Annotated in this window: 50 protein-coding genes, 1 tRNA gene and 1 pseudogene (2 of these 52 running past the window's edge); 31 read left to right on the forward strand and 21 right to left on the reverse strand. The window is 64.6% G+C overall.

The window, feature by feature from the left end:
* The 6 genes from ACFQU1_RS22915 to ACFQU1_RS22940 all read right to left on the reverse strand — a co-directional run.
* On the reverse strand, positions 1–250 hold the beginning of the coding sequence (locus tag ACFQU1_RS22915; RefSeq protein ID WP_378137120.1) for an ATP-binding cassette domain-containing protein. 527 nt of this gene lie to the left of the window's left edge; the window shows 250 of its 777 coding nt (coding positions 1–250); its start codon is at positions 248–250; its stop codon lies beyond the left edge, outside the window.
* Positions 247–2,523, reverse strand: a complete 2,277-nt coding sequence (locus ACFQU1_RS22920) for an ABC transporter permease (protein WP_378137122.1) — start codon at positions 2,521–2,523, stop codon at positions 247–249. The genes ACFQU1_RS22915 and ACFQU1_RS22920 overlap by 4 nt, the downstream gene beginning before the upstream one ends.
* A gap of 211 nt (positions 2,524–2,734) precedes the next feature.
* Entirely contained in the window at positions 2,735–3,817 is a 1,083-nt protein-coding gene (locus tag ACFQU1_RS22925; RefSeq protein WP_378137124.1) for a substrate-binding domain-containing protein, read from the reverse strand.
* Between the two features lie 146 nt (positions 3,818–3,963).
* Positions 3,964–4,896 carry a sugar-binding protein gene (locus ACFQU1_RS22930; protein ID WP_378137126.1) on the reverse strand — a complete coding sequence of 311 codons (933 nt, stop codon included), beginning with the start codon at positions 4,894–4,896 and terminating at the stop codon, positions 3,964–3,966.
* 94 nt (positions 4,897–4,990) lie between these two features.
* On the reverse strand, positions 4,991–6,034 hold the full coding sequence (locus ACFQU1_RS22935; RefSeq protein WP_378137128.1) for an ABC transporter permease: 1,044 nt from the start codon (positions 6,032–6,034) through the stop codon (positions 4,991–4,993).
* Entirely contained in the window at positions 6,034–6,774 is a 741-nt protein-coding gene (locus tag ACFQU1_RS22940; protein ID WP_378137130.1) for an ATP-binding cassette domain-containing protein, read from the reverse strand. The genes ACFQU1_RS22935 and ACFQU1_RS22940 overlap by 1 nt, the downstream gene beginning before the upstream one ends.
* A gap of 321 nt (positions 6,775–7,095) precedes the next feature.
* Between ACFQU1_RS22940 and ACFQU1_RS22945 the strand changes: the two genes are divergently transcribed.
* From ACFQU1_RS22945 to ACFQU1_RS22955, 3 genes are all read left to right on the forward strand, one after another.
* Positions 7,096–7,854: an SDR family NAD(P)-dependent oxidoreductase gene (locus tag ACFQU1_RS22945; protein WP_378137133.1), complete on the forward strand. Its 759-nt coding sequence runs from the start codon at positions 7,096–7,098 to the stop codon at positions 7,852–7,854.
* A 680-nt stretch (positions 7,855–8,534) separates the two neighbouring features.
* Entirely contained in the window at positions 8,535–9,809 is a 1,275-nt protein-coding gene (locus tag ACFQU1_RS22950; RefSeq protein ID WP_378137134.1) for a porin, read from the forward strand.
* A gap of 676 nt (positions 9,810–10,485) precedes the next feature.
* Positions 10,486–11,766 carry a porin gene (locus ACFQU1_RS22955; RefSeq protein WP_378137135.1) on the forward strand — a complete coding sequence of 427 codons (1,281 nt, stop codon included), beginning with the start codon at positions 10,486–10,488 and terminating at the stop codon, positions 11,764–11,766.
* A 135-nt stretch (positions 11,767–11,901) separates the two neighbouring features.
* Here the strand turns inward: ACFQU1_RS22955 and ACFQU1_RS22960 are convergent, their stop codons facing one another.
* The 4 genes from ACFQU1_RS22960 to ACFQU1_RS22975 form a co-directional block, all read right to left on the reverse strand.
* Positions 11,902–13,221: an O-antigen ligase family protein gene (locus tag ACFQU1_RS22960; RefSeq protein ID WP_378137136.1), complete on the reverse strand. Its 1,320-nt coding sequence runs from the start codon at positions 13,219–13,221 to the stop codon at positions 11,902–11,904.
* A 79-nt stretch (positions 13,222–13,300) separates the two neighbouring features.
* Positions 13,301–14,815, reverse strand: a complete 1,515-nt coding sequence (locus ACFQU1_RS22965) for an undecaprenyl-phosphate glucose phosphotransferase (RefSeq protein ID WP_378137137.1) — start codon at positions 14,813–14,815, stop codon at positions 13,301–13,303.
* Positions 14,816–14,922: 107 nt separating this feature from the next.
* A complete protein-coding gene (locus ACFQU1_RS22970; protein ID WP_378137139.1) occupies positions 14,923–16,059 on the reverse strand; it encodes a glycosyltransferase family 4 protein in 1,137 nt (378 codons plus the stop codon).
* Positions 16,060–16,068: 9 nt separating this feature from the next.
* Entirely contained in the window at positions 16,069–16,632 is a 564-nt protein-coding gene (locus ACFQU1_RS22975) for a polysaccharide biosynthesis/export family protein (protein ID WP_378137141.1), read from the reverse strand.
* Positions 16,633–16,810: 178 nt separating this feature from the next.
* On the opposite strand from ACFQU1_RS22975, the gene ACFQU1_RS22980 reads away from it, so the two are divergent.
* Positions 16,811–18,961, forward strand: coding sequence for a GumC family protein (locus ACFQU1_RS22980; protein WP_378137143.1), 2,151 nt, complete (start codon positions 16,811–16,813; stop codon positions 18,959–18,961).
* A gap of 52 nt (positions 18,962–19,013) precedes the next feature.
* Positions 19,014–19,247 (forward strand): annotated as a pseudogene (locus ACFQU1_RS22985) (cupin domain-containing protein); the annotation flags it as partial.
* Positions 19,248–19,265: 18 nt separating this feature from the next.
* Here the strand turns inward: ACFQU1_RS22985 and ACFQU1_RS22990 are convergent.
* Positions 19,266–20,462, reverse strand: a complete 1,197-nt coding sequence (locus tag ACFQU1_RS22990) for a GNAT family N-acetyltransferase (protein ID WP_378137145.1) — start codon at positions 20,460–20,462, stop codon at positions 19,266–19,268.
* A gap of 192 nt (positions 20,463–20,654) precedes the next feature.
* Between ACFQU1_RS22990 and ACFQU1_RS22995 the strand changes: the two genes are divergently transcribed.
* The gene (locus tag ACFQU1_RS22995; RefSeq protein WP_378137147.1) at positions 20,655–21,701 is read left to right on the forward strand and encodes a polysaccharide deacetylase family protein; all 1,047 of its coding nucleotides are present in this window, start codon (positions 20,655–20,657) and stop codon (positions 21,699–21,701) included.
* Between the two features lies 1 nt (position 21,702).
* On the opposite strand, the gene ACFQU1_RS23000 is transcribed toward ACFQU1_RS22995, so the two are convergent.
* Complete coding sequence (locus tag ACFQU1_RS23000; protein WP_378137149.1) at positions 21,703–21,918, reverse strand: DUF2842 domain-containing protein; 216 nt, start codon at positions 21,916–21,918, stop codon at positions 21,703–21,705.
* 133 nt (positions 21,919–22,051) lie between these two features.
* Between ACFQU1_RS23000 and ACFQU1_RS23005 the strand changes: the two genes are divergently transcribed.
* Positions 22,052–23,161 carry a COX15/CtaA family protein gene (locus tag ACFQU1_RS23005; protein WP_378137151.1) on the forward strand — a complete coding sequence of 370 codons (1,110 nt, stop codon included), beginning with the start codon at positions 22,052–22,054 and terminating at the stop codon, positions 23,159–23,161.
* Positions 23,162–23,200: 39 nt separating this feature from the next.
* Here ACFQU1_RS23005 and ACFQU1_RS23010 read toward each other — a convergent pair whose 3' ends face one another.
* The 4 genes from ACFQU1_RS23010 to ACFQU1_RS23025 all read right to left on the reverse strand — a co-directional run bounded on the left by ACFQU1_RS23010 (position 23,201) and on the right by ACFQU1_RS23025 (position 27,056).
* Positions 23,201–24,493 (reverse strand): O-acetylhomoserine aminocarboxypropyltransferase/cysteine synthase family protein, encoded by a 1,293-nt coding sequence (locus ACFQU1_RS23010; RefSeq protein WP_378137153.1) that lies wholly within the window; start codon positions 24,491–24,493, stop codon positions 23,201–23,203.
* 10 nt (positions 24,494–24,503) lie between these two features.
* On the reverse strand, positions 24,504–25,790 hold the full coding sequence (locus ACFQU1_RS23015; RefSeq protein ID WP_378137155.1) for an O-acetylhomoserine aminocarboxypropyltransferase: 1,287 nt from the start codon (positions 25,788–25,790) through the stop codon (positions 24,504–24,506).
* 133 nt (positions 25,791–25,923) lie between these two features.
* Positions 25,924–26,349, reverse strand: a complete 426-nt coding sequence (locus tag ACFQU1_RS23020; RefSeq protein ID WP_378137157.1) for a CoA-binding protein — start codon at positions 26,347–26,349, stop codon at positions 25,924–25,926.
* Positions 26,350–26,426: 77 nt separating this feature from the next.
* A complete protein-coding gene (locus ACFQU1_RS23025; protein WP_378137159.1) occupies positions 26,427–27,056 on the reverse strand; it encodes a hypothetical protein in 630 nt (209 codons plus the stop codon).
* Between the two features lie 298 nt (positions 27,057–27,354).
* Between ACFQU1_RS23025 and rplM the strand changes: the two genes are divergently transcribed.
* The 4 genes from rplM (at position 27,355) to argC (ending at position 30,404) form a co-directional block, all read left to right on the forward strand.
* Complete coding sequence (gene rplM, locus ACFQU1_RS23030) at positions 27,355–27,819, forward strand: 50S ribosomal protein L13 (RefSeq protein ID WP_378137161.1); 465 nt, start codon at positions 27,355–27,357, stop codon at positions 27,817–27,819.
* A gap of 1 nt (position 27,820) precedes the next feature.
* Positions 27,821–28,300, forward strand: a complete 480-nt coding sequence (gene rpsI / locus ACFQU1_RS23035) for a 30S ribosomal protein S9 (protein ID WP_378137163.1) — start codon at positions 27,821–27,823, stop codon at positions 28,298–28,300.
* 118 nt (positions 28,301–28,418) lie between these two features.
* Positions 28,419–29,375: an agmatinase gene (gene speB, locus ACFQU1_RS23040; protein WP_378137165.1), complete on the forward strand. Its 957-nt coding sequence runs from the start codon at positions 28,419–28,421 to the stop codon at positions 29,373–29,375.
* A gap of 96 nt (positions 29,376–29,471) precedes the next feature.
* Positions 29,472–30,404 carry an N-acetyl-gamma-glutamyl-phosphate reductase gene (gene argC / locus ACFQU1_RS23045; protein WP_378137167.1) on the forward strand — a complete coding sequence of 311 codons (933 nt, stop codon included), beginning with the start codon at positions 29,472–29,474 and terminating at the stop codon, positions 30,402–30,404.
* Positions 30,405–30,457: 53 nt separating this feature from the next.
* Here the strand turns inward: argC and ACFQU1_RS23050 are convergent, their stop codons facing one another.
* On the reverse strand, positions 30,458–31,309 hold the full coding sequence (locus ACFQU1_RS23050; protein ID WP_378137169.1) for a fumarylacetoacetate hydrolase family protein: 852 nt from the start codon (positions 31,307–31,309) through the stop codon (positions 30,458–30,460).
* Positions 31,310–31,574: 265 nt separating this feature from the next.
* Here ACFQU1_RS23050 and ACFQU1_RS23055 point away from each other — a divergent pair, with 265 nt between their 5' ends.
* Positions 31,575–32,900, forward strand: a complete 1,326-nt coding sequence (locus ACFQU1_RS23055; RefSeq protein WP_378137171.1) for an OmpP1/FadL family transporter — start codon at positions 31,575–31,577, stop codon at positions 32,898–32,900.
* A 43-nt stretch (positions 32,901–32,943) separates the two neighbouring features.
* Here ACFQU1_RS23055 and phaC read toward each other — a convergent pair whose 3' ends face one another.
* Positions 32,944–34,752 carry a class I poly(R)-hydroxyalkanoic acid synthase gene (phaC, locus tag ACFQU1_RS23060; protein WP_378137173.1) on the reverse strand — a complete coding sequence of 603 codons (1,809 nt, stop codon included), beginning with the start codon at positions 34,750–34,752 and terminating at the stop codon, positions 32,944–32,946.
* Between the two features lie 125 nt (positions 34,753–34,877).
* On the opposite strand from phaC, the gene ACFQU1_RS23065 reads away from it, so the two are divergent.
* The 18 genes from ACFQU1_RS23065 (at position 34,878) to ACFQU1_RS23150 (ending at position 54,426) form a co-directional block, all read left to right on the forward strand.
* Complete coding sequence (locus tag ACFQU1_RS23065) at positions 34,878–35,276, forward strand: hypothetical protein (protein WP_378137175.1); 399 nt, start codon at positions 34,878–34,880, stop codon at positions 35,274–35,276.
* A 265-nt stretch (positions 35,277–35,541) separates the two neighbouring features.
* Positions 35,542–36,759 (forward strand): LL-diaminopimelate aminotransferase, encoded by a 1,218-nt coding sequence (locus ACFQU1_RS23070; RefSeq protein WP_378137177.1) that lies wholly within the window; start codon positions 35,542–35,544, stop codon positions 36,757–36,759.
* Between the two features lie 102 nt (positions 36,760–36,861).
* The gene (locus ACFQU1_RS23075; RefSeq protein WP_378137179.1) at positions 36,862–38,184 is read left to right on the forward strand and encodes a homoserine dehydrogenase; all 1,323 of its coding nucleotides are present in this window, start codon (positions 36,862–36,864) and stop codon (positions 38,182–38,184) included.
* A 48-nt stretch (positions 38,185–38,232) separates the two neighbouring features.
* Positions 38,233–39,231, forward strand: a complete 999-nt coding sequence (gene glpX, locus ACFQU1_RS23080; protein ID WP_378137181.1) for a class II fructose-bisphosphatase — start codon at positions 38,233–38,235, stop codon at positions 39,229–39,231.
* 183 nt (positions 39,232–39,414) lie between these two features.
* Positions 39,415–39,906: a GFA family protein gene (locus ACFQU1_RS23085; RefSeq protein ID WP_378137183.1), complete on the forward strand. Its 492-nt coding sequence runs from the start codon at positions 39,415–39,417 to the stop codon at positions 39,904–39,906.
* A gap of 501 nt (positions 39,907–40,407) precedes the next feature.
* Complete coding sequence (recJ, locus tag ACFQU1_RS23090; protein WP_378137185.1) at positions 40,408–42,156, forward strand: single-stranded-DNA-specific exonuclease RecJ; 1,749 nt, start codon at positions 40,408–40,410, stop codon at positions 42,154–42,156.
* A 124-nt stretch (positions 42,157–42,280) separates the two neighbouring features.
* Positions 42,281–42,355, forward strand: a tRNA-Glu gene (locus ACFQU1_RS23095).
* A gap of 226 nt (positions 42,356–42,581) precedes the next feature.
* Positions 42,582–43,400, forward strand: a complete 819-nt coding sequence (locus tag ACFQU1_RS23100) for a chromate resistance protein ChrB domain-containing protein (protein ID WP_378137187.1) — start codon at positions 42,582–42,584, stop codon at positions 43,398–43,400.
* An 11-nt stretch (positions 43,401–43,411) separates the two neighbouring features.
* On the forward strand, positions 43,412–44,815 hold the full coding sequence (gene chrA / locus ACFQU1_RS23105) for a chromate efflux transporter (RefSeq protein WP_378137189.1): 1,404 nt from the start codon (positions 43,412–43,414) through the stop codon (positions 44,813–44,815).
* A gap of 240 nt (positions 44,816–45,055) precedes the next feature.
* Positions 45,056–46,213: a transporter substrate-binding domain-containing protein gene (locus tag ACFQU1_RS23110; RefSeq protein WP_378137191.1), complete on the forward strand. Its 1,158-nt coding sequence runs from the start codon at positions 45,056–45,058 to the stop codon at positions 46,211–46,213.
* Positions 46,210–46,869: an ANTAR domain-containing response regulator gene (locus ACFQU1_RS23115; protein WP_378137193.1), complete on the forward strand. Its 660-nt coding sequence runs from the start codon at positions 46,210–46,212 to the stop codon at positions 46,867–46,869. The genes ACFQU1_RS23110 and ACFQU1_RS23115 overlap by 4 nt, the downstream gene beginning before the upstream one ends.
* A gap of 16 nt (positions 46,870–46,885) precedes the next feature.
* The gene (locus tag ACFQU1_RS23120; RefSeq protein WP_378137195.1) at positions 46,886–48,139 is read left to right on the forward strand and encodes an urea ABC transporter substrate-binding protein; all 1,254 of its coding nucleotides are present in this window, start codon (positions 46,886–46,888) and stop codon (positions 48,137–48,139) included.
* Positions 48,140–48,241: 102 nt separating this feature from the next.
* Positions 48,242–49,114, forward strand: coding sequence for a branched-chain amino acid ABC transporter permease (locus tag ACFQU1_RS23125; protein WP_378138329.1), 873 nt, complete (start codon positions 48,242–48,244; stop codon positions 49,112–49,114).
* Positions 49,115–49,122: 8 nt separating this feature from the next.
* On the forward strand, positions 49,123–50,190 hold the full coding sequence (locus tag ACFQU1_RS23130) for a branched-chain amino acid ABC transporter permease (protein ID WP_378137197.1): 1,068 nt from the start codon (positions 49,123–49,125) through the stop codon (positions 50,188–50,190).
* A complete protein-coding gene (locus ACFQU1_RS23135) occupies positions 50,190–50,906 on the forward strand; it encodes an ABC transporter ATP-binding protein (protein WP_378137199.1) in 717 nt (238 codons plus the stop codon). Before ACFQU1_RS23130 ends, ACFQU1_RS23135 begins: the two co-directional genes overlap by 1 nt.
* Entirely contained in the window at positions 50,899–51,624 is a 726-nt protein-coding gene (locus ACFQU1_RS23140) for an ABC transporter ATP-binding protein (RefSeq protein WP_378137201.1), read from the forward strand. The genes ACFQU1_RS23135 and ACFQU1_RS23140 overlap by 8 nt, the downstream gene beginning before the upstream one ends.
* Before the next feature lie 28 nt (positions 51,625–51,652).
* Positions 51,653–52,687, forward strand: a complete 1,035-nt coding sequence (locus tag ACFQU1_RS23145; protein WP_378137203.1) for an acetamidase/formamidase family protein — start codon at positions 51,653–51,655, stop codon at positions 52,685–52,687.
* An 8-nt stretch (positions 52,688–52,695) separates the two neighbouring features.
* Complete coding sequence (locus ACFQU1_RS23150; protein ID WP_378137205.1) at positions 52,696–54,426, forward strand: nitrilase-related carbon-nitrogen hydrolase; 1,731 nt, start codon at positions 52,696–52,698, stop codon at positions 54,424–54,426.
* Between the two features lie 2 nt (positions 54,427–54,428).
* Here the strand turns inward: ACFQU1_RS23150 and ACFQU1_RS23155 are convergent, their stop codons facing one another.
* Together ACFQU1_RS23155 and ACFQU1_RS23160 are read right to left on the reverse strand one after the other, a co-directional pair.
* Positions 54,429–54,863: a DoxX family protein gene (locus ACFQU1_RS23155; RefSeq protein ID WP_378137207.1), complete on the reverse strand. Its 435-nt coding sequence runs from the start codon at positions 54,861–54,863 to the stop codon at positions 54,429–54,431.
* Between the two features lie 199 nt (positions 54,864–55,062).
* Positions 55,063–56,037 carry a LysR family transcriptional regulator gene (locus ACFQU1_RS23160; protein ID WP_378137209.1) on the reverse strand — a complete coding sequence of 325 codons (975 nt, stop codon included), beginning with the start codon at positions 56,035–56,037 and terminating at the stop codon, positions 55,063–55,065.
* Positions 56,038–56,162: 125 nt separating this feature from the next.
* On the opposite strand from ACFQU1_RS23160, the gene ACFQU1_RS23165 reads away from it, so the two are divergent.
* Entirely contained in the window at positions 56,163–56,777 is a 615-nt protein-coding gene (locus ACFQU1_RS23165) for an FMN-dependent NADH-azoreductase (RefSeq protein WP_378137211.1), read from the forward strand.
* Between the two features lie 11 nt (positions 56,778–56,788).
* Here the strand turns inward: ACFQU1_RS23165 and ACFQU1_RS23170 are convergent, their stop codons facing one another.
* On the reverse strand, positions 56,789–56,817 hold the end of the coding sequence (locus ACFQU1_RS23170; RefSeq protein ID WP_378137213.1) for an SDR family NAD(P)-dependent oxidoreductase. The gene runs 730 nt beyond the window's last position; 29 of the gene's 759 nt are visible here — the last part of the coding sequence; its start codon lies off the right edge, out of view; it ends in the stop codon at positions 56,789–56,791.

The raw sequence follows: 56,817 nt of genomic DNA on the forward strand, positions 1-56,817 counted from the left end.
TTTCGATCCCCCGGTCGCGGCTTTCGTGCGGGCTCTTGAAATGGGTCGGTTCGCCGTTGACGAGCACCTCGCCGGCGTCCCGGACGTAAGCGCCGGTCATCACCTTCATCAAGGTCGACTTGCCTGCGGAATTGTCGCCGACGAGGCCGAGGATCTCGCCCGGCATCAGGTGAAGGTCGACATTGCGCAGTGCCTGCACGGCGCCGAAGGTCTTGACGATGCCGCGCATCGAGATGATCGGACGAGTCATTGTGTCACTCCTGCCAAACGGGCATGGCGGCGGCGTCGCCACTCGCCGAGAACATTGTTCTGCCTGAACCATATATCGCCGATTACGGCGGCTAAAAGGATCAAGCCTATGAATACGTTCATCCAATGCTGCGGCATCACGAAGGACGACCCGTCGGCGAGAAAGATCTGCAGCGACAGGAGCGCGCGGATCAGGGTGATCACCGCCGCGCCGGCAAGCGACCCGATGATCGTGCCGTAACCGCCGAAGATGGATCCGCCGCCAATGATGACGGAGGCAATGGCATCGAGCTCACGCAGTTGGCCCGCTGCCGGATTGTAGCTCCGGTAATAGGCGACATAGATCACGCCTGCCGCAGCGGCGCAGAGCGAGGAAAAGACGAGCGAGAGCCAACGCACGCGCTTCGTATTGATGCCCGCATAGCTCGCCGCGCGCTCGTTGCCGCCCGTGGCATAGACTTTTTGGCCGAAGGACGTCGCGCCGAGTACGATGGCGGCGAAGATAGCAACGAGACCGAGAAACAGCGTCTGCACGCTCACGGCACGCGCCAGCGGTTCGAAGGGTCCGCCATCCGGCGATAATCCGATCGCGTTGAGCACCGACGCCAAACTGCGGCCGAGGAGATTATAGGTCTCGGGGAAACCGGAGAGCTGTCGGCCCGATACCAGCCAGGCGGCCAAGCCGCGGGCGATATAGAACATGCCGAGCGTGGCGACGAAGGCCGGCATGCCGAGCCTGGCGGTAAGCCAACCGTTGAAGACGCCGCAGGCGACCCCGGCGAGGAGCGCGAGGAGGACCGCCGTTGCCGGGTCGCCCCCCAGCTCTTTCATGGTGAAGGCCGCGACCGCCCCCGACAGGGCCAGCACCGAGCCGACCGACAGGTCGATGTCGCCATTGGCGATCACATAGGTGAGGCCGATGGACAGCAAGCCGATCTCGGTGAAGGCGAGCAGGAGGTTGAAGGAATTGTCGAGGGAGCCCCAGAAATCGGGCCTGAGCCAGAAGCCGGCAATCCAGAGCACGATCATGAGGATGACGGCCGCGGCGTCGCGGCGGTGCAGCAGCCCCCTGAGGCCGCGCGCGCCGACGCCGCGCGCTTCGCTCGCTCCGCCCATGGTCTTCACGCCGACGATGGCGATGCCGCCCGTGTCCAGCGCGTGCGGCCGCGGCTGTCGGAAGAGCCAAGCCTTTAGTCGACCGAGCGCATTGCCGCGCACCACCAGCGGTTCGAGCAGCACGGCGCCCAGAAGCAGGAGGCCCAGGAAAGCCGGCACGGCCCCCGGGGGCAGTTGCGCGAGCGCCGCCACCTCCATCTTGATGCCGCCCACATCCACGATGCGGGTCGTCGGCAGGCCCTCGCGCAGCACCTTGTCGATGAGCACGACGAGGGCAGCCCCGAGGCACGCGCCGAGCACCCGCCCGCGGCCGCCGGCGATCGAGGCGCCGCCAACGATCACCGCGGCGATGACGATGAGCTCGGCGCCCTGGCCGTATTGCGAGGTCACGCCCTTGTCCTGGGCGACATTCATCAGCCCTGCCACGGCGGCGCAGACCGAAGACAGGACGAAGGCGCGGATGCGGACCCAGCGGGTGTCGATGCCGGCATATTGCGCCGCCTGGTCGTTGCCGCCGGTGGCATAGGTCTCGTAGCCGATGCGCGTCTTGGCGAGCAGGATGGCGCCGACGAGCGCAAAGGCAAGGAAGATCAGGATCTGATTGTTGAAGCCGAGGGTATTGGTTTCGCCGATGGAGAAGAAGCCGAAATCGCGCGCCTTGATGTCGTAGCCGATGGTCTTGCCGCCGGTGAGCCCCAGCACCACACCGCGGCCGATGAAAAGCATCGTCAGGGTCGCGATGAAGGGCGGCACGCGCAGGACTGCCACAAGCACGCCGTTGAGCAGCCCCACCACGACCCCGAGCGCGATACAGATGACAGCCGCGGTTCCCGCCCCGAGGTCGAAATGCGTCGGCGCGAAGAGAATGGAGAAGACGACCGCCACGAATCCCAAGGTGGAGCCGACCGAAAGGTCGAGATCGCGATTGACGATGACAAATGTCATGCCGACAGCCATCACCCCAAAGCGGGCCGTATCGCGCAAAACGGCGGAGATCGCATCGGTTGTGCCGAAGAAGGCCGGGTTGATCACCGCTCCGACGATGTAGAGAAGCACCATGAAGACCAGGAGCCCGGCCTCCCAGCTTCCGAGGAGCTGGTTGGGGAGGTGGGACCCATGGGAGGGGGGCTGCCGTCCGGCCGTCATTTCAAGAGGCATGCATTATCCACTGTCTCGCGACGCCGAGGGCGTCCAACCGATCGCAATTCCGCCGACACGGCTCGTGTCGAAACCTTCGCCCGGCAGGATGGCGATCGCCACCTGTCGGGCAAGGGACGAAGAGGGCGGCGAGAGCCGCCGCCGATGTCCGCGCGCCCCACCTTATGGGGGCAGCGCGATGCGCAGCGCCAAGCTGGCGCTGCTCCGGGCCTCAGTTCTCGTAGCGCTTGCCGATCTTCTCGACGTTGTCCTTTGTCACGAGCTGGGCGCGCGTATCGAGATTGGCGGCCGAGATGCCGCGGTCGATCTGCAGATAGAGCTGCGCCACCGGCCAGAAGCCTTGGAGGAAGGGCTGCTGGCCGAGGGAGCCGGTGAGGGCGCCCGTGCGGATCTGCTCCTGCTGCTTGGGACCGAGATCGAAGCCGAAAGCGCAGATCTTGCCGTTGAGCTTCAACTGGCCGATCGCATCGCCCAGGGCGGGCGTGACGAAGCCGTTGGCGGCGAAGGCGCCGACCACGTCCTTGCGGCTTTCGATGAGCGTGACGATCGAGCCGACGATATTGTCCTTGTCGACGTCGATACCGATGTTCTGCGGGCCGGCGTCGACCTTGAAGTCCTTCAGCTTGCCGGCGGTGTTGAGCGCTTTCACCGTTGCCTGGAACGCCGCCGTGATGCGGTTGTTGACCTCGACATTGCCGAGCGTCGTCGTCGAGGGGAAGATGATCGAGCCGCCCTTGACGTCGTTCTTGATGAGGCATTGGGCGAGCGCTTCGCCACCGATCGCTGCCGCCGAAGCGTCCTGGCCGGTATGCGAGATATGCGAGCGGCCGTAGAGATTGGGATCGAAGGAATTGGTGGTCGCGACCGGAATGCCCTTGGCTTCGAGCTTCCGGACGATGTCGTCGTAAGCGCCGGACTGCGGGGTGGTCATGATGACGCCGTCGATCGTCGGATCGTTGATCACCTGATTGATGATCTCGATCTCGCGCGGAATGTCATCGACCGGCGCTTCCGAGCCGAGCGTGATGAGATTGATCCCGAAGGCGTCGGCGGCGGCCTTGGCGCCCACATAGGTGGGGTCGAAGAAACCGTTGCCAGCCGTATGCGTGATGATCGCAAAGGTCAGCTTGCCGTCCTTGGAATGGAAATCCTTGGTCGTCGGCGCTTCCTTGGCAGCTTCGTCGAAGGAATAGCCGCCGACGGCCTTCGATAGCGCGCCGGACTGGGCGTGAGCCGCAATGCTGCCGAGCGATACGCCGGCGATAAGGGCAGCAATGAGCGTCAAGGTTTTCACTGGGAGATCTCCTCGGGCAGTCCCGGATGGTGAGCTGTCGCAGAGCGTCATCGCTCTACAGGTTTGTTCCAGTCTTCGCTTTTGCACATCCTGCCATTGCAGTCGCATGGGGCGCCGGAACCCGGCGCCGGCAGGATTTGCAGTCATTATTTCAGGAATTCGGCGACGTTGTCCTTGGTCACGACGTCGAGCCCGACATAGGTGATATCTTGAACCTTCTCCCCCTTCTTGAGCGCCATGAGAATATCCATGGCCTTCTCGCCCATCTCGAAGGGGCGCTGGCCGACGAGCACATTGGCATAGCCGTCGCGTAGCAGCTCGAGCTCGACCTTCAGCGTGTCGGGCATGACGAGCGCGAGCTTGCCGCTCTCGTAGTTCTTCTTGTTGGCATCGACGAAGCTCTTATAAGCCTCGGGCGCAAACAGCGCCCACCCGCCCACCGGCACAACGGCATCGACGTTGGGATTGGCCGTAACGAGGTCCGAAAGCTGCTGGTTGGCGAGCGCCGAGTCGTCGTTGCAATAGGCAGGTGAGCCGCTGACCTCTTTCCATCCCGCCCCCTTCAGAACCTCGTAGAGCCCGGCGAGGCGCTCGTTCAGGTTCTCGGCCGCGGGCCCGCCCGACTGGGTGATGAAGGTGCCCGGCTGCGGCTTGCGCTTGATGAGCTCGCGGCCGAGTTGGCGGCCCATCTCCTTGTTGTCGGTGCCGACATAGGCTTGGCGGGCGGATTTCGGCGAGTCGGCATCGAAGGTGATGACATTGATGCCGGCATCGCGCGCCTGTTTGATCACATGGATCGCAGCTTCCGCGTCCGACACGGAAATCGCCATGCCGTCGACGCGCTGCGTGATGAGATCCTGGATGATCTGCACCTGGCCCGCTGGCTCGTGTTCGATCGGCCCCTTGTAGATGCACTCGATCCCGAGTTCCTTGGCGCGCTTCATGCAGCCGTCGCGCGACAGGTCGAAATAGGGATTGTTCATCGCCTTGGGTACGATGGCGAAACGCAGCTTCTGCTGCGCCGCCGCCGGTGCCGCCATGGCGAGTGCGGCGAGCGCCGCGAGAATGATGCGTTTCATCAAGCTTCCTCCTTTGCCGGATGGGCCTTGCTGCCCCTCCAAGGCTCTTCTTCTCTCCGCCGGGCGTGCCGGCACGCTCGCGTCCGGCCGCCGTTCATGTGGCGCGCAGGCTGCGCAGCCTGTCGACGATTGCCGCGAAGATGATGATCATGCCGATGATGGCCGTCTGCCAGTAGCTGTCGGCCCCCGCCAGGACGAGGCCGTTGCGGATCACCTCGATCAAGGCCGCGCCGACGATCGCGCCGATCGGCCCACCGGTGCCGCCGGCGAGATTGGCGCCGCCGATGACGGCCGCCGCGATGATCGTGAGCTCGTAGCCCTGGGCGAGATTGGCCTGGGCCGCGCCGAGCCAGCCGGACATCAGGATGCCGGCAAGCCCCGCCGTGATGCTGCAGACGATATAGACCGTGATCTTCCGGCGCTCGACCGGCACGCCCGTAAGCGCCGCCGCCCGCTCGTTGCCGCCGATCGCGAAGATGTGGCGGCCGACCGCGGTGTGATGCAGGACAAAGCCCATGAGGGCGGCCCCGAGGAGGAGATAGACAAGCGGCACCGGCAGACCGAAGAGCTTGCCGTTGGTCAGCGCGTAGAAGCTGTCGACCCCCGGCCCGCCAGGCGCCTGGCTGCGTCCCTTTGTGATGACATAGGTGAGCCCCCGGCAGACCGAGAGCATGCCCAGCGTCACCACGAAGGGCGACAGCTTGAGGCGGGCGATCAGGACGCCGTTGATGAGCCCGATGAGGCCGGCGAAGACGAGCCCGATGAGGAGCGCGAGCGGCATCGACACGAAGGCGAGCGCCGTCTCGGCGAACCACTTCATGAGGATCATGGTGACGACGGCCGTGAGCGCCATCACCGAGCCGACCGACAGATCGATGCCGCCGGTGATGATGACGAGCGTGGCCCCCAGGGCGACGATGCCGACATAGGAGAAATTCTGCGAGGTGCGCAGCAGGTTCTCCGCCGAGAGAAAATTGTCCGCGACCAGCGAGATCCCCATCGTAATGATGAGGAAGGCCAGCACCACATAGGCGGTTTGCGAGGCGAAGAAGCCGCGCTGCCACCAGCGGATGCGGCCGACATTGGCAAAGCCGGCCGTCTCGCCCGTAGGCCGCGCCGCGGTCGACACGTCGTCCATCAGGCAGCCTCCTTGGCCCCGGTGATGAGGGCGGTGATCTCCTCGGGGCTCGTGCGGTCGATCGGCTTGTCGGCCACCTTCGTGCCACGCCGCAGGACTGCCACCCGCTCGCAAACCGAGAAGACGTCGGGCATGCGGTGGGAGATGAGGATCACGGCGATGCCGGCATCCTTGAGGCGGCGGATCAGATCGAGCACCTCCGCCACCTGACGCACCGAGATCGCCGCCGTCGGCTCGTCCATGATGACGAGCTTGGCATCGCTGAGGCGCGTGCGGGCGATGGCGACAGCCTGGCGCTGCCCGCCCGACATCTGGCGGACGAGATCGTCTGCGCGTGTTTCGGACTTGAGCTCCCGGAACAGCTCCGCCGCTCGCCGGTTCATCGCCGCGTGGTCGAGGATCGAGAGTGGGCCGAAGCGCCGTCGCTTCTCACGGCCGAGAAAGACATTCGCCGCCGCGGTGAGGTTATCGGACAAGGCGAGGTCCTGGTAGACGACCTCGATGCCGACGGCCCTGGCGTCGATCGGCTTTGTGAAGCGCACCGGCCGTCCGTCAAACATCATCGTGCCGTGGCTCGGTGGGAAGTTGCCGGCGATGATCTTGACCAGCGTCGATTTGCCGGCGCCGTTGTCTCCCATCAGCCCCAAAACCTCGCCTGCGGCGACGGTCAGATCGATGTCCGACAGGGCCCTGATGGCTCCGAATTCCTTGCCCACTCCACCCAAGACCAGGAGCGTCAATGGTTATCCTCCCCTTGCCGTTTGACACGGCCGGCTGGCCCCATCGAGGAGCTCTTTGCCCGGACCTTGGCGAAAGGCCTCACATTTCGCAAGCCATCCCTTCGTTCAATAACACGATTGATGAGAGGCGCACATCAGGCAGCGAAATTCCACCAGTAGAAACCGCAGCTAAGGCCCAGCCTCTTGCTGAGCCTCGATAGGCGCCTTGCTCAGAGCCGTTGCGCGTCGGCTTACGCTTGACGAGCCGGTTGCCTTTCCCGCCAAGATGAGTGGCGACCATCATAACGCCGCCTGCGCGTCGCGGCACCAAGGAGCCTGTCCATGCCTGCCATCTATTCCGACCTCGCCGACAAGACCGTTCTCGTGACCGGGGGGGGCTCCGGCATCGGCGAAGCGATCGTCCGGCGCTTCGCCGAACAGAAGTGCAAAGTCGGATTCATCGACATCAAAGGGACGGAGTCGGCCGCCTTGGTGCGGGAGCTGACGGCGGGCGGGGCGCGCGTTCACTTCGAGCAGGCCGACCTGACCGACATTGATGCCTTGGTCGCCGCTGTCGACCGCATCCGCACGGCTTTCGGTCCGATCGAGGTTCTCGTGAACAACGCCGCGCACGACGAGAGGCATGCGACCGAGAACGTGACGCCCGCCTACTGGGACGATCGAATTGCCGTCAATCTCAAGCATCAGTTCTTCGCGGCACAGGCTGTGCTGCCGGACATGAAGAGCAACGGCGGCGGCGTCATCCTCAATTTCGGGTCGACATCGTGGATGGTCGGGCTGGGCGGTATGGCCGTCTATACAGCCGCCAAATCGGCCGTTCTCGGTCTGACGCGTTCGCTCGCCCGTGATTTCGGGCCCGACAATATCCGCGTCAATGCGATTGCCCCCGGCTGGATCATGACGCAGCGGCAGCTCGACAATTGGCTCACGCCGGAAGGGGAGGAGGAGCTGATGCGCCGCCAATGCCTGAAGCGCAAGCTCGTACCGGACGAGTTGGCCCGTTTCACGGTGTTCCTCGCATCGGAGGAGGCTTCAGCGTGCACCAACCAACACTATGTCGTTGACGGCGGCTGGGTGTGAGCGAGGGAGCGCCGCGTAACGCGCGGCGCTCAACCACGGCGGTGGGAGGGGAGCCCCGTTCCGCCAGTCGATTGCACGCAGAATGCAACGCCTTCCTTGCGCGACGGACGCTACCAAGGAACGAAAGGCCACTCTGCGCCGAGTCGCACCAGATGCTGGGTCGTGGCGAGGCGCCGGATTCCAACGGGGCTCGTTTCCTATGCTCTCGTTCGGTGGATCCTTGTTCCGCGCTTTGCGTCAGGTTGGGCTTGCGCCGGCGTTGCTGTTTCGCGATTCGGTAGAGCCGCGTCCCCGCCATGTGCGGGAGAGCGGCAGGTCGAGCTTATTGCGCCGCAACAGAGCTGCCCGGATCGCCGGAAGCGACGCCTTGTTTTCGTTGGTGAAATTGATCTGCTTCCCGGAAAGTTGCAGTGTCGTTTATGCAACATGGGGGGCAAAAACACCCCCAGGACGGCCCGGACGGGTTAGAACCGATTGAACCTGATCAAGGTGTCCCGCATGGTAGCGAAGCGTCGGGGGCACCCGTCACGCATCGCTGGGTCGATTACTTCAAAGGGCCAGGTCAGCTCCAAGAAGGATCGCCTCAAAAAGAACGGGGAAGAGGGACTCTGAGGTTCGGTCGTAAGACTGCGCCCACGAAGTAGAACCTGCTCCCAAGGGTCTCGATTTTGGAGGTCAGAATGAAGCTCGTTAAGAGCCTTCTCCTCGGCAGTGCTGCCAGCTTGGCCGCGGTCGCCGGGGCTCAAGCCGCAGATCTTCCTATGACGAAGGCTGCGCCAGTTGACTATGTTCGCGTCTGCTCGGTCCATGGCGCGGGCTTCTTCTATATCCCGGGTAGCGATACCTGCATCTACATCGGCGGCCGTGTGCGCGCCGAGTATATGTATCTCGAGCCCAAGTGGGACAGGGCCGGCAACGGTCGTTACCGCGACGCCACGGGCTTCCGGGCTCGCGGCCGTCTGAACGTCGATACGCGTACCTCGACGGAATTCGGCACCGTCCGTGCCTTCTTCCGGTTTGACATCACCCGCGACACCGGCGCCTACAACAACGGCTTCGCCTCGGGTAGTGTCGTCAAGACGAACCTCGACAAGGCCTTCATCCAGTTCGCGGGCATCACGGCCGGTGTGGCGCAGTCGATGTTCGACTTCTGGGCAGAGGCGTGGAACTACGGCGCGGCTCCGGGCGTTCTCCCCGGTTCCGACGCCGGCCAGACCCAGATGCTCGCCTATTCGGCGACCTTCGGGAACGGCTTCTCGGCAACGATCTCGCTCGAAGATCGCAATCAGCGCAACGTCAACGCCGACTTCTATGACGTCGCTGGCGAGCGCATGCCCGACGTGGTCGCCAATGTCCGCGTCGATCAGGATTGGGGTTCGGCTCAGTTGTCCGGTGCGGTGCACCAGCTCAACAGCGGCGCACTCGATCCGTTCGGCGGCCGTGTCGACAACGAATACGGCTGGGCCATCCAGGGCGGCGTAAAGGTCAACCTTCCGATGCTCGCCGCTGGCGATCAGCTGTGGTTGGAAGCCGCCTATGCTGACGGCGCTCTGAACTACCTCGGTGTGACGGGTGACGTTGAAGTCGGGCCGGTCGCCTTGATCTCGGCTGATGCCGTTCTCCTGAACAACGGCAGCATCAAGAAGACCAAGGGCTGGAACGTCCTCGGTGCCTTCCAGCACTACTGGACCCCGAGCCTGCGCTCGGTCCTGTGGGGCAGCTACACCAGCGTCGACTACTCCGGTTCGGCGATCTCGCAGTACACCCTGCTGCGTGACTTCGACGTCCTGCAGGTGGCCGGTCAGCTCGTCTGGTCGCCGACGAAGGCCTTCGACATCGGTGTGGAAGTTCTCTATTCCAACATCGACGCGAAGCATAACTACGCGGCTCCGGTCGTGCTCAAGGGCTCGGAAGATCAGTGGCAGACCCGTCTGCGCTTCCAGCGCGACTTCTGATCTGAACGAAGGATCGATCGGCGAAGCCCCGGCCTTGTGCCGGGGCTTTTTTGTTGCGCCTAGGTATCCGGGCGATGGGCTAAAGCTGGCTCCGTTTCGAACGACGTGGATGCCGGTGCGTGTCAGAACAACGCGATAAGCTACGACGCTAACATCCCTTTCGCCGTTTTAGAGAAAGCGATTCTGGTTTTGCGGCATGATTGCGCCTGGCCACGCGATGCTTTTCGCTTGCCTGCTCCGTTGCGCTTGGAGCGACCTCTCTCGATCTTTCGCATCGTTCAACCGGCGGGGCGAATAGCACAGACAAGAAATATCGCCGTTGTATTTCTCTTATGATATCAGCCTGCGCGTTGAACGAGCGAATACCATCATCTTGTAAGTGTATTATCAGGTGAATATGTATTCATATTACATATAACACGATGGATAAACCAAAGTTCGAGCAAAATATAAGCAGTTTATGCACTTACAGGAATTTTTATTTAAATAATTCTACTTCTTGTGATTAACAGTTTAACGTTATTAGTCTCATTTGCCTAAATTTTGATCATTTTATATGTGTTTATTATGACACATTCAGATGAAACCAACAGTTTCGATCCCTTTCCATGTTGCCGGCAAAGGAACTCTGAGCAAATCTCCCCAGGGCCGCCGTTAGCGGCTTGGAGGAACTGGAATGCGTTTGGCTTCCCTTGCTCTCATGAGTTCAGTTGCCGCGCTCGCATCGGGGGGCGCGAGCTTCGCCGCCGACCTTCCCATGACGAAAGCCGCGCCAGTCGATTACGTGCGCGTGTGTTCCGTGCATGGTGACGGATTTTTCTACATTCCGGGCAGCGACACCTGCATCAAGCTCGGCGGCTATTTGCGAACGGAATATCTTTACGCCCAACCCAAATGGTCGACGCCGGGCGATGGTCGCTACAAGGACGCCACCGGCTTCTTCGCCCGCGGACGCCTTGAGGTCGATGCGCGTACCGCGACGGAATACGGCATCGTGCGCGCCTTCTTCCGCTTCGAGCTCACGCGCACCACCGGCGCCTATAACGGGTTGCCCGGACCGAGCGGCAGCATCACGTCGACCAGCCTCGACAAGGGTTTCATCCAGTTCGCTGGTATCACCGCGGGTGTGGCACAGTCGTTCTTCGACTTCTTCGCCGAGGACTGGAACTACGGTTCGGCGCCGAATGTCTATCCCGGCTCGGATGCCGGCACCACCCAGTTGCTCGCCTATACCGCCACCTTCGGCAATGGCTTCTCGGCCACGCTGTCGCTCGAAGATCGCAACCAGCGGAACATCGGCGGCGTCTATTACGACGTTGCGGGTGAGCGCATGCCGGACGTCGTCGCCAATTTGCGTGCTGACCAGGACTGGGGCTCTGCCCAGCTGTCGGGAGCCGTCCATCAGCTCAATTCGGGGGCCCTCGATCCGTTTGGCGGGCGCATCGACAACGAATACGGCTATGCCATCCAGGGCGGCGTGAAAATCAACCTGCCGATGCTGGCGGCCGGGGACAATTTGTGGCTCGAGGCGGCCTATGCCGACGGCGCGCTCAGCTATCTGGGCGTCCAGGGCGATGTCGCCCTCGGTTCCTATACCGGCTTGATCGCGACGGACGCGGTTCTTTACGGCGACGATATCAAGAGGACCAGCGGCTGGAACGCGCTGGCTGCCTTCACCCATTACTGGACGCCGAGCCTGCGGTCGGGCGTCTGGGGCAGCTACACCGACGTGAACTATGCGGGCGCGCTCACCTCCGCACCCGATTCGCTCCTGCGCGATTTCAAGGTCTACCAGCTCGCCGGCCAATTGGTCTGGTCGCCGACGAAGGCCTTCGACATCGGCGTCGAGGTTCTCTACGTCAACATCGATCCCGGCCGTAGTGGCAATCAGAACTATGTGCTCAAGGGCAATGAGGACCAGTGGCAGACCCGTCTGCGTTTCCAGCGCGACTTCTGATCCGGCTCACTCTCGATCATGCAAGCCCCGGCCTCGCGCCGGGGCTTTCTTTTTTCAGGAGCGCAAGCGCGTCGGCGCGGTGCGCTTCGGCTGCCGGCCGCCGCCTCGCCGCGTCCGGTTCAGATGTGACGCTTTTCAGGTCGGGCTGGGAGGCGGCGGCAGGGCGGGGTGACGCGGCAAGCCAGGGGTGGGCATCCGCGTCCATCGAGCCGGCTCGGTGAGATGGGCCGCCGAGGCGATCCCCCAGATCAGGCCGAGCATCAGATAGAAGTGCCGCCAGTGGTCCGTATCGATCTGGTAGCCCTGGATCGTCATCGCGGCCAGCGCAGACCAGACCGCTATCGCGTGAGACTGGAACGGTCCCCGGCGTAACACCGTGCGCCAGCCCACCACCCAGGTCGCGACGATCAGGGCGAAATAGGACAGGCCGCCGAGCCAGCCGTAGGAGGCGAAGGCGTTGATATAGACATTGTGTGGGTCGGCGCCGAAATGGACATGGAAGCGCAATGGGCCAAAGCCGTTGACGTCACCCAACAAGAGCGGAGTGCTGCGCAGCTGGTTGCCGAAGCGGCCGGTCGCTCCGACGTCATAGGACTGGGTGAGCGTGGCACGTGCCTCGAAGAGCTGTCGGATCTCGTCGATGGAAAGCGCAACGGCGAGAAGCGCGAGCAGCGCGACGACACAGGCCCCGACATAGATCATGACGCGCAAGCGGACCGCCGGCCTTGGGCTGGTGACGAATGTCAACCCGAAGAGCAGGACCAGGCCAAGGACGAGATCGGCCCAGGCACCGCGCGAGAAGGTGAGAAAAAGCGCCGCCAGCGGCACCGAGAGAACGGCTAAGGTCTTGATGAAGCCCGTTCGCCGTTCCAGGAAGCTCTGCACGATATAGACGATCGGCAGGACGAGATAGGGGCCGAGCACGTTGGGATCTTTGAACGTCCCTGACGCCCGGCCGTATTCCGTGAACAGGCTGCCCAGCCCCGCGACATCGAAATAGCCGAGAACGCCGGCGAGACCGCAGAGCCAGGCCGACCAGATCAGAGCCGATCGGATGACGGCGAGGCGTGTGAGGCCTTCCTCCGTCAAGAGGGCGGCGAAGTAGATGGCGGTGATCGCCAGATAGATGGAAATCAGGACGAAGGTGACGCTCTTCTCGTCGTCGAGATAGGGAATGAGCGCGAGCCCGCCGCCGATATTGTAGAGCGTCAGGAATATGATCAGCGGCATCGCTCGCATGGGCAGGCGCATGCCGGCAAGCGCGGTGACGATGAAGGCGAGCGGGAAGAGGATTTCGTAGGCCGAGGGCTCGATGATGACATAGGCGCCAGCGAAGACGAACAGCCAGAGCGTCGCATGCTGCAGCCGGCGTAAGGATATGCGACCGCTCCGTCCGGACCTTGTCACGGCCGGCGCGTCGTGGGCGGCAAGCACTGCCGAGGGCGCCTCGATCATGGATCGTGCCTCATGACTCTGCCGATCTGTCGCTAAATTATGCCGGGCCAGATTTCGGAGGGGTTATGTGTGCGGGCGCTCAGTAAGCGTTTTCCGTCGAAAGGAGCGCGAAGGGCGTCCGTGCGAGAATATAGAGATCGAACACCACCGACCAGTTCTCGATATAGAACAGGTCGTGCTCGACCCGCCGCTGCAGCTTCTCCTCGGTGTCGGTTTCGCCCCGCCAGCCGTTGATCTGGGCCCATCCGGTAATGCCGGGCTTGACCTTGTGGCGGGCGAAATAGCCGTCGACGACCTTGTCGTAGAGCCGGTTTTCCGCCTTGGCCTGGAGGGCATGGGGGCGGGGGCCGACGAGAGACAGATCGCTCTTGAGAATGACATTGAAGAGTTGCGGCAATTCGTCGATTGATGTCTTGCGGATGAAGCGTCCGACGCGCGTGACGCGCGGGTCGTTCTTGGTCACGAGCCGGGCCGCGTTGACATCCGACTTGTCGACATACATCGAGCGGAACTTGAAGACCTCGATCAATTCGTTGTTGAAGCCGTAGCGCTTCTGGCGAAACAGAATGGGCCCGGGCGAGTCGAGCCGTACCGCAACGGCCGTCGCAATCAGGATCGGCGAGAGAAGGATTACCAGCGCGGTGCCGACGATCTTGTCGAACAGCCACTTCACCACGAGGTCCCAATCGGCGATCGGCTTATCGAAGACATCGAGGACCGGCACCGAGCCGATATAGGAATAGGCCCGCGGCCGCAGACGCAACTTGTTGCGGTGGGCGGCGAGGCGGATATCGATCGGCAATACCCAGAGCTTGCGCAGCATCTGGAGCAGCCGCTCCTCTGCCGTGATCGGCAAGGTGAAAATGACGAGGTCGAGATGGGCCCGGCGTGCGAACTCGACGAGATCGCTGACCGTGCCGAGCTTGGGATAGCCGGCGACGAGGTCCGGCGAGCGGTCGTCGCTGCGATCGTCGAAGACGCCGCAGATACGCAGTCCAGTATCCGGCTGGGCCTCGAGCGCGTGGATGAGATCTTCCGCGGCCTGGCCGCCGCCGACGATGGCGGTGCGCCTGTCGAGCCGGCCGGCGCGCGTCAGCGCCTTGACGGCGAGCGACAGGGCAAAGCGCCCGGCCAAGAGCAACACGAGCCCGACCAGGAACCAACTAGCCAGCCATACGCGGGAAAAGTCCTCTCCGCGTTTGGAAAAGAAGAGCGCGGCGAGAAGCAGAAGAAAGACGGCGCACCACCCGCCGATGAGCCGCAAGCTCTGTGGCGTGAAGGAGCGGAAGGCGCCGATGTGATAGATGCCCAGCGCCTGGAAAAGGACGACGGTGAGCGCGGCGACGCCGACCATGGCCGCCGCATGGATGAGCGGAAAGCCGATGGCGGGCATGAGATAAACCGCGTGCACCGCAAGACCGCTGAATGCCACGATGACGAATTCCGCTAGCCGAGCGGCGCCCGCCAGCACAACTGGCGAATAGGTGGGCTTGATCGGCCGGGCAGCCATCTCCTCCGCCAGCGGCGTCAAGGACCGTGCCTCGCCTTCGGCCAGCGGCTCTTTCAGGATGTTACGGATGTCGTAGGTGGGCATACTCTGCCTCGCGTCGGCTACACCGCCCGCCAATGTCCGATCGGATCTGTATTTGCGCCGTTAGTGGGGTCTGCCAAGTCCGTCTACCGCCGAATTCTCGCGGAAGGTTAATGCTGCTCGACAGCAAAGGTTACGCTGCGTGCCGCAGTATAACTCGCGAGAATGTTCTCCACCATGGCGGAAATCGAGAAGTTGGCGTGAACCTGCGCGCGGAGTTCTGCGGCGTCCGCTTGTGCGCGATCGAGGTGCCGGAGCCGGTCGGCGATCGCCTCGGCGAGAGCGGCGCTGTCGTCCGGCCGCACGAGTTGATAGGCCTTGGGGCCGAAGATCTCGGGGATGCCGCCGACCCGCGTCGCAATGAGCGGCCGGCCGGCTGCCGCTGCTTCGAGAACCACATAGGGCAGGGATTCCGCCCGCGACGGAACGACCATGACGCGCGCTTCCGCCAAGGCCTCGCGGATGGGGCAGGGCGGCCGGATCGTTACCTGTCCTGCGAGATCGCGCCTTGTGATGTCCGTTCGAAATGCCGTCTCGTCGGGGCCCGCGCCGATGAGCACCAGACGTGGCGTCAGTCCATCGCGATCGCGCAGCAGCGCGAGCGCATCGATGAGAACGTCGACGCCCTTGAGCTTGCGCAGTTCCCCAATGAAGAGGAGATCGAAGGGTGGCTCCCGCTGGGGCAGCGGCTCGAACTCGCTTTCGGCGAGCCCGTTGTGCACCACCCGCTCGGGCTGGCCGGGCGGGCCGACGAAAGCGTGGAACTGGTCGCGCACGAAGCCGCTCTCGAAGATGAAGAGGGCGGTTCGGCGCGCCAGAAGCCGTTCGGCGGTCATATAGACGATATGGGCGGCACTCCCCGGCGGGTAGTGAAAGCTGCCGCCGTGAGGCGTGTAGACCGCGGCTGCAGGCGGTCGCACCGCCGTGCGCGCGAGCCGGGCGAAAACACCGCCCTTAGCGCCGTGGCCATGGAGAATGTCGGGTTGAAGGCGGCGGGCGTGCTGGGCGACGGCGAGCGAGCTCGCCACATCGCCGAAGCCGGGAAGCCGGCTCATGGGAACGCGCTTGACGCCAAGCGCAAGCGAGCTGCGGAGTGCCTCCAGCATGGCCTCTGCACGCGCGCCGCCCGTGCGCGCGTCGCAGATCAGTCCGACCTCATGGCCGCGTTCGCTCTGTCCCCGCGCGAGATCGGCGACATGGCGGAAGAGGCCGCCGACCGGCGCGCGGAAGACGTGGAGGATGCGCAAGGGGCCGCCTCAGAACCACCGTTCCTTGAGCAGGATGGTGTCGCCAGGTTGAACGGTATAGGTGATCGGGACGGTCCCGATGATGACCTTGCCGTCCTGCTGGCGCGTGATCTGCGCTTCGGTCTGATTGGCGCGCGGCGTGAAGCCGCCGGCAATCGCGACCGCCGTCTGCACGGTCATGCCGCTGACGAACGGATACTGGCCGGAATTCACCACCTCGCCCAGGATGAAGAAAGGACGATAGGTGTCGATCTCCACTGTGACTTTTGGCTCTCGTAGATAGCTCGATCGCAATTTCTGCTCGATGAGCCGCGCGAGATCCTGTGTCGTCTTACCCGAGGCCGGCACGACGCCGATCAGCGGCATCGTGATGCGCCCTTGGGGGTCGACCGCGTAGATATTCGACAGATTGTCCTGGGAGAAGACGATGATGCGCAACTTGTCGCCGGCGGCAAGCGTATAAGGCTTCGTCGGCAACGCACGGAACACCTCTACCGGCTGTTGCTGCGCACAGGCACTGCATACAAGACCGAGGAGGAGGACGACGAAAACTAACGGATTTGAACGCGCCATGGCTTTGCTACTATGATTGTTCGAGGCGACCGTAGCGACGCATGGTTAACAAAGAGTCATTGCGCAAAGCTCTTGGCCATGAACATCGAAAAAAGCCAAACGGCAGCTCCTGCTGTTTTAACCGTGCGGCAACCAAGATGTGATTTTCTTCGGGTCCTGCTCATGCGTAGGTGAAGTCATGTCCAAGTTCTTTGGTGCCGGCACGATGGATGGAACGAGCCGGCCCTTGCCGGCGGATGATCTCGACGTTGGCCAGATCTGGCGTGCAATCGTTGCGAGACGCCGCTGGATCCTCATACCGACCTTGCTGACATGTCTGGGCACCGCGATCGCGGTCAACGTGCTGCCCCCGCGCTATATGGCGGAAACGCGCATCATTCTCCAGAACGGCGAGAACTTTTACACACGCCCGGGCAGTGCCCCCGAGGCGGAACGGCAGATCGACGACGAGGCCGTGCAGAGCCAGGTCCAGGTCATCATGTCGCGAGATCTGGCGCGCGAAGCCATCGCCAAGCTCAACCTCACGCAAAACCCGCTGTTCAATCCGCCGACCGAAAGCCCGGTCAAGCGGCTTATCTCGGCGATCGGTCTCGGGGGCAGGGTGGGGCAGGCCAGCGTCGAAGAGAAGGTACTCGACGTCTATTATGACCGCCTGCAGGTCTTCCAGGTCGGCAGATCGCGGGTGGTCGCCATCGAATTCACCTCGGAAGATCCCGACCTTGCGGCGCGCGTCGCCAATACGATCGCCGAACTCTATATCGCGCGGCAGCAGGACGTGAAGCAGGACGCGGCGCGCTCGGCCTCCGATTGGCTGGCGAGCAACATCGAATCGCTGCGCAAGCGTGTCGCCGAAGCGGAAGCCAAGGTGGAGGACTTCCGGGCAAAGACCGGGCTTCTGCGTGGCAGTTCCAGTTCCACCACGACCCTGCCGACGCAGCAACTGGCGGACCTGTCGGGGCAGCTTGCGGCCCAGCGTGCGGCCCAAGCCGATGCCCAGGCCAAGGCCCGGATGATCCGGGACATGCTCTCGTCGGGCAATATTCTGGAAATCCCGGATGTCGCCAATAACGACCTCGTCCGTCGGCTGACGGAACAACGCATTGCGCTGAGGACGCAGCTTGCACTCGAGTCGCGCAATCTGCTCCCAGAGCATCCCCGCATCAAGGAACTAACGGCTCAGCTTTCGGATCTAGACAACCAGATCCGTCTCGCCGCTGAGCGCGTCGCGCGCTCCTTCGAGACCGATTCACGCCTCGCCGGCTCGCGGGTGGAGGGCCTGATGGCCGCGATCAATGCGCAAACGCAGGTGACCGCCAGCGCCAACGAGAACGAGGTGCGCCTCAGGGCGCTCGAGCTCGACGCCCGCACCGAGCGCGATCAGCTCGAATCCTATCTCGCCAAATATCGTGAGGCGCAGGCGCGCGACAGCCGCGACGCATCGCCGGCGGATGCCCGGGTCGTATCAGGTGCCGTTGCGCCCGCCACGCCCTCCTTCCCGAAGAAGATCCCGACGATCCTGATCGCCACGCTTGCCGTTTTCGCGCTCACCTCGGCGGGCGTCCTGTCGGCGGAGCTGCTGTCTGGCCGCGCCACGGTCCGTGGCGAGGACGAGCGCGGCGCCGATCGCGACACGGCACCTGCGGCCATGCATGCGACCGCCACGTCGACACCTTATCTGACGCTGCCGGCGCCGATCGACGTGGAATTCAAGGATATCGGACCGGTACGGCCGCCGGCTGATTTGACCGACGGCACGGCCATGGACGTCATTCTCGCCAAGCTCGCCGTGCCGGCACGCGAGGGACGGGGACGCCGTCTGATAGTCGCCGAGGCGGCCAAGGACAAAGCCTCGACCGATGTTGCGCGCAGGCTCGCGCGGCACCTCGCTCGCAAAGCGCGCGTCGTGCTTGTCACGCTCGCGGCGCCGAGTGGGGCGGATGAGGAGCTCGGCCTGACGGATCTCATGACGGAACGGGCGGGCTTTACCGATGTCATCAGCCGTGAGGCAGGCTCGCGTCTGCATGTCGTCGGCCATGGCACCCAGCCGTCGGAGGTCTTGGCCGAAGACGCGGACGGGGTGGGTAGCGCGCTCGCAGCCCTCGACCAGACCTATGACTGGGTGGTCTGCGGACTGCCGGCCGGCATCGATCCCGCGCTCCTGCACGTCTTCGCCGCCAGGACCGATGGCTCCGTTCTCGTGGCGCGTGAAGGCGAGCCGGAAGAGCAGACGGTTGCAGGCTACCAGAACCTGCAAACGCACGGTGCGGGCAACATCGTCGTCGCGGTCACCGGAGCGGCCGGCGACGATGCCGTGCACCAGGCTGCTTGAGGCTCGGGATGATGATTTCTGCCAAGCGATTCGTGCTGGCTGCGGGCTTGACGCGACCTTGCCCGTGCACAGGCATCCGGTTCCCCGCTACGCCTATGTGCTGGCCGGGACAATCCAGGTCACGAGCGAGGAGGGCGGCCAGAGCACGGTCTATGCGCCGGGCAGCTTCATCGTCGAGATGGTAGGCCAGTGGCACCACGGCACCAATATCGGCAAGGAACCGGCGAAGCTGCTCGTCGTCGACCAGGTCGAAAAAGGCGCAGGCAATACCGAACTGGCGAAATAGGGCTGCGTCAGACGATGGTCATCGCCGGAGCCGGCGCAGCCTTTCGACGGCGGCCACGACCCACGGCGTTGATTTCGCCCAGCCCTTGGCGGCGCGGCCCAGGTGATCGAGCCCGGCATAGATCCGCCCGCGCGTGCTGATCGGCAGATAGATGTCTACCAGCGGCTCGGTCTCGCCGCAGACGGCGAGCTTGTAGGCGGCTGCGCCGACGCCGAGATCGAAGGTCGCCACGCCCCGGCGGCACTGGGTTTCGATGAGGTTGAGCAGCAGCAGATCGCCCGGGCTCGATTTGGCGACCTCAGCCTCCATGCTGAAGGAATTGAACATTCCGCAAAAGCGCTCGCCGTCGCAGGTTCCTCCGAAGGTGGCGAGAATGGCGTCGCCCATGAAGAGCGCATAAAGCTCGATCGCGGTTTTGCCATCCGCTCCGATTCTGGAGCCCCGCCGCAGAAATTCGATCGCCGCAGGATCTTCAAAGGGATTCGTAATATGCTTCTGCCGAAAACGGGCGCCTTTCTGTTCAAGGAAGGTCTGCAGCACCCGCTCGATTTCGACGGGATCCTCGACGCGGCGATAGGCGACGGGGCTGATGTCCTTGAGGCGCCGTTCCTTCTTGCGCATTTTCTTGCGCGATTCCGGGCCGAGCAGCACGGCGAAGGTCTGGTCGGCAGGAAAGTTGAGCTGTCGCTTGAAGCCCGGACTGGGGCTCGGCCATCCGCCGAGCGTCACGAGCGGATTGGCCGTTCCCTGCCATGCGAGCGGCTGATTGACGAAGGAAAAGACGTCGATGCCGGCCGCGCGGGCGATGTCCTGCAAGATCGAGCGCCACGTCGCGGCGTCGCGCCCGGCGGTCGCCATGGGATCGAACAGCGGCATGTGGAAATTGGCCTGTCGGCCACCGATGAAGGTGGCGACGGTGAGGCCTCCACGCCGCCTGATGGCGAGCGGCAGCAGCATCACCGGGCTGCCGGACGCATTTTTCACGACGGCGATGAGCGGCGTCTCGCCATGGGCGTGGCCGAGCGTCTCGGAATAGGCTTGCGACCAGTCGAAATGCTGGTAAGGCGTGGCGATCGCCCTTTGCTCGAAGTTGCGCCAGTCCGCGTCGATGGAAGCAAAATCACGATGTATGGTGACCTGCAGCGGCGCGAAGTCCTTCGCCCGTTCCGCCGACGGCATGCCGTCGGCCATCTCGGCCCGCAGCTGCACGCTCATCAATTGCCCCACACGTTACCTCCGCCTAGCCGATCGAGGTACCCGCGGGCATCATGAGCGTCAACTGCGGTCTACCAAGAAGGATAATCGGCAAAGCTGCCGATTTCGCAAAGATTTGGTCAATCTTTCCGGCATCATGGTAAAATTTCAGAGGGGGACTGCCACGTTAGCGTGGCAGGAGGGGGACCGGCCATGCTGACCCGTTATGCCGCGCTGCGGCTCGGCTTCGCGGCGATCGCACATACGGGGGCCGATCGCTGGCTCGCGCCGATGGCGCGTGGGCTGGGCTTCATCCTCATGCTTCATCACGTGCGTCCGTGGGTCGACCGGGACTTTGCACCCAACTCCATCCTGGAGGTGACGCCGGAATTTCTCGACAGGACGCTCGCCGTGCTGGCGCCGACCCACGACTTCGTTCCGCTCGGCGATATCCCCGAGCGGCTCGCGAGGCCCCGACCGCGGCCCTTCGTGGCGATCACCTTCGACGACGGCTACCGGGACAATGTGGAATTCGCCATGCCGGTGCTGAAACGGCACAGCGCTCCCTGGTCGGTCTTCGTGACGCCCGGCTTCGTCGACCACACGGCGCGCCTGTGGTGGCTCGAACTCGAGGAGGCGATCCGCCGCCTCGACCGGATCGATGTGGCTTATGGTGCCAAACGTCTTGTTTTTCCGGCCACAAATATCGCGGACAAGGGCGTCGCCTTCCAGCGCCTCTACTGGATGCTACGGCGAGGCCCCGAGGAGCGTCTGCGCGCCATCGTGCAGGAGCTCGCGGATGCGGCCGGCGTCGATGGGCGGCAACTCACCGCCGACCTCTGCCTTGATTGGCCGGGACTTGCGGCTTTGGCGCGCGAGCCTGATGTCGACATCGGAGCCCATACGGTGACCCATCCGATGCTGGCCAAACATCCTCCCGACGTCATGCGCTGGGAGATGGCGGAGAGCCGGGCGGTGATCGAGGACAAGCTGCAGCGGCCCGTACGGCATTTCGCCTATCCGGTGGGGGATCCCGGTTCGGCGGGTCCGCGCGAATTCGCCGCCGCTGCGGAGGCGGGCTTTACGCTCGCCGTCACGACGCGGCCCGGCCACGTCTTCGCGTCGCATGCCGCCCATCCCATGGCACTGCCGCGTGTCGCGTTGAACGGCGCCTTCCAGAACCCCGCTGCCGTCAGGGCGCTCGCCTCCGGGGTTCCCTTCCTTCTCTGGAACAGGGGCCGACGCGTCCGCGTGGATTGAATCAGCGGTCGATCCTGTCCGGGCGTTCCATCCAGCGGATCAGCGGCAAGAGCGGCAGGATCCAGGCGAGGCCGACGACCACATAGAAGACCATCTGCACCAGCTTCGGCGCGGCTTGCACGCGACCCTGCGCCAACGCCATCGCGACGAGCGCGTAGACGCAGACGAAGATCAGCATGAAGAGCGTTCCGAAGAATTTGCGCGTGCGGCGGCGCATGGCCATCCCATTCCTGTCGGGGGGTGCGGCGGCAGGAAGCGTTGTCCCGCCGGCCGGCGCGGACTATGTGTCGATCGGCCGCCCGCCGCAACCCCACAACGGGCGGCCGCACCGATTGGCGATAGGACGGGACATGACGACGGCGAGCTTGTCTGTCGGAGAGGGCGCGCGACCGGCCGCGGAGGCTCGCGGCCGCCGCGCCGTGCGGCTGTGGCTCTTCAGCGTGGCGGCGCTCGTAGCGCTCATGGTGCTCGTCGGCGGCGCGACGCGACTGACGGAATCGGGCCTCTCCATCACCGAATGGAAGCCGATCACCGGCGCGCTCCTGCCGATGAGCGAGACGGCCTGGCTCGCGGAATTCGAGAAATACAAGCAGATCCCGCAATATGCCTTACTCAACGAAGGCATGACGCTCGCCCAGTTCAAGCACATCTATCTCTGGGAGTGGGGGCACAGGCTGCTCGGCCGGTTGATCGGCCTCGTCTACCTTCTGCCGCTCGTCTATTTCGCCATTCGTGGCGATGTGCGCGGCAAGCTCCTCGCCGGGCTGCTCGCCATCGGGATTCTCGGGGGGCTGCAAGGTGCGATCGGCTGGATCATGGTGGCGTCCGGCCTGAAGCCGGGCATGACGGCCGTGGCGCCGGTCCGGCTCATGGCACACCTCGTCACCGCCTGCCTGATCTATGTGGCGCTGATCTGGGTGGCGGTCGGCCTGAAGTCCCAACCCGTCACGCCGCAGGAGCGGCGGCTCGCACCCGGCGCGACGCTGGTGCTCGTGCTCATCGTTCTGCAGATCGCGCTCGGTGCCTTGGTTGCCGGGCTCGATGCCGGGCTCGTCTACAATACCTGGCCACTGATGGACGGCCGCTTGGTACCGGACACCGCGGCGTTGTTCTCGGTCTCGCCCTGGTGGCGAAACGCCTTCGAGACGGTGGTCACCGTCCAGTTCAATCATCGCGTCGGTGGCTATGTCCTGTTGATCGCCGCCCTGTTGCACGCCTTTGCCGCGCGGCGGGCGGCACCCGGCACGCCGGCGGCGCGGCGCGCCACGGGGATGGCGGGGATAGTCGTCGTCCAGGCAGCGCTCGGCATCACGACACTGGTGCTGGTCGTGCCGATCTGGGCCGCGCTCCTGCACCAGGGTGTGGCGATCCTGCTGCTCGGCCATGCGTCCGCCCATCGGCGGCTCTTGTCGGCGGAACAGGGGGCTGCTGCGCCTGCCCTGCAGCCGGCGAAGGCTTGAACGAGCATCACCTTCCCTTCGAGGGAAGGTGATGAGGGGTTAAGCCGCCGCGAGCGCCTGTTCGAGATCGGCGATCAGATCCTTGGGATCCTCCAGGCCGATCGACAAGCGGATCACCTCCGGCCCGACGCCCGCCTTGGCACGCAGCTCCGACGGCATGTTCTTATGGGTCGTCGTCGCCGGGTGAATGGCCAGCGAGCGCGTCTCGCCGATATTGGCGAGATGCGAAAAGAGCTTCAGGTTCTGCAGCATGCGCTTGGCGCCTTGCTCCCCGTCCCGATGTGAGATCGTGAAGACCGAGCCCGGCCCGAGCGGGCTGTAGCGCAGCGCGACTTCGCGGTTGGGATGGCCTTCGAGGCCGGGATAGCTCACCTTGGCGATGGCCGGGTGGCCCGACAGATAGCGTGCGACCGTATCGGCGTTGGCGCAGTGACGCGGCATCCGCAGATGCAGGGTCTCCGTGCCGTTGAGCACGAGGAAGGCGTTGAAGGGCGAGAGCCCCGGCCCGAGATCCCGCAGGCCATAGAGGCGGGCGCCGACGGCGAAGGGATTGGCCGGAAATTTCTCGGCCAGAATGATATTGCCGTAGTCGGGCCAGGGCTCCGACATCAGCGGGTAACGGGCATCGCCCTTCCAGTTGAAGCGCCCGCCGTCGACGATGACGCCGCCGATGACCTGCCCATGGCCGCCGAGATATTTGGATGCCGAGTGGAAGATGATGTCCGCGCCATAGTCGAAGGGGCGAATGAGGAAGGGCGTCGCCAGCGTGTTGTCGACCACGAGCGGAACATTATGCCGCTGCGCGATCTTGGCGATCGCTTCGATATCAATTACTTCGCCGGAAGGATTGACAATGGACTCGATGACGATCGCCTTCGTCTTTTCGGTGATCGCTGCCTCGAAGCTCTGGGGCTTGTCGGCATCGGCGAAACTGACCTTGAGGTCATTGCGCTTCTGGAGCCGCCCCATCAGACCGAGGGAGCCGCCGAAGAGCACGCTTGCAGCGACGTAGTGGTCGCCACTTTCGAGCAGCGTCATCAGGATGACGAGCAGCGCCGCCTGGCCGGAGCCGACGACAACCGCCCCGGTGCCGCCTTCCAGGGAGGCTACGCGGCGCTCCAGCGTCGCGGTCGTCGGGTTCGAACCGCGCGAATAGGAAAAGCCAGCCTTGCGCAGCGAAAAGACGTCGGCGGCGGTCTCCGGGTCATCGAAGACGAAGCCGTTCGTCAAATAGATCGGCGTCGCACGGGCGCCGGTGGCGGGATCGGGCTCGGCACCGGCGTGGACGGCGCGCGTGGCGAAGGCGAGGGGCTTCTTGGACTGTTCGGACATGGACTGTTCCTCAGGCACTGGTCGCGAGCGCCTGGTCGAGATCGGCGATGAGGTCATCCTTGTCCTCGATGCCGACGGACAGCCGGACGACTTCGGGGCCTGCACCGGCCGCCACCTTCTGCTCGTCGGTGAGCTGCTTGTGGGTGGTCGAGGCGGGATGGATGACGAGCGAGCGCGTGTCGCCGATATTGGCGAGATGCGAGAAGAGCTCGAGGCTGGAGACGAGCTTCACGCCGGCCGCATAGCCGCCCTTGAGCCCGAAGGTCATGACGGCGCCGGCACCCCGCGGCACATAGCGCTGGGCGAGCGCGTGATAGCGATCCCCAGGAAGGCCGGGATAGCTCACCCAGGCGACGGCCGGATGGTTGGCCAGATGCTGCGCTACCGCCAGCGCGTTCTCGGAGTGACGCTGCATCCGGAGCCCGAGCGTCTCGATGCCGGTGAGGATCAGGAAGGCATTGAAGGGTGAGAGGGCCGGGCCGAGGTCGCGCAGGCCGAGCACGCGGGTGGCGATGGCGAAGGCGAAATTGCCGAAGGTCTCGCCGAGCACCATGCCGTTGTATTCCGGGCGCGGCGCCGAGAGCAGGGGATAGCGCGGATTGCCCACCCAATCGAAGGTGCCGCCATCGACGATCAGTCCGCCGATGGAATTGCCATGGCCGCCGAGGAATTTCGTCGCCGAATGCACGATGATGTCGGCGCCGTGCTCGAAGGGGCGCCACAGATAGGGCGTGGCGAGCGTGTTGTCGACGATGAGCGGCACTTTGGCCTTCTTCGCGACCGCCGCGATCGCCTCGATATCGACGATGATGCCGCCGGGATTGGCGATGGATTCGATGAAGATCGCTTTGGTCTTCGGCGAGAGCGCCCGCTCGAAGCTCGCCGGATCGTCCGCATCCGCCCAGACGACATTCCAACCGAAGCTCTTGTAGGAATTGCCGAACTGGTTGACCGAGCCGCCGTAGAGCTGCCGGGCCGCGATGAATTCGTCGCCCGGCTGCAGCAAGGCGTGGAAGGTCAGGAATTCGGCGGCGTGACCGGAGGCGAGCGCCAGCGCCGCGGTGCCGCCCTCGAGCGCCGCCACACGTTCCTCCAGCACCGCATTCGTCGGATTGCCGATCCGCGAGTAGATATTGCCGAATGCCTGCAGGCCGAAGAGGCTCGCGGCATGGTCGACATCCTCGAAGACGAAGGACGTCGTCTGATAGATGGGGGTGGCGCGGGCGCCGGTCGTCGGATCGGGCTGGGCGCCCGCATGAATGGCGAGCGTTTCGAAACCGGGTTCTTTCTCGGCCATGGCCCAATCTCCCGAAGCCTCCGACGCTTCACGCCGCGCGAGGCATATTTCTCTATAACAGTCGTTTTGTTCGATAAACCGGACGCGCCGGTGGGTCAACGGCCAAACGCTTGGCTGCGCTATTCTTGCCGTATCAGAGAAGGCGCGGTCGCTCGATGGCGGGGCAGCGGTTCATGATCACGGTGACGCCGCGCGCCTCGGCCCGGGCGGCGGCGGCATCATTGCGCACCTCCAGCTGCATCCAGATCACCTTCGGCAGCGGCGTGAGCGTGCGCGCCTCGTCAACGACCGCGCCTGCGGCCTCCGAGTTGCGGAAGACATCGACCATATCGATCGCAACCGGCACATCGGCGAGGCTCGCTGAGACCGGCCGGCCGAGGAGCTCCTTGCCGGCAAGCCCCGGGTTGACCGGATAGAGCTCGTAACCGGACTCGATCAGATACTCCATGACATGGTGGCTCGCGCGCGCCGGATTATTGGAGGCGCCGACCAGTGCGATGGTTTTGACGCTCGTCAGAATGTCGCGGATGAGCGCGTCGGGATAATGGTCGTGGTTCATAACGGCTGATCCTCCACCTCTGTCGTCATAACGCGAAGCGGCGGCCTTGGCGAGCATGGGGCGGCAAAGGGGCGGTCTCAGATCATGTAACGGGGCCAGTGGGAATAGGCTGCGAGGCGCCATTTGCCCTCGACGTGCGTCCAGCGATAGCTCGTTGCTACACGCAGGGTCATCGACCCGTGCCGTGGCGTGGAGGACGAGACCGCTCGCGGACTCCAGGCGATTTCGAAACCGCAGTTCCTCCAGAACGGGTAGGCCGCCGGCATTGCATAGATCCTGATCGGGCAGGGTGGCGCGCCGCAGTAATGATTGACGATATGTTCGACGAGAACGCTGCCCGCATGGCTCTGGCCGACATGCGTATAGAGCGTATCGATTTCAATGACATCCCGCAGGCGGGCGATGATCGCGATCCCGACCGGAGCGTCCTGGAGCATATAGACGAGGATCGTATCCTGCCTTCCAAACTGGGAGGATGCAAAGCGCGGAGGCTCGTAGCTGTTCTCGAACGGGTCGTTGGAATGGCTGAACGGGGTGTCGCCGACGCTTCTACACATGAGATAGTCGATGTTATGGAGACGACGGTTCCAGCCGGCGTCGCCCTCCACCATCCAACCGCTCAGGTTGCGACGCATGGTTGGGAGCAGCTGCACATATTGCCGAGGCGTCAGCACGCGGATCGGCGGTTCCGTTCCCTTCGGGTTCACGGCGCAACTCCAACAGCGTCTCAACCGTAGCGGGATGTTGCAGAGCCTGCCTTGCAAGGCACGCTCGCTGTGGCGGAATGGCTGCTCGACCCGTCACCGGCGAATTTGTGCGGTATTATAATACAGCAGTGGGCAAGCGCCTGGAATTTATCGAGAAACTCCGCCGTGTGGATGCGAAGTGCGCTTGACCAAGCCTGGAGCATCTTGTAGAGGCTACCGCAGTGACACGCGGTGCGGCGTGACGTGCGGTGATGCGCGTCGGCGGGTTAGACCGTACCGATCAATTCGGAAAAGCCTCATGAAGACTTATTCGGCGAAACCGGCCGACGTCGAGAAGAAGTGGGTGCTGATCGATGCCTCGGGGCTCGTCGTCGGGCGCCTGGCTTCGATCGTCGCCCTCCGGCTGCGTGGCAAGCACAAGCCCAGCTTCACACCGCATGTCGACGACGGCGACAATGTCATCATCGTCAATGCCGAGAAGGTGGTGCTGACCGGGCGCAAGCGCGATCAGAAGGTCTACTACCACCACACCGGCTATCCCGGCGGCATCAAGGAGCGCTCGGCCAAATTCATCCTCGAAGGGCGCTTTCCCGAGCGCATCGTGGAGAAGGCCGTGGAGCGCATGCTGCCGCGTGGCCCGCTCGGCCGCAAGCAGCTCGGCAACCTCCGCGTCTACAAGGGCGCGAGCCACCCCCATGACGCCCAGCAGCCGGTGCCGCTCGACATCGCGTCGATGAACCGCAAGAACGTGAGGAGCGCCTGATATGGCCGACACCCTCCAGAGCCTCTCCGAATTGGGCGATCGCCTGCAGCCGGCCGCACCCGAGGCGCCCGTGCATGTGCAGAAGCTCGATGCCTATGGCCGCGCCTACGCCACCGGCAAGCGCAAGGACGCGATCGCCCGCGTCTGGATCAAGCCGGGCGCTGGCCAGATCCTCGTCAACGATCGCCCGCTGGACGTTTATTTCGCGCGTCCGGTGCTGCGCATGATCCTGCAGCAGCCGCTCGTCATCGCCAACCGCGTCGACCAGTACGACATCAGGGTGACGGTGGACGGCGGCGGTCTCTCCGGCCAGGCTGGCGCGGTGCGCCACGGCCTCTCCAAGGCGCTTACCTATTTCGAGCCGGAGCTGCGTGCCATCCTCAAGAAGGAAGGCTTCCTCACCCGCGACAGCCGCGTGGTCGAGCGTAAGAAGTACGGCCGCCGCAAGGCCCGCCGGTCCTTCCAGTTCTCCAAGCGCTGATCGGTTCTTCCGATCCGGCAAAGGGAAGGGCGGCTCGGGCCGCCCTTTTTTCTTGCGCCCGCTGCCATTGCGGGCTGAACTCTTCATCGAATCTCGGCCGGATTCGATGGAGCCCGCGATGTCCGATGAGCCGACCGGCCCGCCGATGACCGACAACGCCTTTCTCGGTCCCTGGCAGGGCGGCGCGCGCGACCCGACCTTTGCGGGGGCGCTTTCCTTCATGCGCCGCCGCTACAGTCGCGCGCTCGACGATGTCGATACGGTTGTATGGGGCGTGCCCTACGACGCCGCGACCTCGAACAGACCGGGCAGCCGCTTCGGTCCTCAGGCCATCCGCCGCGCCTCGGCGATCTTCGATGGCGATCCGCAATTCCCCTCCGGTCTCGATCCTTTCGCCGATATGACGGTCGTCGATTGGGGGGATTGCCCGTTCGATTATCGCCGCCCGCAGGACGTGCCGGGCATCATCGAGGAGCAGGCGGCCGACATTCTCAGCCATGGGTGCCACCTCGTGACGCTCGGCGGTGACCATTCGATCACCTTGCCGCTGCTGCGCGCCCATGCGGCCGCGCATGGTCCGCTCGCGCTCGTGCAGTTCGACGCCCATCAGGACACCTGGAGCGACGTCGGCGGCGGGTCGCACGGTAGCTTCGTCACGACAGCCGAGGCGGAGGGGCTGATCGACACCTCCCACTCGATCCAGATCGGTATCCGCACCGTCGCACCCGACGATTTCGGCATCGAGATCGTCGACGCCTATGAGGCGCGCGAACTCGGGGTCTCCGGCCTGATCCGCCGTATCCGCGAACGGGTCGGCATGGTGCCGGCCTATCTCTCCTTCGACATCGATTCACTCGATCCGGCCTTTGCGCCGGGCACGGGTACGCCGGTCGCCGGCGGCCTCAGTTCGGCCGATGCTTTGATGACACTCTGGGGGCTCAGGATGCTCGACTGGCGGGGCATGGACGTGGTCGAGGTCTCCCCGCCCTACGATCATGCCGACATCACGGCCATCGCGGCGGCGACCGTCGTCCAGCATTATCTGCAGATCCGGGCCGAGGGCGGCGGCGGCTGAAAGCGGCTCTCGCGCTTTTTGCACTTGCAGTTTCGCCGGCATTCCGTACATCCCGGACAGCAGCCACGAGGAGCGCGCGGCGGCGCGGAATTCGACATGGACAGACCAAGCGTCTTCATCGACGGCGAAGCGGGAACAACGGGGCTGGGCATTCGTGAACGGCTCGCGCACGTCGAGGGGGTCACCGTCCGCAGCATCGCGCCCGAATTGCGCAAGGATCCCAAAGCGCGCCAAGCGCTCATGGCTGAGGTCGATCTCGTCGTTCTCTGCCTGCCGGACGATGCCGCCCGCGAGGCGGTCGCGCTCGCAGCCGAGCTCGGCGACAAGGCGCCGCGCATCCTCGATGCCAGCACGGCGCATCGCACCAATCCGGACTGGACCTATGGCTTCGCGGAACTCGCCGAGGATCAGCCGGCGGCCATTGCCGCTGGACGCCTCGTCGCGAACCCCGGCTGCTACGCGACCGGCGCGATCGCGCTCATCAGGCCGCTCATCAATTGCGAACTGATCCCGGCGGATTTCCCGCTCACGATCAATGCGGTGAGCGGCTATTCCGGCGGCGGCCGCAGCATGATCGAGGCCTATGAAGCGGGCAAGGCGCCGGCGTTCGAGCTCTATGGGCTCGGCTTTAACCACAAGCACCTGCCGGAGATCACGCATTACAGCGGGCTTGATGAGCCGCCGATCTTCATTCCGTCCGTCGCGAATTTTCGGCAGGGCATGCTGGTGAGCATACCGCTTCATCTGCATGCGCTGCCCGACAAGCCGCCGGCCGAGGATATCGGCGCGTCGCTTGCAGCCCATTATCGCGACAGTGATGGAGTGCGCGTCTATTGCCCGGAGGAGGCCGCCAGCTTGGGTGGCCGGTTTGACGCAGAGGCCTTGAACGGCACGGATCGGCTTGAAATCGCAGTCTTCGCCGAGGTCGAGAGCGGGCGCGCCCTGCTCGTCGCGCGTCTCGACAATCTCGGCAAGGGCGCCTCGGGCGCTGCCGTTCAAAATATCAAGCTGATGCTGGGCTTAGCCTAAGCAAGCTACGAAGCCGCTGGAAGGCCGGGGCCTTCCAGCGGGATCAATTACACTCAGCTTGCCGAATAGGCGACGACCTGCTGGCGCTGTTCGCCCAGCTTCTCGATGCCGAGGCTCATCACATCGCCCGCCTTCAGGAATACGGGCGGCTTCATGCCGAGGCCGACGCCCGGAGGCGTGCCGGTGGTGATCACGTCACCCGGCTCGAGGCGCATGAACTGCGAGATGTAGGAGACGAGATGCTTCACGTCGAAGATCATCGTCTTGGTCGAGCCGTTCTGCATGCGCTTGCCGTTGACGTCGAGCCACATGCCGAGGTTCTGCACGTCGCCGACCTCGTCCGGCGTCACCAGCCAGGGACCGAGCGGGCCGAAAGTTGGGCAGCCCTTGCCCTTCATCCACTGGCCGCCGCGCTCGATCTGATAGGCGCGTTCGGATACGTCGTTGCAGACGCAGAAGCCGGCGACCACCGACATCGCATCGGCCTCGGACACATAGGATGCGCTCTCGCCGATGACGATGGCGAGCTCGACCTCCCAGTCCGTCTTTTCCGACCCGCGCGGGATCATGACGTCGTCATTGGGGCCGACGATGCAGGAGCGGGCCTTGTTGAAGAGGATCGGCTCCTTCGGGATCTCCGCGCCGGTTTCGGCGGCGTGATCGGCGAAGTTCAGGCCGACGGCGATGAAATTGCCGACATTGCCCACGCAGGGACCGAGCCGAACACCCGCATCGACCTTCGGCAAGGAGGCCGGATCGATGCTGGCGAGCTCGCGCAGCTTCTGCCGCGACAAAGCGGTGCCGCCAATATCCGGCACGACACTGCTGAGATCGCGAATATGGCCGTCAGCATCGACCAATCCAGGCTTTTCACTGCCCGCCTTGCCGAAACGCACTAATTTCATCAGCGTTTTCTCCTCTTCGCAGCGCACGATGTGTAGCGCTTCTTGCAAATGCTGCAAGAGCAGCATCGACAGTTCGATATCAGTGCAACTTCAAGTTCATTCAAATATTAATATAAACTTTAAGTTGCATAATTATCGCCGTCTCGGTCTAACTAGCGCCGGGATGAAGTGCCGGCAAATGTTCTGCGGTGCAACCTTTCGACGTCAGGCGAAAGGCCGGCTTCGTCCGTTTCCGTCGTTCAGCATGCATGATCGGGAGCGCGAGATGAAGTGTGGGCGGTTCTGGCGGAGGGTTGTCGGTGGGGCGCTGGCTGTTCCCGTGAGCTTGCCGCTCTGGGGTAGCGAGGCCGCCGCCGGATCTTTCGCCCTGCGTGAACAGAGCGCCCGCGGGCAGGGAAGCTCCTTCGCCGGTGCGGCGGCGGGAGCCGGAGGTTTGTCCTCGATTTTCTGGAATCCCGCATCCATCGCGTTCTTTCCGGGTATCCAGAGCGAGGGCGACATCGCCTTGTCGCGGCGAGGGGCGGAGATCAAGCCGGATTTCACGACACGTGGGGCGGTTGCGGCTTCGGGTGGCGTGCCGGCCTCGTCGGGCGATATCGGCCAGACGCTCCTCTCCGGGTCGAGCTATGGCAGCTACCAGGTCAATGACCGCTTCTGGGTCGGCGCATCCGTCAACACGCCCTACCGCTTCACGACCAAGCCCAATCAGAACTGGGCGGGGCAGGTTTACGCGCGCTCCGCGCGCCTGAATACGATTGCCGCAACTCCGACGGCCGCCTATCGGGTCAACGACTGGGTGACGGTCGGTTTGGGCGTCACCCTGCAATCCCTCGATCTCACCTTCAAGAATGCCATCGGCGTAGCGCCCGGCTCGCCGAGCGCGATCCTCACGGGTGACGATATCGGTTTCGGCTTCTCGGTCGGTGCAACGGTCCAGCCGCGGCCCGGCACCATGGTCGGCGTCGGCTTCCGGTCCATGGTGCATCACGACCTGCGGGGCCGCTTGCTGCCGCAAACCGGTATGGGCCAGCCGATCCGAACCAGCCTCAATCTGCCGGAGACGCTGAGCATCGGCCTGACGCAGCGGCTCGACGAACGCTGGAATCTCCTCGCCGGAGGGGAGTGGACCAACTGGAGCAGACTTGATCAGCCGGCAGTGGTCGACCGACGGACGGGGCAGTCCGTGACGGGGCTGTCCTTCCGCTACGACGACGGGGCCTTCCTGTCCTTCGGCGTCGAATATCTGTGGAGGCCCGAGCTGACCATGCGCGCCGGAATCGGCTTTGAAAGCACGCCCGAGCGGGACGACTGGCATAGTCCACGTCTGCCCGACGCCGACAGGATCTGGACATCGATCGGCGCGAGCTATCAGGCGACCGAGAAGCTCGGCTTCGAGATCGGCTATTCGCACGCCTTCGCGCGTCAGGCGCCCGTACGGATCACCGGTGCCGCGGCTGATTTCAGCGGCTTGGCCTTCGTCGGCGATGCCAAGCCTTCCGCCGATATTGTCTCGGTTGCCTGGCGCTATCGTTGGGATGCGCCGGCGAAACCGGCAATCGCGACAAGCGCCGGCGGCAACCTCCTTTACTGACCGCCTCTACTGATCCTGGTCGGCCGTGGGACTGGCGGCATTTCTATGCCGTCACCGCCACATAAGTCCCCGGCGCATCGCCGAGCGGCTTGAACTTGCCCTTTTCCGGGTCGCGCGCCGGCACGCGCTCTGGCTCGAGCTCCTCCAGCCAGCGGAACCAGTCCGGCCACCATGAGCCCCCGGTCTCCTTGGCTGCGGCGAGCCAGGTCTCGAGGTCGCCGGCCATTTGACCGTCCGACGTCCAGAACTGGTACTTGTTCCTGTGCGGCGGGTTGATGACACCCGCCACATGGCCGGAGCCGGTGATGACGAGGCGTACCGGCCCGCCGAACAGCTGCGCGCCGGCAAAAATGGAGCGCGCGGGGGCGATGTGGTCCTCGCGCGTGGCGAGATCATAGATCGGGATCGTCACCCGCTTTAGGTCGAGCTTCACCCCGTCGATCGATATCAGGCCTCGCGCCAGCTCGTTGTTGAGATAGCAGCGGCGCAGATAGAAGGAATGCGTCGCCGCTGCCATGCGCGTCGAATCGCTGTTCCAGTGCAGAAGATCGAAGGGGTAGGGCGTCTGCCCCTTGAGATAGACGTTCACCACGTAGGGCCAAATGAGGTCGTTCGGCCGGAGCATGTTGAAGGTGGTGTTCATGTGCATGGCGTCGAGATAGCCGCGCGCCCTCATCTGCTCTTCGAGCGCGGCTATCTGCTCCTCGTCGATGAAGACCTTGAGATCACCGGCGCGCGAGAAATCGACCTGCGCCGTCATCAACGTCGCCGTGCTGACACGCTCGATGCCCTTGGCCGCCATATAGGCGAGCGCCATGGCGAGCAGGGTGCCGCCGATGCAATAGCCGATGACGGAGGTCTTCTTCTCGCCGGTCGTTTGCTCGATGACATCAAGGGCGGCGAAGAGCCCTTCGCGCATGTAATGCTCGAAGCTCTTCTCGGCATAGCGCTCGTCCGGATTGACCCAGGAGATGCAGAAGACGGTGAGCCCCTGGCCGACCATCCAGCGGATCAGCGATTTGTCTGGGTTGAGGTCGAGGATGTAGTACTTGTTGATCCAGGGCGGCACGATGAGCACGGGCCGGCGCAGCACCGTCGCCGTCGTCGGTGCATATTGGATCAGCTCCATCATCTCGTTGCGGAAGATCACCTTGCCGGGGGTGACGGCCATATTCACGCCGAGGGTGAAGCTTGCCGGATCGCTCTGACGGATCTTCAGTTCGCCGCCGCCCGCCTTGATATCCTCGGCCAGCATCTTCATGCCGCGCACGAGATTGGCGCCGTTCTCGCGCAAGGTCTCGCGCAGGAGCTCCGGATTCGTCGCGACGAAATTCGACGGCGAGAGCGCGCTCGCGATCTGCTTGACGTAGAAGCGCGCCTTGTCGCGGGTATGTTCGTCGAGCCCGTCGGCGCCTTCGACCAGCTGCTCGGCCCAGGTCGAGGTGATCAGATAGGCCTGTTTGACGAAATCGAAAACGGGATGTTCCTGCCACGCCGGATCGCTGAAGCGCTTGTCACGCGGGTCGGCGCTCGCCACCGGTTCGGCCTCTTCGCCGCCAAGGCGCTTCAGGCTCGTGCTCCACAGGGCGAGAAAGTCGGAGGTAAGCCGCGACTGGGCCTCGATGGCGCGTTGCGGATTCGACATCCACGTCTCGGCGAGTTGCGCGAGCGTCTTGACGACATCGCTCATCTCGTCGGCGGTGCCGGGTTTGGCGCCCCTCGCCTCAAGGGGACGCAGATAGGCGGCCGTCACCTTGCCGGCCTCCTCGACGAACTGAGCCATGTTGCGTGACAATTGGTCCAAATCCGTCAAGCCCGCCGCGTGCGGATCCTTGTCGGTGGTCTTCGTCATGAAAGCTCCGTTCGGCAGCGGATGCATTACCCGGTCGCAACCCGCTCGATATTTTGCACTTAATATTAAAGCCAGTTCGATTACAAAGGGTCCCTGCTCAGGGCATCTTTGGCTGGGATGATGACATGCTAGTGCTCGACGACGACCACAAGAGGCGCGGCGCAAAAATCGTCCTGCGGATGGTGAGCGCCGCGGCCTTCGGCTTTGTCCTCTCCAGCTGCAATCCCGTCCGCGACGTTGCCGTCGCGACCGGCTTCGGGGCCAAAGCGCCGGAGCCCGCGCCTTTCGTGAAGGAAAGCCGTGGTGGTGTGGAGGGCGCCTATATGCCCGTCGGCGTGAAGGCGCCGCCACGGACGCTGAAGGCGCGCACGAAGGAGGAGGCGGAGGCTCTGCAGGCTCAACTCGATGCGCAGCGGCAGGCGACGGAGGCGGCCGGCGCGTCCGCCCAGGCGCTCGGCGCTGCGGTCAAGGCGCGGCCCATCCCGAAGCCGCCGCAGGTCCAGAACAACACGACGAGTGACTGAGCTCGGCCAGACCGCTATCGGTTTGGCAAGTACGATCGCAAGAAAGGTTTGACGGCGTTTTGTGCGGGGATCATGTTCGCAGAACGCCTGTCCCAACGCGTTGAAGGCGAGTGCTTTCACGGTTTCGCCTCGCGAATGCCGGAAAGCTCTCCCAAGTTCGGCCGCTTCGCCAGTGGCCGAATGACCATGTGAGGCCCCTGGCGAGGGCAGAACCCCGGCCCGCAATCCGCGACCGGCCATCGGACCACTCAACGGATCGAATCCCATGACGGATTTCCACCGCATCAAGCGTCTGCCGCCTTACGTCTTCGAGCAGGTGAATCGCGCGAAGGCCGCAGCCCGAGCCGGTGGTGCCGACATCGTCGATCTCGGCATGGGCAATCCGGACCTGCCGGCGCCGCGCCACGTGATCGAGAAGCTCGTCGAGACCGCCGGGCGCCCGCGTACCGACCGCTATTCGGCATCCAAGGGCATTGGCGGGCTGCGCCGCGCCCAAGCCGGCTATTACGAGCGCCGCTTCGGTGTGAAGCTCAATCCCGACACCCAGGTGGTCGCCACACTCGGCTCCAAGGAAGGCTTCGCCAATATGGCGCAGGCCATCACAGGGCCCGGCGACGTGGTGCTCGTGCCCAATCCAAGCTACCCCATCCATGCCTTCGGATTCCTGATGGCGGGCGGCGCCATCCGCTCCGTTCCGGCGGAGCCGACGCCGGCCTTCTTCCCGGCGCTCGAGCGGGCGGTGACCCATTCCATCCCGAAACCGATCGCGATCGTCGTCTGCTATCCGTCGAACCCGACCGCCTATGTGGCCTCGCTCGATTTCTACCGGGACCTCGTCGCCTTCGCGAAGAAGCACGAGCTGATCGTCCTGTCGGATCTCGCCTATGCAGAGGTCTATTTCGACGGCGAGGCGCCGCCCTCGGTGTTGCAGGTGCCGGGTGCCGTGGACGTCACGGTCGAATTCACCTCGATGTCCAAGACCTATTCCATGGCAGGCTGGCGCATGGGTTTCGCGGTGGGCAACGAGCGCCTGCTCGCTGCGCTCGCCCGCGTGAAGTCCTATCTCGATTACGGTGCCTTCACGCCGATCCAGGTCGCGGCCACGGCTGCGCTGAACGGCCCGGACGACTGCATCGCCGAGATGCGCGATACCTATCGGCGCCGCCGCGACGTGCTGGTCGATTCCTTCGCGCGGGCCGGATGGCGGATACCTTCGCCCTCCGCCTCGATGTTCGCCTGGGTCGAGATCCCCGAGCCGTTCCGCAGCCTCGGCAGCCTCGAATTCTCGAAGCTCCTGATCGAAAAGGCCGAGCTCGCGGTCGCGCCGGGCATCGGCTTCGGCGAATATGGCGACGAATATGTCCGCATCGCGCTCGTCGAGAATGAGCAGCGCATCCGCCAAGCCGCGCGAAATCTCCGTCGCTTCCTTGAAACGGCGGACAAAACATTGCACAACGTCGTCCCGTTAGCGGCTCACCGATAGCCGTCCGTCGCGCCGGAGAGGCGTCGGCGGTCAGCGGGTCGCTCGCTCTCTTCGGCGCGTGTCCTTGGGACCCGCGCAATCTCAGGCCGGGTTGACGGAACGATGGCGCAGGTTTTTCGCATAGGCATCGCCGGCCTGGGCACGGTGGGCGCGTCCGCGGTCCGCATTCTCGACCGACAGGCGGACAGGCTCGAAGCCAGTTGCGGCCAGCCGGTGCGGGTCACGGCCGTCACCGCGCGCAGCCGCGGCAAGGAGCGAGGGCTCGATCTCGATCGCTTCGCCTGGCTCGACGACCCGGTCGCGCTTGCCACCTCCACCGAAATCGACTGTTTCGTCGAGCTCATCGGCGGCGAGGACGGAGTCGCCAAGGCGGCTGTCGAGGCCGCACTCGGCGCGGGCAAACACGTCGTCACCGCCAACAAGGCGCTTCTGGCGCGGCACGGCACAAAACTCGCAGCGCTCGCCGAGAAGAACGGCGTCACGCTTCAGTTCGAGGCGGCGGTCGCCGGCGGCATCCCGATCATCAAGACCCTGCGCGAGGCCTTGGCCGGCAACGAGGTCTCGCACCTCTTCGGCATTCTCAACGGCACCTGCAACTATATTCTTTCGCGCATGGAGGACGAAGGGCTCGCCTTCGAGGCCTGTCTCGCCGAGGCGCAGCGGCTCGGCTATGCCGAAGCCGATCCCACCTTCGATATCGGCGGCTTCGACAGCGCCCACAAGCTCGCCATTCTTACGAGCCTAGCCTTCGGCACGGCCATCGATGCCGAGGCCGTGCATGTGGAGGGCATCTCGTCGATCTCCTCCATCGATATCCGCATGGCGCGCGAGCTCGGCTATCGCATCAAGCTTCTCGGTGTCGCCGAGCGCACGCCGACCGGCATCGAGCAGCGGGTGCATCCCACGATGGTGCCACTCTCCTCGGCCATCGCCCAGGTCATGGGCGTGACCAATGCCGTGACGGTGGCCGCCGATGCCGTGCGTGAGATCACCCTCATCGGCCCCGGTGCCGGCGGCGATGCGACCGCTTCGGCGGTCGTGGCGGATATCGCCGATATCGCCCGCGGTGTCGGCGGGGCGCCTTTCGGCCGGCCGACCACTGCGCTGCGGAAGGCGGAGCGGGCCCCGATGCAGCGCCACCACGGCGGCTATTACGTGCGCCTCACGGTGCATGACCGGCCGGGTGCGGCTGCCTCCATCGTCAACCGTTTCGCGCAGGCCGACATTTCGCTCGAATCGATCGTGCAGCACCGCTCGGAGGATGCGGCCGCGCGCGACCCGGCCGGGCGCTCCGGCGCGCCCGTTCCCGTCGTCCTCATCACCTATGCGACGACGGAGGCGGCAGTGCGCGCCGCCATCGACCAGGCGCTCGGCGACGGCTATGTGGTCGAAGCGCCGCAAGTCATCCGCATCGAGCGCGAATAACCATTCCGCGGGCGAATGCCCGAGAGTTCAGAGCAGGAGCGTATGTCGATGACCAGCGCAGCGAGTCCGAAGCCGAACCCGCATATCGAGCGCGTTCTCACCCTTGAGCTGGTGCGGGTCACCGAGCGTGCTGCAGTGCTCGCGGCGCGCCTGCGCGGGCGCGGCAACGAGAAGGCCGCCGACCAGGCGGCCGTCGACGCGATGCGGCGGGAGCTCAATCGGCTCGCGATTGACGGCACCATCGTGATCGGCGAGGGCGAGCGCGACGAGGCGCCCATGCTGTTCATCGGCGAGAAGGTCGGCAACAAGTCCGGGCCGAAGGTCGATATCGCCGTCGATCCGCTGGAGGGCACAACGCTCTGCGCGCGCGACATGCCGGGCTCGATCGCCGTCATGGCCATGGCGGAGGAGGGCACGCTGCTCCATGCGCCCGACTGCTATATGCAGAAGATCGCGGTCGGCCCGGGCTATTCGAAGGGCGTCGTCGACCTCGATGCTTCGCCCGAGGACAATGTCAATGCGCTCGCCAAGGCCAAGGGCGTAAAGCCTGAAGACCTCACGGTGCTGATCCTCGACCGGCCGCGCCATATCGATCTCATCGGCGCCGTCCGGCAGACCGGTGCTGCGGTGCGCCTCATTACCGATGGCGATGTCATGGGGGTCATTTTCACGACCATGCCGGAAAAGACCGGGGTCGACATGTATCTCGGCATCGGCGCGGCCCCGGAGGGCGTTCTCGCCGCGGCGGCGTTGCGCTGCGTCGGCGGGCAGATGGAGACGCGCCTCATCCTCGACACGCCCGAGCAGCTCGAACGCGCCGGCAAGATGGGCATCTCCGATCCCAAGCGCAAATACCAGATCGAGGACATGGCCTCGGGCGACGTCGTCGTGGCGGCGACCGGCGTGACCGATGGGGCGCTTCTCTCGGGCGTGCGCTTCGGCCCGCGCGTCATCGAGACCGATACGCTCGTCTATCGCTCTGAAACCGGCACCGTCCGGCGGATCAGCGCCGAGCATCGCCATCTGGCGAAGTTCCATCTGGGCTGAGCCCGCGGGCGCGTGAGCCAGCCAGGACCTCCACTCTCAAGGCCTCTACTCTCAAGACCTCCACTCTCTTGACCAAGGCTGCCTGCCGGCGGATCGTTAGGCGGTGCGTTGCGGCGCCCGGCCGCCGGAGGCAGGGCGGGGGCGAAGGCGCTACCGCTGCGTGATCGGAAACCGGAGGCCGCCATGCCCATGTCGTTGCGCGGTTCGTGCCGCTGCGGATCGGTGAAGTTTTCCGTCGAAAGCCACACGCCCTATCCCTACCAGCTCTGCTACTGCTCGATCTGCCGCAAGACCGCGGGCGGCGGGGGCTATGCGATCAACATCATGGGCGATGCCGACACGCTGACGGTCGAGGGTGAGGCCGCGATCGGCATCTACCGGGCGGAAATCGTCGAGGATGGCGTCGCCGAGCGGAGCGAGGGCCGGCGCCATTTCTGCCGCAACTGCGCAACCGCCCTATGGATGTCGGATCCACGCTGGCCGGAGCTCGTGCATCCTTTCGCCTCGGCCATCGATACAGACCTGCCCAAACCGCCGTCGCGGGTGCATCTCATGCTGCGCTACAAGGCGAGTTGGGTCGAGCCGGACATCGGACCCGACGACCGCGTCTTCGATGAATATCCGGAACAGTCGATCGAGGACTGGCACCGCAGCCGCGGGCTATGGATCGATTGATGGCGGGGCAATCAGGAAAAAACGAATCTTGTGAGGTCTTTGCCCTTGAAAGATAAGACAATGATTCATGGGCAGCGATGTTGGAGCGGGACTACAGCATCACCGGATAACACTTTGCCTCAGGACTCGTTTTGACCTTTGGTCGGTGAGTGGCTGCTGGAGCCACCACGACGTCATCCCGGAATCGAGCGGAGCGAGGTGTCCGGGATCCAGAACCGATGCTGCAGACCGGAAGGGCGAGGCCTGCTATCGCGTACGGCCATGCGAGCGCATCCGGATCCGCATCGGTTCTGGATCCCGGGCTCCACACTTCGTGCGGCCCCGGGATGACCAAAACTCGGCTGCGCAGCACTGCTATGACCTGATGCTGGCGCCGCCCGGCTTCGGCACTCCAGTGGATGAGTCGATTTGTCGTCGGCAAAGCGCCGCGAAGGCCGCTAAACTCCCCCGGTGCTCGAATCACCTGCTGCATTCCGTCCCTTTCTCGGCGTATCCCGTTCCGTGCTTGGCCAGGCTTGGCGCGATCGGCTGGACGACGCCGGGGCCGCAACCGCGCTCGCCATGGTGCAGGCGCATGCCCTGCCGGATGTCGTGGCGCGCATCCTTGCCGCGCGCGGGGTCGCGGCTGAGGCCGCCTCCGGCTTTCTCGAACCGCGCCTGCGCGACCTGATGCCGGATCCCGACAGCCTGCGCGACATGGCGCCGGCGGTGGCGCGCCTCACCCGGGCGATCGTGCAGGGCGAGACGGTTGCCGTGTTCGGCGACTATGACGTCGACGGCGCCTGTTCGACGGCGCTGCTGGCGAATTTTCTGGCCCGCTGCGGCACGCCTTTCGTCATCCATATTCCCGATCGCATCACCGAGGGCTACGGCCCCAATGTGGAGGCGATCCGCGCGCTCAAGGCGGAGGGGGCGAGCCTTCTCGTCACCGTCGACTGCGGCACGACGAGCTTCGAGCCGCTGGCCGAGGCTGGCCGGCTCGGGCTCGACGTCATCGTCATCGACCATCATCAGGCGCCGGCGGAGCTGCCCCCGGCCGCGGCGATCGTCAATCCGAACCGCCAGGATGATCTCTCCAGCCTCGGCCATCTCGCCGCGGCGGGCGTTGTCTTCATGGTGATGGTGGCGCTCAATCGCCATCTGCGCGGCCAAGGCTTCTGGGACGGGCGCGGCGGAGCGCCCGATCTTCTGGGCGATCTCGACCTCGTCGCGCTCGCCACCGTTGCCGATGTGGTGCGGCTTGAAGGCCTCAACCGCGCCTTCGTCCGGCAGGGGCTGCAGATCATGCGCCAGCGCCGGCGTCCGGGGCTCACGGCGCTCCTCGATGCCGCCGCCCTGCGCGGCCCGCCGGAGGCCTGGCATCTCGGCTTTCTCGTTGGTCCGCGAATCAATGCTGGCGGGCGTATCGGGGATGCAGCCCTCGGCGCCAAGCTCCTCATGACGGAAGACGCGCTGGAAGCGGCGCGGATCGCCGGCGAGCTCGACCAGTTGAATCGGGAGCGGCAAGTCATCGAGCAACTGGCGGTGGAGGAGGCGACAGCGGAGGCCGAGCGTCTGCTCGAACGCGCGGATAGATCCGTCCTCGTCGTCCGCTCACCGGAGTGGCATCCGGGCATCGTCGGCCTCGTGGCCGCCCGCCTCAAGGAGCGATTCGGGCGCCCGGCCTTTGCCTTCGCCCTGACCGCCGAGGGCGGTACCGGCTCCGGCCGCTCGATCCTCGGCGTTGATCTCGGGCGGGCGGTGCGCGCGGCGGTCGAAGCGGGCGTCGCGGTCAAGGGGGGAGGGCACGCCATGGCCGCCGGCGTGACGCTCGGCACGTCGGATCTCGCTTCCTTCACGGCCTTCCTCGATGAACGGCTTGCGACGGCTGTTGCTGCGGCGCGGCTCGAAACCGGGCTTTCCATCGATGCGGCCGTGACTGCCGGCGGCGCGACGCCGACGCTGATTGCGGGCATCGCCCGGGCCGGTCCCTATGGCTCCGGCAATCCCGAGCCGGTCTTCGTCTTTCCGCATCATCGGCTGGTCGATGTCGCCGAAGCCAAGGGCCATGTGCGCATCAGCCTGAAGAGTGGCGACGGCGCCTCGGTCGGCGGCATTGCCTTCCGCTCGGCCGATCGGCCGCTCGGTCAGGCGTTGCTCGCTGCCCGCGGCCGAACGCTGCACATCGCCGGTACGCTGGCGCTCGACACCTGGGGCGGAAGCCCCAAGGCGAGCCTCAGGGTCATGGATATCGCCGAGCCGGCGCGGTAGCACGGCCCTCGTCTGTGGGCAGCGTGGCGCCGATAGCGATCAGACCGTCTGTGCGCTTGCGGCATCCGCCGAACGTCTCTATATGTTCGCGCCGTCGCGGGCCGCGCTCCGGTTCGCCGACTGAGCGCTCTTCGTCTATCGGTTAGGACGCCACCCTTTCACGGTGGAGAGAGGGGTTCGATTCCCCTAGAGCGCGCCATCTTCATTGTATCTCGTCTCAATCCAGGACTTATGGCCACGGCTTGCCCGGGTGACGGTTAATTGCACCAGTCGGCCAGCTGTAGCCATTGTAGAGTAACTGCTCATCGGCGGAGTCTTGCGCTCTCAGCCGGTTTTGACTAGCTTGATGGCAAGGGGTTGCGACTACCCCGTGAGGCGGCAGCCCAAAGATCGCGTCCAAACTCCCAACCAAGGGATGGGCGCCTATGCCGTCGAACACCGAAATCACATCGTCTCAGCTTGCACGTCTGATCGGTCTGCCGACCGCACCGACGATCATTGACGTCCGCACCGCCGAGGACATTTCAGCCGATCCGCGCTTCCTGCCCGGCGCAGAGCATCGCGACGCAGTCGAGGTTGCAAGCTGGGCGAAGGAATTCACCGGCCGCAACGTGGTCGTGGTTTGCCAGAAGGGGCAGAAGCTCGGCCAGGGCGTCACGGCTTGGCTCCTCCATGAGCGGGTCAAGGCGGAGATGCTCGAGGGAGGCTTCGAAGCGTGGCTCGCGTCAGGCGGGCTTCTCGTCAAACCCGACAAGTTGCCCAAGTGCGACATCTCCGGACGCACGGTCTGGGTCACGCGCGCGCGCCCCAAGATTGACCGGATTGCCTGTCCCTGGCTCATCCGCCGCTTCATTGATCCAAAGGCCGTTTTCCTCTTCGTGGCTGCTTCCGAGGTGATGGCGGTGGGCGAGCGTTTCGGCGCGACGCCGTTCGACATCGAGAATGTCTTCTGGAGCCATCGCGGCGAGCGCTGCACCTTCGACACGATGATCGAGGAGTTCGGCCTGTCCTCCGCTCCGCTGGAGCGGCTGGCGACGATTGTGCGCGCCGCCGACACGGCGCGTCTCGATCTCGTGCCGCAGGCTGCCGGCTTCCTCGCCGCTTCGCTGGGACTTTCGCGCATGTTCCGCGATGACCTCGAACAGCTCGAGGCGGGGCTGCTCCTCTACGACGCCTTCTACCGCTGGTGCAGGGACGCAACCGACGAGACGCACAACTGGCCTTCCACCCACAAGCCGGCGTGAGGGCGGCGGCGATGTCGATCGATGCCACGAAAGGTGCCGCGACAGCCGAACCAACCGCTCCCACATTCGCAGAGGCGACCCGCGTCTGGGCCAGGATCGGGCTACTCAGCTTCGGCGGCCCCGCCGGCCAGATCGCCTTGATGCACAAGGAGCTGGTTGAGGACCGCCGCTGGATCGGCGAGCAACGCTTCCTGCACGCCTTGAACTACTGCATGCTGCTTCCCGGTCCCGAGGCGCAACAGCTCGCCATCTACATCGGCTGGCTCATGCACCGCACCGCGGGCGGTCTCGTTGCCGGCATCCTCTTCGTCCTGCCCGGCGCGTTCGTGATGCTGGGGCTCAGCATTCTCTACGCCTTCTACCGGAATGTGCCGCTGATCGAGGCCGTGTTCTTCGGCGTGAAAGCGGCTGTGCTGGCCGTCGTGGTGGATGCCGTGTTGCGGATCGGCAAACGTGCTCTGAAGAACCGTGTGATGATCGGCATCGCAGTTGCCGCCTTCGTCGGCATCTATATCTTCCGTGTCCCCTTTCCGATCATCATTCTGATCGCCGGCCTGATCGGCTGGTTGGGCAGCCGTGCCGCGCCGCAGCTCTTCTCGAATGACGGACACGGCGGCAAGCGCGACGCTCCCGACTTGAAGGGCGTCATCGACGGAATGTTCGAGCGCGGCGAGCTCGCGCATGCCGATCCGTCCTGGGGCCGAGCGGCACGTGTGCTAGCGCTATGGCTTCCGATCTGGCTGGGCCCGGTCCTGCTGTTATGGCTGGTCACAGGCTCTTCCAGCATTTGGACGAAAACCGGTACCTTCTTCAGCACCATGGCGGTCGTCACCTTCGGGGGCGCCTATGCCGTCCTCGCTTACGTCGCGCAGGCTGCCGTCGATACCTTTGGCTGGCTCGCCCCCGGTGAAATGGCGGACGGCCTCGGCCTCGCCGAGACGACACCGGGACCGCTCATCATGGTCCTGCAGTTCGTCGGATTTCTCGCCGCTTATCGTGCGCCGGGTACCTTCGACCCGCTTCTGGCCGGTTGTCTCGGCGCTCTGCTGACTACCTGGGTGACGTTTGCGCCATGCTTTCTGTGGATTTTTCTTGGCGCGCCCTATGTCGAGGCGTTGCGCGGCAACAAGGCGATCTCTGCGGCTCTAACGGCCATCACCGGGGCCGTTGTCGGCGTGGTGATGAACCTCGCGCTCTGGTTCGCGCTGCACGTGGTGTTTCGTGACGTCAGGACGCTCGACATCCTTGGCGCCGGGCCGGATGTGCCGGTGCTCGGTTCGATCGACTGGCAGGCCGCTGTGCTGGCTCTCGCAGCGATGGTTGCAATGCTCGGGTTCAAGATCGGCATGATCCAGACGCTTTCGGCGTGTGTGATCGCCGGGGTGGCGCTGAAGGGACTGGCAATCGTGCTTTGAGTGCCGCCTCAAAGCTACCCATAAGAGCCCGTTCGCCCCGCCGTCGCGGGCTGTCATGATTCCACTTGACAAGGGCACGCTTCCCATAGAGCTTATTTGTGAGGCGCGGGGCAATGTTGCCTGTTTTTGCGCCACCCATGCAACATTTCCAATCAGCGAGGCTATCCGGCCTGGTTTGGATTGGCGGCGAGGATGCCCGCGGCAGAACAGCCGTCGGGCTTTTTTGTTTTGGGACGGCGAATGCTGGCGAAAAGCTATCGTATCGGGGTGATGTTCTCGTCGACCGGCTCCTATAGCGTGGTCGCGCGCTCGATGCTGAATGGTGCGCTGCTCGCTTTCCAGGAATTGGCCGAGACGCGTTCGGACCTCGCCCTCGAGCCGGTGGTCGTCAATCCCGGCGGTGATCTCGCACGCTATGGCGAACTGACCCGTGAGCTTCTTGGCCAGGGTATCCGCCATGTCGTGGGCTGCTATACCTCGTCAAGCCGCAAAGAGGTCATCCCCTGTTTCGAGAAACATGACGCGCTGCTCTGGTATCCTTCCCATTACGAAGGTTTTGAGAGCTCGAACAACGTCATCTATACGGGGGCGGCTCCCAATCAGCATGTGCTTCCATTAGTCGATTATCTTCTCGATCACGGCGGCAGCCGCGCCTTTTGCGTAGGCTCGAATTATATCTGGGCTTGGGAGAACAACCGCATCTTCCGCGAGACGATGATGGCACGCGGCGGCACGGTTCTGGCGGAGCGCTACTTCGCCGTGGGCGACACCGAGCTGCAGCATGTCGTGGCCGCGATTTTGGCCGCCCGGCCGGACTTTGTCTTCAACACGCTCATCGGCACGAGCAACTATGCCTTCTTCCGCCAGTTCCGTCAGGCCTGCGCCGCGGCTGGTCTCGATCAGCCGCGCGACATCCCGGTTGCGAGCTGCACGCTTTCCGAGCCGGAGCTCGAGGAGATCGGCAGCGGGGCGGTCGACGGTCATGTGAGCTCGAGCGTCTATTTCTCGTCCCTCGAGAGCGCTGCAAGCGCTGCCTTCGTGAAGGATTATACCGCCGCATTTCCCAACGGTCCGGCACCCTCGGCCGATGCGGAAGCCTCCTACGTGGCCGTCAAGCTGCTGGCGCTCGCCCTGGCGGAGGCGGGCGTCGACGAGGTGGCTGCGGTAAAGGCGGCCGCCACGCGCCAGCGCCTTGCCGCGCCGCAGGGCGAGGTCTGGATCGACCCGCAGACATTGCACGCCTATCTCACCCCGCGCATCGGCCGCTCCAACGCGCATGCCCGCTTCGACGTCATCGTCGAAGCGCCGGCGCCCGTCTGCCCAGACCCCTATCTGGTGCAGTCATCGCCGCGCTACGCGCTCAGCCCGCGCCTGCCTCAGCTCAAGGTGGTCAAATGACGGCTCCCAGGCTGCTCCAGAACTTCAGCGGCGGTCGCGCCCATATCGTCACCGCGAGCCCCGGGGCCGTGGAGGCCTTGGAGGCGACCCTCGTCAAGCTCGGGGTCGGTGTCGAGCATGTGTCGATCGTGGAGGGGAGGGCGGTGCTCGACATCGCCACGCTCCAAGCCGACCGGGATATTCTCTTCGTCGATGGGGACCTCGACGGCGTTCTGGCCATCGAGCCGGACTTCGAGACGCGTCTACCGCCGGTGCCGATCATCGGCCTCGTCGGTGTGGAGGCGCCGAGTCGCCTGAAAGCCCTGACGAATCTCGGCGCCACCGGTTTCCTGCGCAAGCCGGTGCATGGCGCGACGGTCTATACGACGCTCTTTCTCGGCATCAACCAGTTCCTGCTGCGTAGCGATCTCGGCCATCGCCTGCGGGAGCTGGAACGGCGCCGTCAGGGACGGCGATCGGTGGTGAAGGCGATCGTCGCCCTCATGCGTCAGGCCGGCTGCGACGACGATGAGGCCTATGCCGTGCTTCGCCGCGAGAGCATGCGCTCGCGGCAAAACCTCGAAGACTATTGCGAGGAATTTCTCAAGAAGAAGGCGGGATCAGCAGCGTTTCTTACACAGCAAGCCGCCGCACAGCGGCGTATCGACCAAGCATAACCAGAGGAGAGACTATATGTCCGGAGTCATGAAGCGGGGGCTGCGTGCCGCGGCCCTCTCGGGAACCTTTTTGCTCGGCGTCGGCGCCATGATGGCCGCCGCCCATGCCGCCGATCCGATCAAGCTCGGCGTGCTCGAGGACCAGTCCGGCGATTTCGCCGTGGCGACGATCGGCAAGGTGCATGCGATCCAGCTCGCCGCCGACGAGATCAACAAGGCGGGCGGCATCGCCGGGCGTCCGCTCGAGCTCGTGATCTACGATACCCAGTCCGACAATACGCGCTACCAGGAGTTCATGCGCCGCGTGCTGCAGCGCGACAAGGTGAACGCCGTCTTCGCCGGCTTCTCCTCTGCCTCGCGCGAGGCCTACCGGCCGATCGTCGACCAGCTCGACGGCTTCGCCTTCTACAACAACCAGTATGAAGGCGGCGTCTGTGACGCCCATATGGTCGTGACGGGCGCTGTGCCGGAGCAGCAATTCTCCACGCTCATCCCCTGGATGATGGAGAAATACGGCAAGAACGTCTACACGATCGCCGCCGACTACAATTTCGGGCAGATTTCGGCCGAATGGGTGCGCAACATCGTCAAGGACAACGGCGGCAAGATGGTCGGCGAGGAATTCATCCCACTCGGCGTCTCGCAATTCTCGCAGACGATCCAGAACATTCAGAACGCCAAGCCCGACTTCGTGGTGACGCTCCTCGTCGGCACCGCCCAGGCCTCCTATTACGAGCAGGCGGCCTCCGCCAATCTCAAGCTGCCGATGGCCTCCTCCGTCAATGTCGGCCAGGGCTACGAGCACAAGCGCTTCAAGCCGCCGAGCCTCGCCAACATGTATGTCACGACCAATTATATCGAGGAGGTCGACAGCCCGGCGAGCAAGGACTTCTTGAAGCGCTTCAAGGAGAAGTTCCCGAACGAGCCCTATATCAATCAGGAGGCTGAAAACTCCTATCTCGCCGTCTATCTCTACAAGCAGATGGTGGAGCGGGCGAAGGGCTCGACCAAGCGCGACGATCTGCGCAAGGTCATCGCCGAGGGCGACGTCTGCATGGATGCGCCGGAGGGCAAGGTCTGCATCGACCCCAAGAGCCAGCACATGTCGCACACCATCTATCTGGCGCATGTCGGGGAGGACCACTCGATCTCCTTCCCGAAGGTCTGGGCCGACATCAAGCCGTACTGGCTGGGCGAGGCGGGTTGCGACCTGACGAAGTCGAACCCGAACGCGCAATATACCCCGTCCAATCCGCCGCCGAAGAACTGATGGCGCGCCTCTGCGGCCGGCACTGCCGGCCGCAATCCGGAAACCGCGCTCCCGGCTCAGCGCCGGGAGACGCCTGCGTTGACCAGGACGGGTCGTATTACAATGGATGCGGGTAGTTTCGCCTTCGCCGCGCTCTATCAGTTCGGTGACGCCTTCGCCTTTCTCGTTCTCGCCGCCTGTGGGCTCGCCGTGATCTTCGGCATGATGGGCGTCATTAATCTCGCCCATGGCGAATTCATCATGTGCGGCGCCTATGTGACCGTCGCGACAGCGCGCGCCGGGCTGCCGCTGCCGCTCGCCATCGCGGCCGGCGCGCTCGCTGCGGGTATCGTCGGGCTGATCATCGAGGTGCTGGTGATCCGCCACCTCTATGACCGACCGCTCGACACCATCGTCGCGACCTGGGGCATCAGCCTGATCGCCACGCAGGGCACGCTCATCGTCCTCGGCTCCACCATGCCGGGCATCGGCACGCCCTTCGGCAGCTTCGAGATGGGCGGCTATTCCTATTCGGTCTACCGCATCGTGCTCTTCGTTGCCGCGATCTCCGTATTCGCCGGGCTTTACGCGCTCTTCAATTGGACGCGTTTCGGCGTGATGGCGCGGGCCACCATCCAGGTGCCGCATATGGCGGCGGCGCTCGGCATCGACACGCGCCTCATCTATGGGCTCACATTCGCGCTCGGGGCCGGCCTCGCCGGGCTGACCGGCGGCCTCTACGCACCCACCATGACGCTCGTGCCGACCATGGGGACGACCTTCATCATGGAGGCCTTCGTCACCGTCGTCGTGGGCGGCGCGGACGTCTTCCTCGGTACCGCGCCGGCAGGCGTGGTGCTCGCCGTGGTGAAAGCGGCGATGACCTCCTGGAAGGGACAGCTCTTCGGCCAGATCGCGCTGCTCATCGCGGTCATCATCGTCATCCGGGTGCTGCCCAAGGGCATCTCCGGCTTCCTGCTGCGCGAACGGGCTTGAGGGGCGAGATGAGCGCTATCCATCGTTTCCTCAAGCGGCTCGAAGGTCCGCAGACGGTCGGCCGAGGCCCGCTGTTCTGGACCCTCTTTGCCGTCGTCGTCGTTGCGGCCGGCTGCTATCCGCTGACTGCCGACGGCTATACGGTCGGCAATACCGTCTACTTCTTCAACTGGACCTTCATGGCGCTGGGGCTCAGCCTCATCTGGGGCTATGGCGGCTCGCTCAGCTTCGGCCAGACGGCCTTCTTCGGCATCGCCGGCTACAGCTACGGCATTCTCACCATCAATCTCGGCTCGGCCTATGGCTTCACCATCGCCGCGCTGATCCTTGCGGTCGCGCTCGCTGCGCTCTTTGCTGTGCTGCTCGGCTATTTCTTGTTCTTCGGGCGGATCACCGGCGTCTTCCTCGGCATCGTCACCCTGTCGGTGACGCTGGTGCTCGAACGCTTCATGGCGCAGACGGCAGGGCCGGAGTGGCGGGTCGGGACGGCGCGGCTCAACGGCTTCAACGGCATGAGCGGCATGCCGCCGCTCACCATCCCCTGGTTCGGCGGCGACCTCGTGCTCTTCCCGGATATCCAGCTCTATTATCTCGTGCTCGCCCTGCTCGTCGTCGTCTATCTCGGCCTGCGCGTGCTGGTGAACTCGCGCTTCGGCAATGTGCTCGTCGCCATCCGCGAAAATCCCGAGCGCGCCGAGATGCTCGGTTACGACGTGCGCAAATATCAGCTCGGCGCCTTCGTCATCGGCGCGGCGCTCGCCGGGCTCAGCGGCGTGCTCTACACCGCCTGGGGGCAGTACATCACGCCCTCCAGCATGGGCATCACCGCGGCGGCGCTGCCCATCGTCTGGGTTGCCGTCGGGGGACGGTCGGATCTCACCGCGACGCTCGTCGGCACCCTTGTCGTGCTCGCCGGCTTTCAGGCGCTCACCATCTACGGCAGCCAATATGCCCTCGTGGTCATGGGCGTGCTTCTGGTCGTGACCGTGCTCGCCGCGCCGCGCGGCCTGATCCTGTCAGCCGTCACCGGCCTCGCCCGCCTCTTCGGCCGCCGCAAGAAACTGGGAGACGCGTGATGCCGCTCCTCGAAACCCGCGGCCTGAACAAGCATTTCGGCGGTTTGCACGTGACGGCGGATGTCAATCTCGCCCTCGACGAAGGTGAGATCCACTGCCTGATCGGGCCGAACGGGGCCGGCAAGAGCACGCTCTTTCGCCTCATCCTCGGCGAATATAGCCCGAGCAGCGGCCATATCGTCTTCGCCGACGAGGACATCACGGCGCTCAAGCCATTCCAGCGCATCCGTCGCGGCATGAGCGTCAAGTTCCAGGTGCCGGGCATCTTCAAGGCGCTCAGCGTTCGCCAGAATCTGGAGATCGCCATGCAGCACAGCTATCCCCCGGCAACGCTCGGCCGGGAGATCGACGAGTTGCTCCAGTTCCTCAAGCTCACGGCCGAGGCCGGACAGCTCGCCGGCAATCTGAGCCATGGCCAGAAGCAGTGGCTCGAAATCGGCATGGCGATCAGCCTGAAGCCACGCCTGCTGCTCCTCGACGAGCCGACCGCCGGCATGTCGCCGGAGGAAACCCATGCCACCGGCGACATGGTGAAGTCGCTCAATGCCCAGGGCGTGACCGTGCTCGCCGTCGAACACGACATGAACTTCGTGCGCCAGGTCGCGCAAAGGGTCACCGTCCTTCATCTCGGGCGCGTCTTCGCCCAGGGGACCATCGACGAGATCGTCGCGGACGAACGGATCGCGGCCATTTATCTGGGGCAAGCCCATGCATAGGGAAGGGCGTAGCGAGGTTCTTCTCTCCACGGTCGGTTTGCGTGCCGGCTACGGCGGCAAGCCTGTGCTGCAGGGCCTCGACATCGAGGTGCGCGAGGGCGAGATCGTCGGCGTCATCGGTCGCAACGGCGTCGGCAAGTCGACGCTGATGAAGACGCTCATCGGCCTGGTGCCGGCCATGGCCGGCTCCGTCATCCTGCGCGGGGAGGCGATCGAGCATCTGCCGGCGCATAAGCGGGCGCGCCTCGGCCTCGGCTATGTGCCGCAAGGCCGCGACGTCTTTCCGCGCTTGAGCGTCGCAGAAAACTTGCAGGTCGGCGGCCTCTTCCGATCTTCGCTAACCGAGGCCGACCGGCAGCGCGTCTTCGACTATTTCCCGATTCTCGCCGAGCGCCGGAACCAGCGCGCAGGCACCATGTCCGGCGGCCAGCAGCAGCAACTGGCGATCGGCCGCGTGCTTCTGGCCGATCCCGGCCTCGTGCTGCTCGACGAGCCTTCGGAGGGCATTCAGCCCAATATCGTGCAGGACATCGCCCGCATCATGGTCGATCTCAACCGCACGACGGGCCTCACGATCATCCTGGTCGAGCAGAACATCGACATGATCCGCGCCATGGTCGAGCGCTGCTACGTCATGGACAAGGGGCGCGTCGTCGCCTCGCTCGACCGGGACGCGCTCGCCGATGCCGACACGGTGCGCCGGTATCTTTCTGTCTAACGACAATCGCTTCCAAGGAGGACGACCCATGTCTTCATCCGATCAGTCTTCATCCGATCAGTCTTCGCCCAATCAATCCTGGTTCGAGACGTCCCTGATGGCCCGGCGCGGCCTCGCCAAGGGCCGGGCCGGCCAAAGCCATTCCCTGACCGAGGCGGTGCAGGGCAAGTATCATTATGTGTACGGGCCCTATGTCGAGCCGGTGCTGCGTGTCGATCCCGGGGCCGTGGTCGCCGCCGAGACGCATGATGCCTTCGAGGGCAAGATCAAGCACGAGACGGACAATCCGCTCGAGATCCTGAATTTTCCCTATCTCAATCCGCAGAACGGCCCGATCTACGTCAATGGCGCCGAGAAGGGCGACACGCTCGCCGTCTATATCAAGAGCATCGTTCCCCGCGGCGAGCAGCCGCGCGGCACGACGCTGATCATGCCGGACTTCGGCGGCCTGGTGCCGACCACCGACACGGCGATGCTCAACGCGCCGCTGCCGGTCCGGGTCAAGAAGCTCCATGTCGATGCCGAGACCGGCACGCAATGGAACGACAAGATCGCGCTGCCCTACGAGCCCTTCATCGGCACCATCGGCACCTCGCCCGAGATCGAGGCGATCACCTCGCTGCAGCCGGACTATTACGGCGGCAACATGGACCTGCCGGATGTCGGGCCGGGCGCCGTCATCTATCTGCCGGTGAATGTCGCGGGCGGGCTGCTCTATCTCGGCGACTGCCATGCCACCCAGGGCGATGGTGAGTTGTGCGGGGTGGCGCTGGAACATCCGACAGTCACCACGGTGCAGATCGACCTCATCAAGGGTTGGACGATCCGCACGCCGCGGCTGGAGACCGCGACATTCATCATGTCCATCGGCTCGACGCGGCCGATGGAGGACGCCGCCCGCATGGCCTATCGCGACCTCATTCGCTGGATGGCGGCCGACTACGGCTTCGAGGAGATCGAGGCCTATATGCTCTTGACCCAGATCGGCCGGGTGCGGCTCGGCAATATGGTCGATCCGAAATACACGCTCGGCGCCTCCATCCAGAAGACGATGCTCGGGTGAGGGAAGCCATGCCGACGACCTACACGGCCGCTGCCGTCCAGTTCGAGCCGACGCAGTTCGAGAAGGAGCGCAATATCGAGCAGCTCGTCGCGCTCGTCGAGGAGGCCGCCGGGTCCGGCGCGAAGCTGATCGTGACGCCCGAGATGGGCACGACCGGCTATTGCTGGTTCGACCGCGGGGAGGTCGCTCCCTTCGTCGAACCCGTACCCGGCCCGACGACGGAGCGCTTCGCCGCGGTGACGCGCAAACAGGGCGTCTATGTGGTTGTCGGCATGCCGGAGGTCGATCCCGCCACCGGCCTCTACTACAATACGGCCGTGCTCATCGGCCCGGAGGGGGTGGTCGGGCGTCACCGCAAGACCCATCCCTATATCTCCGAGCCGAAATGGGCGGCGCCTGGCGATCTCGGCCATCAGGTGTTCGAGACCGAGATCGGCCGTATCGCGCTCCTCATCTGCATGGACATCCATTTCGTCGAGACGGCGCGGCTCGTGGCGCTCGGCGGCGCGGATGTCATCTGCCACATCAGCAACTGGCTCGCCGAGCGAACCCCGGCGCCCTACTGGATCAGCCGGGCCTTCGAGAATGGCTGCTACCTCGTCGAGGCGAACCGCTGGGGGCTGGAGCGCAGCGTGCAGTTCAGCGGCGGCAGCTCCATCATCGAACCGGACGGCACTATAGCCGCCGTGGTCGATGCGGGCGACGGCATTGCCTATGCCCCGATCGACCTCGGCCGGGCCCGCGAGCGGAACGTGCTCGGCGCGCCGGTCTTCGCCGAGCGCCGGCCGGAGCTCTATGCGGAGCTCGCCACCAATACCTTCGCCTGGAACCCGCAGGACTTCTTCGGGCTCTACGGTCATCGCCCGCTGCCGCCCGGCCGGTGCTCGCGCGTGGCGGTCGGCCAGTCCCGGCCGCGCGAGGACGTCGCGGCCAATCTCGACCGCATCGGGGATCTCGCGGCGGAGGCGGCTGGGCAGGGCGCCGAACTGGTGGTCTTGCCCGAACTCGCGGTGACCGGGCTTTCCGCCCCGGCCGAACGGGCGGAACCGCTGCAGGGGCCCGCCGTCGAGCGCTTGATCGCGATCGCCACCCGGCTGAGGGTGCACCTCGTCGCGGGCCTCGCCGAGCGCGACGGCGAGCGCCTCTACAACACCGCGGTGCTGGTCGGCCCCGAGGGGCTCGTCGGCCGCTATCGCCAGATCCATGTCGATGCGCGCCACCGCGCCTGGGCGCGCCCGGGCGACAGCTGGGAGGTCTTCGACCTGCCGGTCGGGCGCGTCGGGCTCCTGATCGGCCATGACGCGCTGTTTCCCGAGGCCGGCCGGGTCCTGGCGCTCAAGGGGGCAGATCTCATCGCCTGCCCGGCCGCTCAAGCCGGCCGTTTCACTGGAGGTCACGCGGGCACGGCGGTCGCGCAGAACTATCCGATCCCGACCGGGGCCGATCCCCACCACTGGCACCATTTCCGGGTACGCGCCGGCGAGAACAACGTCTATCTCGCCTTCGCCAATGCCGTGGATCCCGCCAACGGCTTTACCGGCAAGAGCGGCGTTTTCAGCCCCGGCACCTTTGATTTCCCGCGCCGCGAAGCCCTCGTGGCGGACGGGGAGGGCGTTGCCGTGAGCGAGGTGGACACGACCAATCTGGTGAGCCCCTATCCGACCAATGTGGTCAGGCGGAAGGACCTAGTGTCCATGCGCCTGCCGCATCACTACAAGCCGCTCGGCCAGGCAGGATGACTTTAAGCCCGCGAGGCTTTGGCGCCGGTGGTGCCGCCGAGCCGCGAGCGGGCCCGCCATCCGTCGACGCTAAAGGCGCCGGCGCCGAAGGCTGCCACATGCAGCAGACCGCCAGTGATCGCGATGTTCTTCAAGAAATGGATCATCTGGTTCTGATCCGCGAAATTGTTGTGGAAGAACAGCGCCGCGGCGAGCGTAAAGAGCGCCATGACCGTTGCGACCAGCCGGGTCTGATAGCCGACGACGAGCAGCAGGCCACCGCCGAGCTCGACGACGACGGCAATGAGATAACCGACAAGCGGGAGCGGAAGGCCGGCCGCCGCGATATAGGCTTGGGTGCCCGCCGGCGCGGCGAACTTGCCGATGCCGCTGAGCACGAACAGCAGAGCAAGGAGAAGCCGGCTGAACGCGGCTGTGGAATTGGCATAGCTGGGCATGGTCTTTCCCTATAGGCGAGCCGGTGCCGAAGCTCGGCCGACGGCATGATTGCCGGAATAGGGATAGTTCCCGTCGGCATGACTGCCCAGGGCTGATCGATTGCGCCGATGCAATGGCGGCCTTGCGGGCGCCCCATGGATGGCAGGCAATCCTGCATAGTCGACGGCGAGCCGCGACCAAACTCGTCATATGCGATTGTTATTTCACCGGCTCGCCGGTGACCTGCTCCGATCTGCCTGCCGTCGCCAACATCGTGTTGAAGTCCGTCTCGTCGGGACAGTTGGATAGTCGGCTGCGGAAGGCCTCGATCATCCAACGCGTCGCCGGGCCGGGCGAATTGGCCAGCTTTCGGATCACATAGATCGGATATTCGCCCTGCGCATAGGCCTCTAGGTCGAGCTGCACGAGGTGCCCCTGCCGCAGATCGTCCCAGATGAGCGAGGCCGGCAGCCCACCCCAGCCGAGACCACCGCGAATGAGGTGGTATTTCGTCGTGACGTCGCTCACACGCCACGTCCTGTAGGACAGGACGTTGAAATCGCGGCCTTTCGTCAGCCCGGATATGTCGGTCACCACGATCTGGATCTCGTCGCGCACGTCGGTGATCGACAACGGCTTGTCGCGTCGTGCGAGAGGGTGATCGGGGGCGACGACCGGGATCATGAAGGAATGGCCGATGCGATCGGCAACGAGCGTATCGTCCAGCTTCGTTGGCGCGCCGCCGATCCCGATGCTCGCCTTGCCGCTGGCCACGACGTCGATGATGGCGCCGAGTTCGCCCACCGTGAGGGCGACGGACACGGATGGGAATTGATCGCGGAAGTCGCGCAGCACGCCCACCAGGACATCGGTCGGCACGAACACGCTGATGGCGAGCGCAATTTCACCCTCCAGCCCGTCCTTCAGGCTCTTGATCCGCGCCCGCATGACATCGAGTCCAGAGAGGATGCGGCGGGCATCTTCGAGCAGTGCCGTCCCGGCCTCGGTCAATTTCGGCTGGCGGGCGCCGGCCCTCTCGAAGAGCGGCATCTCGACCTGCGCCTCGAGATTAGCGATCGCATAGCTGATCACCGATTGCGCGCGATTGAGCGTCCGCGCGGCTGCCGAGAAACTCCCCGTCTCGACCACGGTCAGGAAGATTTGCAACTGGTCCAGGGTCGGGCTGGGATACATGGGCTATCTATTCCATCGATAGTTTTGATCGACAGAATAGCCGTTTTCTAGATAATTCGCGACCCCTATCTCTCTGAGTGGGTGCTTCCCAAGGCGCCGCAAAGATCGCTCGGAGAGGAGCTCTCATGTCGTCCATTCTTCTTCTCACCTCCAGCCCTCGGGCTGAATCCCTGTCGACCAGGATTGCCGCGGAACTGGCCGAAAAGATCAAGGCGCAGAGGCCCGGCAGCGTAATCGTTCATCGGGATCTGGTGACGTCGCCGCTGCCGCATATCGACCACCATTTCACCGCGGCCATCAACAAGTCGGCGGATGCGCGCACGGCCGAGGAATCTCGGGCGATTGAAGCATCCGACGCATTGGTCGACGAATTGCTCGCCGCCGATACGGTGATCCTTGCGACCGGCCTCATCAATTTCAACATATCGTCCTTGCTGAAGGCTTGGATCGACAATATCGTGCGCGCTGGCCGCACCTTCAAATATGGTGATACCGGTGCGATTGGCCTCGCGGGGGGCAAGAAGGTCTATGTCGTTCTGGCGTCCGGGGGCGTCTATTCACAAGGCCCGGCCGCCTCGATGAACCACGCCGTTCCCTATCTCAAATTCGTTCTCGGCTTCATCGGCATCACCGATGTCGAGATCATCTATGTGGAGGGTCTCGCCATGGGGCCGGAAGCGGCCGAAAAGGCGATCGGCGCTGCAAAGTCGCGCGTCGAGGAGCTCGCGCTCGCCGCCTAGCCCGGCTGCGGTTACAGGCCCGCTGCGAGATAGGCGCCGT

This window comes from Chelatococcus sp. GCM10030263 (assembly GCF_042666455.1).
Lineage (GTDB): Bacteria > Pseudomonadota > Alphaproteobacteria > Rhizobiales > Beijerinckiaceae > Chelatococcus.

What these genes read in the sequence shown, in the direction of transcription:
- argC (WP_378137167.1), top strand. Translation starts at nt 29,472, where the DNA reads ATGGACAGACCAAGCGTCTTCATCGACGGCGAAGCGGGAACAACGGGG.
- ACFQU1_RS22960 (WP_378137136.1), bottom strand. Translation starts at nt 13,221, where the DNA reads ATGATCGAGGCGCCCTCGGCAGTGCTTGCCGCCCACGACGCGCCGGCC.
- ACFQU1_RS23125 (WP_378138329.1), top strand. Translation starts at nt 48,242, where the DNA reads ATGGATGCGGGTAGTTTCGCCTTCGCCGCGCTCTATCAGTTCGGTGAC.
- ACFQU1_RS23075 (WP_378137179.1), top strand. Translation starts at nt 36,862, where the DNA reads ATGGCGCAGGTTTTTCGCATAGGCATCGCCGGCCTGGGCACGGTGGGC.
- ACFQU1_RS23145 (WP_378137203.1), top strand. Translation starts at nt 51,653, where the DNA reads ATGTCTTCATCCGATCAGTCTTCATCCGATCAGTCTTCGCCCAATCAA.
- ACFQU1_RS22930 (WP_378137126.1), bottom strand. Translation starts at nt 4,896, where the DNA reads ATGAAACGCATCATTCTCGCGGCGCTCGCCGCACTCGCCATGGCGGCA.
- ACFQU1_RS23120 (WP_378137195.1), top strand. Translation starts at nt 46,886, where the DNA reads ATGTCCGGAGTCATGAAGCGGGGGCTGCGTGCCGCGGCCCTCTCGGGA.
- ACFQU1_RS23160 (WP_378137209.1), bottom strand. Translation starts at nt 56,037, where the DNA reads ATGTATCCCAGCCCGACCCTGGACCAGTTGCAAATCTTCCTGACCGTG.
- ACFQU1_RS22990 (WP_378137145.1), bottom strand. Translation starts at nt 20,462, where the DNA reads ATGAGCGTGCAGCTGCGGGCCGAGATGGCCGACGGCATGCCGTCGGCG.
- ACFQU1_RS23130 (WP_378137197.1), top strand. Translation starts at nt 49,123, where the DNA reads ATGAGCGCTATCCATCGTTTCCTCAAGCGGCTCGAAGGTCCGCAGACG.
- rpsI (WP_378137163.1), top strand. Translation starts at nt 27,821, where the DNA reads ATGGCCGACACCCTCCAGAGCCTCTCCGAATTGGGCGATCGCCTGCAG.
- ACFQU1_RS22955 (WP_378137135.1), top strand. Translation starts at nt 10,486, where the DNA reads ATGCGTTTGGCTTCCCTTGCTCTCATGAGTTCAGTTGCCGCGCTCGCA.
- ACFQU1_RS22975 (WP_378137141.1), bottom strand. Translation starts at nt 16,632, where the DNA reads ATGGCGCGTTCAAATCCGTTAGTTTTCGTCGTCCTCCTCCTCGGTCTT.
- ACFQU1_RS23020 (WP_378137157.1), bottom strand. Translation starts at nt 26,349, where the DNA reads ATGAACCACGACCATTATCCCGACGCGCTCATCCGCGACATTCTGACG.
- ACFQU1_RS22920 (WP_378137122.1), bottom strand. Translation starts at nt 2,523, where the DNA reads ATGCCTCTTGAAATGACGGCCGGACGGCAGCCCCCCTCCCATGGGTCC.
- ACFQU1_RS22980 (WP_378137143.1), top strand. Translation starts at nt 16,811, where the DNA reads ATGTCCAAGTTCTTTGGTGCCGGCACGATGGATGGAACGAGCCGGCCC.
- ACFQU1_RS23155 (WP_378137207.1), bottom strand. Translation starts at nt 54,863, where the DNA reads ATGCCCAGCTATGCCAATTCCACAGCCGCGTTCAGCCGGCTTCTCCTT.
- ACFQU1_RS23055 (WP_378137171.1), top strand. Translation starts at nt 31,575, where the DNA reads ATGAAGTGTGGGCGGTTCTGGCGGAGGGTTGTCGGTGGGGCGCTGGCT.
- ACFQU1_RS22995 (WP_378137147.1), top strand. Translation starts at nt 20,655, where the DNA reads ATGCTGACCCGTTATGCCGCGCTGCGGCTCGGCTTCGCGGCGATCGCA.
- ACFQU1_RS23085 (WP_378137183.1), top strand. Translation starts at nt 39,415, where the DNA reads ATGCCCATGTCGTTGCGCGGTTCGTGCCGCTGCGGATCGGTGAAGTTT.
- rplM (WP_378137161.1), top strand. Translation starts at nt 27,355, where the DNA reads ATGAAGACTTATTCGGCGAAACCGGCCGACGTCGAGAAGAAGTGGGTG.
- ACFQU1_RS22950 (WP_378137134.1), top strand. Translation starts at nt 8,535, where the DNA reads ATGAAGCTCGTTAAGAGCCTTCTCCTCGGCAGTGCTGCCAGCTTGGCC.
- ACFQU1_RS23005 (WP_378137151.1), top strand. Translation starts at nt 22,052, where the DNA reads ATGACGACGGCGAGCTTGTCTGTCGGAGAGGGCGCGCGACCGGCCGCG.
- ACFQU1_RS23110 (WP_378137191.1), top strand. Translation starts at nt 45,056, where the DNA reads ATGCTGGCGAAAAGCTATCGTATCGGGGTGATGTTCTCGTCGACCGGC.
- phaC (WP_378137173.1), bottom strand. Translation starts at nt 34,752, where the DNA reads ATGACGAAGACCACCGACAAGGATCCGCACGCGGCGGGCTTGACGGAT.
- ACFQU1_RS23065 (WP_378137175.1), top strand. Translation starts at nt 34,878, where the DNA reads ATGCTAGTGCTCGACGACGACCACAAGAGGCGCGGCGCAAAAATCGTC.
- ACFQU1_RS23050 (WP_378137169.1), bottom strand. Translation starts at nt 31,309, where the DNA reads ATGAAATTAGTGCGTTTCGGCAAGGCGGGCAGTGAAAAGCCTGGATTG.
- ACFQU1_RS22935 (WP_378137128.1), bottom strand. Translation starts at nt 6,034, where the DNA reads ATGGACGACGTGTCGACCGCGGCGCGGCCTACGGGCGAGACGGCCGGC.
- ACFQU1_RS23010 (WP_378137153.1), bottom strand. Translation starts at nt 24,493, where the DNA reads ATGTCCGAACAGTCCAAGAAGCCCCTCGCCTTCGCCACGCGCGCCGTC.
- speB (WP_378137165.1), top strand. Translation starts at nt 28,419, where the DNA reads ATGTCCGATGAGCCGACCGGCCCGCCGATGACCGACAACGCCTTTCTC.
- ACFQU1_RS23015 (WP_378137155.1), bottom strand. Translation starts at nt 25,790, where the DNA reads ATGGCCGAGAAAGAACCCGGTTTCGAAACGCTCGCCATTCATGCGGGC.
- ACFQU1_RS23140 (WP_378137201.1), top strand. Translation starts at nt 50,899, where the DNA reads ATGCATAGGGAAGGGCGTAGCGAGGTTCTTCTCTCCACGGTCGGTTTG.
- ACFQU1_RS23150 (WP_378137205.1), top strand. Translation starts at nt 52,696, where the DNA reads ATGCCGACGACCTACACGGCCGCTGCCGTCCAGTTCGAGCCGACGCAG.
- chrA (WP_378137189.1), top strand. Translation starts at nt 43,412, where the DNA reads ATGTCGATCGATGCCACGAAAGGTGCCGCGACAGCCGAACCAACCGCT.
- ACFQU1_RS23070 (WP_378137177.1), top strand. Translation starts at nt 35,542, where the DNA reads ATGACGGATTTCCACCGCATCAAGCGTCTGCCGCCTTACGTCTTCGAG.
- ACFQU1_RS23000 (WP_378137149.1), bottom strand. Translation starts at nt 21,918, where the DNA reads ATGCGCCGCCGCACGCGCAAATTCTTCGGAACGCTCTTCATGCTGATC.
- ACFQU1_RS23135 (WP_378137199.1), top strand. Translation starts at nt 50,190, where the DNA reads ATGCCGCTCCTCGAAACCCGCGGCCTGAACAAGCATTTCGGCGGTTTG.
- ACFQU1_RS23100 (WP_378137187.1), top strand. Translation starts at nt 42,582, where the DNA reads ATGCCGTCGAACACCGAAATCACATCGTCTCAGCTTGCACGTCTGATC.
- ACFQU1_RS22965 (WP_378137137.1), bottom strand. Translation starts at nt 14,815, where the DNA reads ATGCCCACCTACGACATCCGTAACATCCTGAAAGAGCCGCTGGCCGAA.
- ACFQU1_RS23165 (WP_378137211.1), top strand. Translation starts at nt 56,163, where the DNA reads ATGTCGTCCATTCTTCTTCTCACCTCCAGCCCTCGGGCTGAATCCCTG.
- glpX (WP_378137181.1), top strand. Translation starts at nt 38,233, where the DNA reads ATGACCAGCGCAGCGAGTCCGAAGCCGAACCCGCATATCGAGCGCGTT.
- ACFQU1_RS22945 (WP_378137133.1), top strand. Translation starts at nt 7,096, where the DNA reads ATGCCTGCCATCTATTCCGACCTCGCCGACAAGACCGTTCTCGTGACC.
- ACFQU1_RS23115 (WP_378137193.1), top strand. Translation starts at nt 46,210, where the DNA reads ATGACGGCTCCCAGGCTGCTCCAGAACTTCAGCGGCGGTCGCGCCCAT.